Here is a 57,671-nt window from a genome sequence, read left to right on the forward strand (position 1 = left end):
ATGGTGAAGGGAGCGGGGAGCTTGAGCTGGTCGTGGAAGATCCCCACGGACACATAAGACCTCGTCACCACATCGAACTGATAGGCGTAGACGACGGGGCGGCCTCCCGCGCCCCGCTCCACCCGCCAGAAGTACGGGATGCCGGCATCCGCGTAGAGCGACGGCTTACGCTCACGGTCGCGCGCCTCCGATTCCGGCGAGACGACTTCGACCGCGAGCACGACGTCCGAGGCGCGATAGCTGGTCTCGTCGTGCTCGGTGCCCGGCACGGCTTCGGCCCGCACGATCGAGATGTCCGGCTCGGGACGGTTGTGTTTGTTCAGCACGATGGTCATCTCGCGGCGCACCCTCAGATCCTCGGGTACCTGAGCCCGCAGGGCGTACACCAGCAGGTCCATGGCCAGCGTGTGGAAACTCTTCTGCGGACTCACGAAAACGAGGCTCCCGTCGATCAGCTCGGTGTGCGGCGGGAGATCGGGGATGCGGTCGAGGTCGTCCGCGGTAAAACCAGCCGGCGGCGGGAAAGCCCAGCCCGGCAGCGGTTCGGCAGTCATGATTCCTCCCATGGACGGGATTTTGTCCGCACTGATCAGACTAGCGCCGGGAAACGTCAGCGCCGCCCCTCGAAAGAGTGAAGGGCGGCGCTGATGTTGACGAGGACCGGGACCGTCAGTCGGTGAGGTTCACCGCGCGGGCGGAGGTCGCGCCGATCTCGCTGGCGATGTCGGCGAGGACACCCGCGGGGATGGTGGAGTCGACGGTGAGGGCGACCAGTGCGTCGCCGCCCGCGGCCGAGCGGGCCACCTGCATGCCGGCGATGTTGACGCCGACCTCGCCGAGGATGCGGCCGAGGGTGCCGACGACGCCGGGGCGGTCGGTGTAGCTGAGGAAGGCCATGTGGTCGGCGAAGACGAGGTCGACGTCGTGGTCGCCGATCGCGACGATCTTCTGGAGGTGCTTGGGGCCGGCCAGGGTGCCGGAGACCGCGACCTCGGTGCCGTCGGCCAGGGTGCCGCGGACGGTGACCAGATTGCGGTGGTTGGGGGACTCGCTGCTGGTGGTCAGGCGGACCTCGACCCCGCGCTCCTGGGCGAACAGCGGCGCGTTGACATAGGAGACCGTCTCGGCCACCACATCCTCGAACACGCCCTTGAGCGCGCTGAGTTCGAGGATCTTGACGTCGTGCTGGGTGATCTCGCCGCAGACCTCGACATCGAGCCGGGCGGCGACCTCGCCGGCCAGCGCGGTGAAGATCCGGCCGAGCTTCTCGGCCAGCGGCAGACCCGGCTTGACGTCCTCGGCGATGACACCGCCCTGGACGTTCACCGCGTCCGGGACCAGCTCGCCGGCCAGCGCGAGCCGCACCGAGCGGGCGACCGCGATACCGGCCTTCTCCTGGGCCTCGTCGGTGGAGGCGCCCAGGTGCGGGGTGGCCACCACGTTGTCGAACTGGAAGAGCGGCGAGTCGGTGCACGGCTCCTTGGCGTAGACGTCCAGGCCGGCGCCGGCCACCCGGCCCTCCTTGAGCGCGGCGGCCAGTGCCTCCTCGTCCACGATGCCGCCGCGGGCCGCGTTGACGATCCGCACCGACGGCTTGACCTTGTGCAGGGCCTCGTCACCGATCAGGCCGAGCGTCTCCGGGGTCTTGGGCAGGTGCACGGTGATGAAGTCGGAAGTCTCCAGCAGCTCGTCCAGCGTGAGCAGCTTGACGCCCATCTGGGCGGCGCGCGCGGGCTGCACATACGGGTCGTAGGCGACGACCTTCATCCCGAAGGCGGACATCCGCTGGGCGACCAGCACACCGATCCGGCCCAGGCCGACCACGCCGAGGGTCTTCTCGCTGAGCTCCACGCCGGTGTACTTGTTGCGCTTCCACTCCCCCGCCTTGAGCGCCGCGTTGGCGGGCGCGATGTTGCGGGCGGTGGCGATGAGCAGGCCGCAGGCCAGTTCGGCGGCGGTGACGATGTTGGACGTCGGCGCGTTGACGACCATCACGCCGGCCTTGGTGGCGGCGGAGACGTCCACGTTGTCCAGGCCGACACCGGCGCGGGCCACGACACGGAGTTTGCGGGCGGCGGCCACGGCCTCCGCGTCGACCTTGGTGGCGCTGCGGATCAAGATGGCGTCGACATCGGCGATGGCGGACAGCAGTTCGGCTCGGTCCGCCCCGTTGCAGTGCCGGATCTCGAAGTCCGGCCCGAGCTCGTCCACCGTGGCCGGCGACAGCTCTTCTGCGATGAGTACGACAGGCTTCTGGCTCACGTGGTCCTCACTTGTCCTTCGTGGGCGGCCGGGTCCCGTTCGACCGCTCCAGGGAGGCGGGAATGGCATGCCGCGTGGAAGACGCACGACGCTGTGAGCCTGACGCGCTTGTTGCAGCAGTGTATCGGCGGCCCCGATCGCCGCCTTCGCCTAAATGGAAGGATCACCCGGCGGGGTTGCGTCGCTTCGTACAAAGCCGAAGGCGCACAGCGTTCGGAGACTTGTACGAAGCGACGCCCGGAAGAGGGACCAGGAAGAGGACCCGGCGGGTTACGCCTCTTCGTCCACCCAGCTCATCAGCTTGCGGAGCTTCTTGCCGGTGGTCTCCAGCAGGTGGTTCTCGTCGGCCTTCTTGTACTCGTTGTACTTGGGCAGGCCGGCGTTGTACTCGGCGATCCAGGCGTTGGCGAAGGTGCCGTCCTGGATCTCACCGAGGATCTTCTTCATCTCGGCCTTGGTGCCGTCGTTGATGATGCGCGGACCGGAGACGTAGTCGCCCCACTCGGCGGTCTCGGAGACCGACCAGCGCATCTTCTCCAGGCCGCCCTCGTACATCAGGTCCACGATGAGCTTGAGCTCGTGCAGGCACTCGAAGTACGCGATCTCCGGCTGGTAACCGGCCTCGACCAGGGTCTCGAACCCGGCCTTGACCAGCGCGGACGTGCCGCCGCACAGCACCGCCTGCTCGCCGAAGAGGTCGGTCTCGGTCTCCTCGGTGAAGGTGGTCTTGATGACGCCGGCCCGGGTGCCGCCGATGCCCTTGGCGTACGACAGGGTCAGCTCGAAGGCCTTGCCGGTCGCGTCCTGCTCGACCGCGGCGATGCAGGGCACGCCGCGGCCTTCCTCGTACTGCCGGCGGACCAGGTGCCCGGGCCCCTTGGGGGCCACCATGCACACGTCGACACCGGCCGGCGGCTTGATGAAGCCGAAGCGGATGTTGAGGCCGTGCCCGAAGAAGATGGCGTCGCCGTCCTTGAGGTTGTCCTTGATGGACTCCTCGTAGACGCGGGCCTGGATCGGGTCCGGCACCAGGATCATGATCACGTCGGCCTCGGCCGCCGCCTCGGCCACCGGCAGCACGCGCAGGCCCTGCTCCTCGGCCTGGGCCTTGGACTTGGAGCCCTCGTGCAGACCGACGCGCACATCGACGCCCGAGTCGCGCAGCGACAGCGCGTGGGCGTGGCCCTGGCTGCCGTAGCCGATGACCGCGACCTTGCGGCCCTGGATGATGGACAGGTCGGCGTCGTCGTCGTAGAACAGCTCGGCCACTTCGGGTCTCTCCTTGGATCGGGTTGTACGGCCCACCGTACGACGGGCGGGCGCGGGGTGGATCGGGGGTCTCGCCATCCGGATCGCCGGTGCGGCCGCGCGGGCCGCACCGGCCCTTCGGTCCGGAGCCGGGGTCTGGGCGGTGCGGGGTCGCGCGCCCTACGCGGAGCGATCGAGCGCGCGCAGCGAGCGGTCGGTGATGGAGCGGGCGCCGCGGCCGATCGCGATGGTGCCGGACTGCACCAGCTCCTTGATGCCGAAGGGCTCCAGCATCTTGAGCATGGCCTCCAGCTTGTCCGCGCCGCCGGTCGCCTCGATGGTGACGGCCTCCGGGGAGACGTCGACCGTCTTGGCGCGGAAGAGCTGGACGATCTCCACGATCTGCGAACGGGTCTCGTTGTCGGCCCGCACCTTCACCAGCACCAGCTCACGCGCCACAGCGGCCACCGGATCGAGTTCGACGATCTTCAGCACGTTGACGAGCTTGTTGAGCTGCTTGGTGACCTGCTCCAGCGGCAGTTCGTCGATGACGTTGACGACGATGGTGATGCGGGAGATCTCGGGGTGCTCGGTGGTGCCGACCGCGAGGGAGTCGATGTTGAAGCCGCGACGCGAGAACAGGGCGGTGATCCGGGCCAGGACACCGGGCTTGTTCTCCACCAGGACGGAGAGCGTGTGCTTGGACATTGTCGTCGTTCCTTCTCAGTCCGCGAGGCCGTCGCTGAAGTCCGGGCGGACGTCGCGCGCGGCCATGATCTCGTCGTTGGAGGTGCCGGCCGCGACCATCGGCCAGACCATGGCGTCCTCGTGGACGATGAAGTCGACCACGACCGGACGGTCGTTGATGGAGTTGGCCTTGGCGATGACCGCGTCCAGCTCGTCCACCGACTCGCAGCGCAGGCCGACGCAGCCCATCGCCTCGGAGAGCTTCACGAAGTCCGGCACCCGGGTGCCAAGGTTCTTGATGGAGCCCACACCCTGGGTGGAGCCGGGGACGGCCTCGGCGCCGGAGTGCAGGACCGTGTTCGAGAACCGCTCGCCGTAGAAGAGGTTCTGCCACTGGCGGACCATGCCCAGGGCGCCGTTGTTGATGATGGCGACCTTGATCGGGATGTTGTTCAGCGCGCAGGTGGTCAGTTCCTGGTTGGTCATCTGGAAGCAGCCGTCGCCGTCGATCGCCCAGACGGTCGCGTCCGGCATGCCGGCCTTGGCGCCCATCGCGGCCGGCACGGCGTAGCCCATGGTGCCGGCGCCGCCGGAGTTGAACCAGGTGGCGGGCTTCTCGTACTTGATGAACTGGGCGGCCCACATCTGGTGCTGGCCGACGCCGGCCGCGAACAGGGTGTTCTCCGGGGCGAGCTGCCCGATCCGCTCGATGACCTGCTGCGGGGACAGGCTGCCGTCGGCGGGCTGGTCGTAGCCGAGCGGGTAGGTGTTCCGCCAGAAGTTCAGGTGCTCCCACCAGCCGGTGTAGTCCCCCTTGTGACCGGCCTCGTGATCGGCCTGAACCGCGACGATCAGGTCGGCCAGCACCTCGCGGGCGTCGCCGACGATCGGCACGTCGGCGGTGCGGTTCTTGGAGATCTCGGCCGGGTCGATGTCGGCGTGCACGATCTTGGCGTTCGGCGCGAAGGTGTCCAGACGGCCGGTGACGCGGTCGTCGAAGCGGGCGCCCAGCGCGATGATCAGGTCGGACTTCTGCAGCGCGGTGACCGCGGCGACGTCGCCGTGCATACCGGGCATCCCGACGTGCTGCGGGTGGCTGTCGGGGAAGGCGCCCAGGGCCATCAGGGTGGTGGTGACGGGGGCGCCGGTCAGCTCGGCGAGGATGCGCAGTTCGGCGGTCGCGTGGGCCTTGATCACACCGCCGCCGACGTACAGCACCGGGCGCCTGGCCTCGTTGAGCAGCCGGGCGGCCTCGCGGATCTGCTTGGCGTGCGGCTTGGTCACCGGGCGGTAGCCCGGCAGGTCCTGCTGCGGCGGCCAGGAGAAGGTGGTCTGGTTCTGCAGCGCGTCCTTGGCGATGTCCACCAGGACCGGGCCGGGGCGGCCGGTGGAGGCGATGTGGAAGGCCTCGGCGATGGTGCGCGGGATCTCCGCGGCATCGGTGACCAGGAAGTTGTGCTTGGTGATCGGCATGGTGATGCCGCAGATGTCCGCCTCCTGGAAGGCGTCGGTGCCGATCGCCTTGGAGGCGACCTGCCCGGTGATGGCGACGATCGCCACCGAGTCCATGTGGGCGTCGGCGATCGGGGTGACCAGGTTGGTGGCGCCGGGGCCCGAGGTGGCCATGCAGACCCCGACCCGGCCGGTGGCCTGGGCGTAGCCGGTGGCGGCGTGGCCGGCGCCCTGCTCGTGCCGGACCAGGATGTGCCGGACCTTGACCGAGTCCATCAGCGGGTCGTAGGCGGGCAGGATCGCGCCACCGGGGATGCCGAATACCGTGTCGGCGCCGACGGCCTCGAGAGAGCGGATGAGGGACTGCGCGCCCGTCATCCGTTCGGCGGGGGCGGCGGGGGCCGCGCTGCGGGTCCGCGGCTGCGGATGGTGGGACCCGGTGGCCTGCTCGGTCATCTGCGTTCTCTTCTCTCGAAGATGAGGGTGCTGAGAGGGTGCCGCAGCGGGGTTGGAGGGGCGCTGCGAAGGTGCTGCGGGGGTGTTGTCGGGGAGTCGCGGGCAACAAAAAACCCCTCGTGCCGTGAGGCAAGCGAGGGGAGCGCGTCGGTGGGGTTCGAGGCGGTGATGCCCCGCTCAGCCGACGCGCTTTCCAAGTACGAGGATTCGGTTGCGCATGGCGTTGACCTTCCTCCCGTCCCCTGCCGGGTGTCAAGCCGGTGGGACGGGCGTCTCAGCATTTGATCGTCTGGGCGGGAGGGGCAGCGAGCGGGCGGTGACCTGTTCACGTGGGCTTTCTCGTGTTTCCCGGGGTTCCCGGGTATCCCTGGCCTCGCGGGCTTCCCGGGGGACGGGGTAACCCCCACGGGTGAGGGACCCGCGCAGCCGGTGTTCGTCCAGCGGACCGGAGAAGGCCATGCCGAGGCCGTGCAGACAGCCCATCTCGCGCAGGGTCTTCACCTGTTCGGGGCGGTCCACTCCCTCGGCCACGGTACGGATGCCGAGGTCGGCGGCGATCCGCAGCAGCCCGCCGGTGATCTTGTGCAGCCGGGGGGACTCGACCAGTCCCTCGGTGAAGACGCGGTCGAGCTTCACCACGTCCACCGGCAGGGTGCGCAGCGCGGCCAGCGTGCCGAAGCCGGTGCCGTAGCCGTCCCCGGACCCGCCGCCGAAGCCGCCGAGCGAGATCCGCACGCCGAGCCCGCGCAGCGCGCGCAGGCGGCGCTCCAGCTCGTCCGGGGCGGTCCGCGGGTCGCCGCCGGACAGCTCCAGGACGAGCCCGCCCGGGGGCAGCTCATGGCGGTCCAGCAGGCGCTCGACATTGCTCTCCGGCAGCCGGCGGGCGGGCAGCCGTACGGTGACCGGGACCAGGTGCCCCGCGCCGTACCGCAGAGCGGCCTGCTCGATCGCCTGCTCCAGCAGCCACCGCCCGACATCTAAGCTGCGGTCCGGGTCCTCGGCGGCGCGCAGGAATTCGGCGGGGGTGAAGAGGATGCCCTGCGAGGAGCGCCAGCGGGCCTGGGCCTCGACGCCGGTGATCCGGCCGCCGGACAGCTCCACCACCGGCTGGTGCAGCAGGGTGAACTCGCCGTCGTGCAGCGCCCGGTGCAGCCGGCCGGCCAGTTCGGTGCGGCGCAGCACATCGGACTGCATCTGCGGGGCGTAGAGCTCCACTTGTCCCTTTCCGGCCTGCTTGGCGCGGTACATCGCCAGGTCTGCGTTGCGCATCACCTCACTGGGTGTGGCGCCGGCCTCGGCGAAGGCGACGCCGATGCTGGCGCCGACCCGGACCTCGCCCCCTTCCAGCCGGTAGGGGGCGGACAGCACGGTCCGCAGCCGGTCGGCGATCTCCCGGATCCGGCTTTCGCGCACTCCCGGCTCGCCCGTGTCGGGGCCGGTGATGAGGGCGGCGAACTCGTCACCGCCGAGCCGGGCCGCGGTGTCGCCGCTGCGCAGCGCGTCCTGGAGCCGGCGGGCGGCCTGGATCAGCAGGTCGTCGCCCGCCTGGTGGCCCGCGGTGTCGTTGACCCCCTTGAAGCCGTCGAGGTCCACGTAGAGCACCGCGGCCCGGCCGTCCCCGGCCCGGCGGCCGGCCAGCGCCCGGCCGACCCGCTCGGTGAACAGGGCCCGGTTGGGCAGGTCGGTGAGCGGGTCGTGCGAGGCGTTGTGCTGCAACTGGGCCTGGAGGCGCACCCGCTCGGTCACGTCCCGGCTGTTGAAGATCAGGCCGCCCTGGTAGCGGTTGACGCTGGATTCGACATGCAGCCAGTCGTCCGGGCCCTCCCGGCCGTCCCGCCGCTCGCGCGGGTCCCGGCCGCGCCCGGAGCGGATCCGGCACTCGATCCGGGTGGCGGGCTCCTCGCTCGCCGGGGTGGCCAGGAAGCGCCGCACCTCGTGCAGGACCCGGCCGAGGTCGTCGGGGTGGATGTGGGCGGCGAGTTCGGTGCCGACCAGTTCCTCCGGGTCGCGGCCGTAGACACCCTGCGCGGCGGGGCTGACGTACCGCAGCACTCCGGTGGGCGCGGCGATCATGATGACGTCGCTGGAGCCCTGGACCAGGGAGCGGAAGTGGTTCTCCTTCTGGGCGAGTTCCTGGGTGAGGGAGATGTTGTCGAGCAGCATGATGCCCTGCCGGATCACCAGGGCCAGCACCACGGTGGCGCCGGTGATCAGCACCACCCGGTCGCACTTCTGGCCGGTGATCACGTTGTAGAGGATGCCCAGGGTGCAGATCGCGGCCGCCAGATACGGGGTGAGGGCGGTGAGCGAGCCGGCCGATGTGCGGCTGGGGGCACCCGGCCCGCGCTGCGGCTGGACGCGGGCGCCGACCCAGGGCGCGTGGGCCATCAGCATCGCGCCGGCGAACCAGCCCGCGTCCAGGATCTGGCCCGAGCGGTAGTGCGCGCGCAGCAGCGGTGAGGTGAACAGCGCGTCGCACAGTACGGTCAGGGCGAGCGCGGCCAGTGCGGTGTTGACGGCCGCGCGGTTCACCGCGGAGCGGCGGAAGTGCAGCGCGAGGACCATGCTGACCAGCACGATGTCCAGCAGCGGATAGGCCAGCGACAGCGCGGTGCGCGCGGTGCTCGGGCCGTCCCAGCGGGCGGCGTGGGCGAGTGCCAGGATCCAGGACAGGGTCAGCAGCGAGCCGCCGATCAGCCAGGTGTCCAGCCCGAGGCAGACCCAGCCGGCCCTGCTCACCGGGCGCTTGGCGAGCACCAGCAGGCCGATGATCGCGGGCGGGGCGAACATCAGGAAGCAGAAGTCGGCCGCCGAGGTCTGCGGCACGGGCTCGCGCAGCACCACCTCGTACCACCCCCAGATGGCGTTGCCGAGCGCCAGCATCGCGGAGGAGAAGGCGAACAGCAGCCAGGCCGGGCGGTGCTGGCCGGCCACCCGGCGGGCGTAGAGCAGCGCCGAGACGGTGGCGGTGGCCGAGGCGGCGGCCAGCCCGAAGTCGCCCATGATCAGGGCGACTTCGCTGGAGCCCCAGCCGAGGGCGGCACCGGTGGTGTAACCGCCGCAGAGCAGCGCGACGAGGAGTTGGGGCAGCGGTCCGTTGTGCCCGCGGCGGGCCGACGGCGAGGTGGGCGCGGCCTTGGCGGTGGCGCCCCCGGCGGCGGCTCCGGGGGCGCTCCCCGTCACACTGCCGCTGGCGCTCACGGCGCGCTCCGGTGCGCTCGGCGCGGCCCGGCCGGCCGCGGGGTGGTCAGGTGTGCGCGGTCCATCGCCCGTCGCCCCCCTTACTTGCTCGTCGTCCACAGCGCCGCGATCGCATCCTCACGTCGCCGCGTGCCCCCGGAAACGGACGATACACCAGAATTGTCACTCAGCGATAGGGGTTCTCTACTGTGTGTAATCGACCAGGAGTTGGCGGATACGGCCCGCAGTCACCCTGTGCCGGGCACCGACCGATCAGCCGCTGCCACGACCGGTCGCAAGGCGCTTCCGGGCCGGCTCGGACCACGGGTCGCCGGCCGGGTCCCCGGCGGGCTCAGCTCGTCGCCACCACGTTCTCCAGCGGCTCGCCGAGGGCGAATCGCGTGAGCTGGGCGCGGATCAGGCGGTGCGCGCGGGGCGCGAACGCCGAGGTGCTGCCGCCGACATGCGGGCTGATCAGTACGCCGGGGGTGTGCCACAGCGGATGCCCGGCGGGCAGCGGTTCGGGGTCGGTGACATCCAGCGCGGCGGTCAGCCGGCCAGAGGCGGTCTCGGCGAGCAGCGCCCCGGTGTCCACCACCGGGCCGCGGGCCATGTTCACCAGCAGGGCGCCGTCCTTCATGGCGGCCAGGAAGGGGGCGTCGACCAGGCCCCTGGTCTGCTCGGTGAGCGGGATGGTCAGCACCATCACATCGGCGGCGGGCAGCAGGCCCGGCAACCGGTCCATCGGGTGCACCGGGCCCCGGCGGCCGGTCCTGGCGGAGCGGGCCACCCGTATCACCTCGCACTCGAAGCCGCTCAGCCGGTCCTCGACGGCCGCCCCGATCGAGCCGTAGCCGACTATCAGCACCCTGCGGTCGGCCAGCGCCGGGTAGAAACCGGCGTACCAGCGCTCGTCGTCCTGACCCCGGACGAAGCGGGGGACGCCGCGCAACGAGGCGAGGATCAGGGTGAGGGCGAGTTCGGCGGTGCTCGCCTCGTGCACCCCGCGGGCGTTGCACAGGCTGACGCCGGGCGGGAGCCGGTGCAGGTGGGGGGTGATGCTGTCGACGCCGGCGCTGAGCGTCTGGACGACGCGGACGTTGCGCATCAGCGGCAGCGGCCGGGCCCCGGCCGTCGGGCCCTTCATGTAGGGGACGACGTAGAAGACCGCCTCGGCGGGGTCGGCCGGGAAGTCGTCCTCGGCCCCGTCCCAGTACACGTAGCGGAACGCGTCCGGCAGCGCGCCGACCTCCGCGGGCGGCAGGGACAGCCATACCTGGGGACGGTCGTCCCCGGCGCCGGCGGGACTCGGGACGCTTTGGCCTTGGGTTGAATCGGTCATGGTCAGGAGGCTATGGCACAGTGGGGCGGCGCAAGGAGGTCACACGGGTGGAGCGCAGGACGGTCGGGGCGGCAGCACTCGCGGTGGGCGCGGTCGGCCTCGGGTGCATGCCGATGAGTTGGGCGTACAGCACGTCACGGCAGGGCGGCGAGGAGTCACTGCGCGCGGTGCACACCGCGCTCGACCACGGGACGACGCTGCTGGACACGGCGGACATGTACGGGCCGTTCACCAATGAGCTGCTGCTGGGAAGGGTGTTGAGGGAACGGCGGGCCGAGGCGTTCGTCGCGACCAAGTGCGGGCTGCTCGTGGGTGACCAGCACATCGTGGCCAACGGCCGCCCCGGTTACGTGAGAAGGGCCTGCGACGCGTCGCTGCGGCGGTTGCAGACCGACACGATCGACCTCTATCAGCTGCACCGGGTCGACCCCGAGGTCCCGGTCGAGGAGACCTGGGGCGCGATGGCCGAGCTGGTCGCGGCCGGCAAGGTGCGGGCGCTCGGCCTGTGCGCGGTGGGCGCGCGCGGCAACCGCCGGACCGGCGCCGCGCTGTACGACGAGACGATCCGCCATCTGGTGCGGGTCCAGCAGGTGTTCCCGGTCGCCAGCGTGCAGGCGGAGCTGTCGGTGTGGGCCGCGGAGGCGCTGGACGAGCTGCTGCCGTGGTGCACGGCCCGCGGCGTCGGCTTCCTGGCCGCCATGCCGCTCGGCAACGGCTTCCTCACCGGCACGCTCACCCCGGGCGGCGGCTTCGAGTCCGACGACCTGCGGGCCCGGCATCCGCGCTTCACCGCCGAGATGATGGCCGCGAACCAGCCGATCGTGGTGGGGCTGCGCCGGGTGGCGCAGCGATACGGCGCCACGGCGGCGCAGGTGGCTCTCGCCTGGACGCTGGCGCAGGCGCCCGAGGTGGTGCCGGTGCCGGGGACGAAGTCGGCGCGCTGGAGCGCGGAGAACGCGGGCGCGGCCGGGCTGAGGCTGAGCGACGCGGACCTCGCGGAGATAGCGGAGCTGCCGCCGGCCCGGGGGTCGTGGGACTGAGGGCGCGGTGCCGGGACCCGGGGCCGGCTGCGGGCCCAGGGGGCTGAGGGCGCGTCACCCGGGCTGCCCAACGCGAGCGGGAACGCCGGGCGAAGCGGCCGCGATGTGTGGTGTGCTGGGTGGGTGAGCACCGTGAAGGCAACCGTCCGCCGTCCCGCCGCCCGCCGCTCCGGCGCCGCGCCCGCCGTGGTCTCCGCCGCCGCGGCGGCCGTACTGCTGCTGGCCGGCTGCTCGTCCACCCCGCTGCGGCCGCCGACCGCCCCGCCGCCGTCCGGCCCGTCCGCCCCCGGCGCACCCTCCGGCGCCGGCGCGCCCGCCACCCCGACCCCGGGTGCGAGCGCCTCGCCGGGGGCCGCGAAGGGGACGGCGAAGGTGACCGGCACCGTGGCGACCGGCATCAGCAACCCCTGGGGCCTGACCCAACTCCCGGACGGGGCACTGCTGGTGGCCTCCCGGGACTCCGGGCGGATCTCCCGGGTGGACCTGGGCAAGGGCACGGTCACCCCGATCGGCAGCGTGCCCGGTGTCACCCACACCCAGGGCGGTGAGAACGGGCTGCTCGGGCTGGCCGTCTCCCCCGACTTCGGGTCCGACCACGAGGTCTACGCCTACTACAGCACCGACTCGGACAACCGCGTCGTACGGATGCTCTACGACCCCACGCGGCAGAAGGGCGAGCAGCTCGGCGCGCCCGACACCATCCTGCGGGACATCCCGACCGGCACGCTCCACGACGGCGGGCGGATCGCGTTCGGGCCCGACGGCATGCTCTACGTGGGGACCGGTGAGACGGGCAAGCGCGAGCTGGCCCAGGACCTGAAGTCGCCGGCCGGCAAGATCCTGCGGATGACACCGGACGGCCGGGCGCCCAAGGACAATCCGATCCCGGGCTCGCTGATCTGGTCCCCCGGGCACCGCAATGTGCAGGGTCTGGCCTGGGACCCGCAAGGGCACCTGTGGGCCTCGGAGTTCGGCCAGGACACCTGGGACGAGCTCAATCTGATCGAACGCGGCAAGAACTACGGCTGGCCGGAGGTCGAGGGCATCGGCCACCACCCGGGCTTCGTCGACCCGGTCGTCCAGTGGCCCACCGAGGAGAACTCCCCCAGCGGCATCGCCTACGCGGCCGGCGCCATCTGGATGGCCGCCCTCAAGGGTGAACGCCTCTGGCGCATCCCCCTCGACGGCACCCGTACGGTCGCGCCCCCGCAGGCCTTCTTCACCGGGAAGTACGGCCGGCTGCGTACCGTCTTCGCCCTCGACGACCACACACTGCTGCTGACCACCTCCAACACCGACGGCCGCGGCAACCCCAAGCCGGGCGACGACCGTATCCTCCGCGTCTCGGTCACCTGACCCGCCGAGCCGTCCCAGGGCCGAGCCCTCTCAGAGCCGGGTCACCTCAGGGCCGGGTCACCTCAGGGCCGGGTCACCTCAGAGCCGGGTCACCTCAGGGCCGGGTCACCTCAGGGCCGCCGTCCGCCGGTCGGCCGGCGTGCCCGCAGCGCCCGGCGCGCTCACCGCGGTGTCCGGCCGGCGGTCGATGCTGATCCGGGGCAGCCGCCGTTCCAGCCAGCCGGGCGGCCACCAGTTGGCATCGCCCAGCAGGTGCATCAGCGCGGGCACCAGCAGCGTCCGCAGCACGAACGCGTCCAGCGTGACGGCCGCGGCCAGGCCGATCCCGAACATCGCGATGACCCGGTCGCCGCTGAGCACGAAGGCCAGGAACACCGCGATCATGATCACCGCCGCCGAGCTGATCACCCGGCTGGTCTCGGCCAGCCCGACCCGCACCGCCCGCCGGTTGTCCCGGGTCTCCCGCCACTCCTCGTACATCCGGCTGACCAGGAACACCTGGTAGTCCATGGAGAGCCCGAACAGCACCGAGACCATGATCACCGGCAGGAAGGGCTCGATCGGCCCGGCCCGGCCCAGGCCCAGCCAGTCGCTGCCCCAGCCCCACTGGAAGATCGTGGTGACGACGCCGAAGGAGGAGCCGACGGCCGCGACGTTCATCACCGCGGCCTTGAGCGGCACCCCGATCGAGCGGAAGGCGAGCAGCAGCAGGAGGCAGCCGAGTCCCACCACGCTGCCGATGAACAGCGGCAGTTTGCCGACCACGACGGCCGCGAAGTCGTCGTAGCTGGCGGTGGTGCCGCCGACCAGGACCTTGAGGCCGGTGCCCCGCTCCGCGGCGGGCAGCACCTCGCCGCGCAGGTGCCGGACGAGCTGCGAGGTGGCGCTGGACTGCGGGGCGCTGTCGGGGACGACGGTGATCACGCCGACACCGCCGGACGCGTCGAAGTCGGCGGGGCCGGCCGAGGCGACGCCGGGGGTCCGCCGCAGGGTCTCCGGCAGCCGGTCCAGGGCGAGCCGGGCGGCGGCGCTGTCGGAGGTGGCGACCAGGGTGAGCGGGCCGTTGGTGCCGGGGCCGAAGCCCTGGGCGAGCAGGTCGTACGCCTGCCGGGTGGTGGTGCCGACCGGGTCGTTGCCCTGGTCGGAGCTGCCCAGCCGCAGGGTGAAGGTGGGCACCGCCAGCACGATCATCACCACGGCGGCCAGCGAGCCCAGCAGTTTGGGGTGCCGTTCCACGAAGGCCGACCAGCGGGCGGCCAGCCCGCCGGTCGGTTCGGGGCGCGGGCCCTGCTCGGCCAGTGCCCTGCGCTGCCGGCGGCTGAGCGCGCGCGGGCCGATGCAGGACAGCAGCGCGGGCAGCAGGGTGATGGAGGCGGCCACCGTGAGCAGCACGGTGAGCGCGGCGGCGACCGCGACCCCGTTGAGGAAGCTCAGCCGCAGGATGAGCATGCCGAGCAGCGCGACGCACACCGTGCCGCCGGCGAACACCACCGCCCTGCCGGTGGTGGCGACCGCTTCCTCCAGCGCCTCGGCCACGGTCAGGCCGCGTTTGAGACCTCGGCGGTGCCGGGTGACGATCAGCAGCGCGTAGTCGATGCCCACCCCGAGGCCGACGAGCATGCCGAGCATGGGCGCGAAGTCGGCCACCGTCATGCCGTGTCCGAGCAGTTCGATGCCCATGTAGGCGGTGCCGCAGCCGACCAGCGCGGTGGCGATGGGCAGCAGCATCGCCGCCAGCGAACCGAAGGCGAGCAGCAGCACGACGGCGGCGACGGCGATCCCGACGAACTCGCTGAGGTGCGCGCTCGTGCCCTCGGTGCTGCCGACGGCCTGCCCGCCGAGTTCGATCCGGAGGCCGGGGCGCTGCGCGGCCTCGGCGGTGTCCACCAGTGCCTTCGCCTGACCGCCGCTGATGTCGTCGGCGGCCTGGCGGTAGTCGACGGTGGCGTACGCGGTGCGCCCGTCACGGCTGATCTGCCCGGCGCCGGACAGTCCGTAGGGGCTGGTGACCGAGGTGACACCGGGCAGCGTACGGGCCTGGTCGAGCACCGAGGTCATGGTCTGCTCGATGTCGCCGGCCCGGACGGTGGCGCCGGCCGGGGTGTGCCAGACGATGGTCTCGCTGTCGCCGGCCTGCCCCGGGAAGGCGCGTGTCAACAGGCTTGCCGCACGGCTGGATTCGGTGCCAGGGGCGTCGTACTGCTTGGAGTAGGCGGAACCGGCGACGCTCGCGGCGGCGGTCAGCCCGACCAGGGCGGTGACCCACAGCAGCACCACCGTGAGACGGCGGTTCAGACACCACCGGGCGAGTGCGGCCATATGTTGTCTCTCCTGACGAGCTCCGCCCGTCGCGCGCTGCCCCGCGGCCGGTAGTGCGCCCTACTGTGCCAGCGAAAGATGATCCTTTGGTCGTTTCGTGCGGTTACTCACAAGAGCCGCGTCTGTGCGTTAAGTACGCATAAGGGTGGCGCCCCTTTTCGGGGTGCCACCCTTATCCTCGGCCTACTCCCGGCCCGCACCTCGGCCCGCGTGGGTCGCTGAGCAGAGCGGAGTCAGCCCTGGACGCCCAGCTTCTCCAGCACCAGTTCGCGGACCCGCTTGGCGTCCGCCTGGCCGCGGGTGAGCTTCATGACCGCGCCGATCAGCGCGCCGGCCGCGGCGAGGTTGCCGCCGCGGATCTTGTCGGCGACGGCGGCGTTGGCCGCGATGGCCTGGTCCACCGCGGCGCCCAGCGCGCTGTCGTCGGAGACCACCTTCAGGCCGCGCTTCTCGACCACGTCGTCCGGGCCGCCCTCACCGGCCAGCACACCCTCGATGACCTGGCGGGCCAGCTTGTCGTTGAGGTCGCCGGCCGCGACGAGCGCCGAGACCCGGGCCACCTGCTCCGGGGTGATCGGCACCTCGGTCAGTTCGACATCGCTCTCGTTGGCGTACCGGGCCAGCTCGCCCATCCACCACTTGCGGGCCGAGGCGGGGTCCGCGCCGGCGTCGATGGTGGTGAGGATCAGGTCCAGGGCGCCCGCGTTCAGCACCGACTGCATCTCGTGGTCGGCGATGCCCCAGCTCTCCTGGAGCCGCTTGCGGCGCAGCCGCGGCAGCTCGGGCAGCCCGGCGCGCAGCTCCTCGACGAAGGCGGGGTCCGGGGCGATCGGCACCAGGTCCGGCTCGGGGAAGTAGCGGTAGTCCTCCGCCTCCTCCTTGATCCGGCCGGAGGTGGTGGAGCCGTCCTCCTCGTGGAAGTGCCGGGTCTCCTGCAGGATGGTGCCGCCGGAGGAGAGCACCGCGGCGTGCCGCTGGATCTCGAACCGGGCCGCGCGCTCGACACTGCGCAGCGAGTTGACGTTCTTGGTCTCGCTGCGGGTGCCGAACTTCTCCCGGCCGTGCGGGCGCAGCGACAAGTTGACGTCGCAGCGCATCTGGCCCATCTCCATCCGGGCCTCGGACACACCCAGCGCCTTGATCAGCTCGCGCAGCTCGGCGACATACGCCTTGGCGACCTCGGGGGCCCGCTCGCCGGCGCCCTCGATGGGCTTGGTGACGATCTCGATCAGCGGGATGCCGGCCCGGTTGTAGTCCAGCAGCGAGTGCGAGGCGCCGTGGATCCGGCCGGTGGCCCCACCGACGTGCAGGGACTTGCCGGTGTCCTCCTCCATGTGGGCGCGCTCGATCAGCACCCGGAAGACCTCGCCGTCCTCCAGCTGGACGTCCAGATAGCCGTTGAAGGCGATCGGCTCGTCGTACTGCGAGGTCTGGAAGTTCTTCGGCATGTCCGGATAGAAGTAGTTCTTCCGGGCGAAGCGGCACCAGGGGGCGATCTCGCAGTTCAGCGCGAGGCCGATCTTGATCGCGGACTCCACGCCGATCTCGTTGACCACCGGCAGCGCGCCGGGCAGGCCCAGGCAGGTCGGGCAGGTCTGCGAGTTGGGCTCGGCGCCCAGCTCGGTGGAGCAGCCGCAGAACATCTTGGTCCTGGTGCCGAGCTCGACATGGACCTCAAGGCCCATCACCGGGTCGTACGACGCCAGCGCGTCCTCGTAGGACAACAGATCCGTGACGGTCACAGTCCTCTTTACCTCTCAGTCCTCGGGCTTCAGTCCGTCAGGATGTCGTCGTCGCTCATCCGGCGCAGTTCGCGGACGAGCAGGGCGACTCCGGTGGCGACGGCCGCGGCGCTCACGACGGCGTCGATCAGCTTGAGCGTGTCGCTCTCGCCGCGTGCGGCCCGCACCCGCTTGAAGTGGGTGACGGCGCTGAACAGCGAGGTGCCGATGGCCAGGTAGGTGCCGGGCTTGCTCTTCTTGAAGCCCTTGGCCTTGGCGACGGTGCTCTTCTTCTGGGCGCTCGTGGTGGTGCTCACAGCTGGGGTGCCTCCTCAAGCAACGGGTGGCCCCACTTCGCGACGAAGGCGGCCTCGACAGCGGCGCCGACCCGGTAGAGCCGGTCGTCCTTGAGCGCGGGCGCGATGATCTGCAGGCCCACCGGGAGACCATCCTCCGGGGCGAGCCCGCACGGCAGTGACATGGCCGCGTTGCCCGCCATGTTCGTCGGGATGGTGCACAGGTCGGCCAGATACATGGCCATCGGGTCGTCGGCCCGCTCGCCGATCGGGAAGGCGGTGGTGGGCGTGGTCGGCGAGACGATCACGTCGACCTGCTCGAACGCCTTCTCGAAGTCCCGGCTGATCAGGGTACGGACCTTCTGCGCCGAGCCGTAGTACGCGTCGTAGTAGCCGGAGCTGAGCGCGTAGGTGCCCAGGATGATGCGGCGCTTGACCTCGGGGCCGAAACCGGCCTCGCGGGTCAGCGCGGTGACCTCCTCGGCGGACCGGGTGCTGTCGTCGCCGACCCGCAGGCCGTAGCGCATGGCGTCGAAGCGGGCCAGGTTGCTGGAGCACTCCGAGGGCGCGATCAGGTAGTAGGCGGCCAGCGCGTAGGTGAAGGACGGGCAGGAGATCTCGACGATCTCGGCGCCCAGCTCGCGCAGCAGCTCCACCGACTCGTTGAAGCGCTGGACGACACCGGGCTGGTAGCCCTCGCCGCCGAATTCCCGCACGACGCCGACCCGCAGGCCGGTGACGTCGCCGCTGCGGGCGGCCTCGACCACCGGCGGGACCGGCGCGTCGATGGAGGTGGAGTCCAGCGGATCGTGGCCGGCGATCACCTCGTGCAGCAGCGCGGCGTCCAGCACGGTACGGGCGCAGGGGCCGCCCTGGTCCAGCGAGGAGGAGAAGGCGACCATGCCGTAGCGCGACACCCCGCCGTAGGTCGGCTTGACGCCGACGGTGGCGGTGACCGCGGCGGGCTGCCGGATGGAGCCGCCGGTGTCGGTGCCGATGGCCAGCGGCGCCTGGTACGAGGCGAGCGCCGCGGCGCTGCCGCCGCCGGAGCCGCCGGGGATCCGGGTCAGGTCCCACGGGTTGCCGGTCGGGCCGTAGGCGCTGTTCTCGGTGGAGGAGCCCATCGCGAACTCGTCCATGTTGGTCTTGCCGAGGATCACCACGCCGGCCGCCTTGAGGCGCTTGGTGACGGTGGCGTCGTAGGGTGGGATCCAGCCTTCGAGGATCTTGGAGCCGACGGTGGTCGGTACGCCCTCGGTGGTGAAGATGTCCTTCATCGCCAGCGGCACCCCGGCCAGCGGGCCCAGCTTCTCGCCCGCCGCGCGCTTGGCGTCCACCGCCCGGGCCTGGGCGAGGGCGCCGTCCCGGTCCACGTGCAGGAAGGCGTGCACCTTCTCGTCCACGGCTTCGATCCGGGCCAGGTGGGCCTCGGTGACCTCGACGGCGGTCAGCTCGCCGGAGGCGATCTTCGCCGCGGTCTCGGCGGCGGTGAGCCTGATGATGTCGCTCACGGTCAGTCCTCCCCGAGGATCTGCGGGACCTTGAAACGCTGCTGCTCCTGGGCGGGCGCGCCCGACAGGGCCTGCTGCGGTGTCAGCGAGGGCCGGACGGTGTCCGGCCGCATGACATTGGTCAGGGGCAGCGGGTGCGACGTCGGCGGTACGTCTTCGCCGGCCACCTCGGATACGCGGGCCACCGCGCCGATGATGTCGTCGAGCTGCTGGGCGAAGTGGTCCAACTCTTCGCCGGACAGCTCAAGACGGGCGAGCCGGCCGAGGTGAGCGACCTCCTCGCGCGTGATGCCAGGCATGCGTAGCGATCCTCTGGGGGGTGAGATGTCGTTGGTGCCCTCAATCCTATGGGGTCACCCCGATCCCCCCGGACCCAGGCAAGGCCCGCTGAGGCCCGCACCCCCCTTTTTTCCGCCGCGGCGGCGGGACTCGGATCGACGGCATCCGGCGGTGCCGAGCCGACCGAACACTGGCTGCGCCGAGGACGGCACCGCCGAACAGCGACAACGGGCTTCCCACCGCCGCGGCGGAGAAAAGGGGGCAAGCCCCCCTTCACCCCGAAACGGACCCGCAGCCAGCAGGCCGACGCGGCGTCCGCCGCACCGGACGAACCGGTTGGTGCCGGGTCGCGGGGGGACCCGGTGGTCCACGGTCCGCCCGGGCCGCAGGCCGATGCGGCGTCCATGGCGCTGGGGGGACACCCGCCGGGGCGGGCGTATGTACCGGTGAGCCGGGCCGCAGGGCTAGTTCGCCGGGGCGCGGCCGGTGGGGCGGGTGTCGGCGGTGGGGGTGTGCTGGGGTTCGGGCTCGTGGAGGGGGCGGGGGGCGGGGGTGAGGGCGGGGCGCTGCCAGCCGTGTTCGCCGCGGGCGCGGAGCCAGGCGGTGGCCTCGTCGGGGGGCATCGCGGGGGCGACCAGCCAGCCCTGGACAGCGTCGCAGCGCAGCTCCCGCAGGCGCTCCCAGGTCTCGTCGTCCTCGACGCCCTCCGCGACGACCAGCAGCCCGAGCGAGTGGGCCAGGTCCACCGTGCAGCGCACGATCTCCGCGTCCTCGGGGTCCACCACGAGCCGCGCCACGAACGACCGGTCGATCTTCAGTTCGCTGACCGGCAGCCGCCGCAGATGCACCAGCGAGGAGTACCCGGTGCCGAAGTCGTCCAGCGACATCTTGACGCCGTGCCCGGTCAGCCCGTTCAACGTGTCGGCGGCCTGCTGCGGATCCTCCAGCAGAACCGTTTCGGTAATCTCCAGCTGGAGCGCTCCCGGCGGCACCTGATGGCGCGCCAGCCGCGCGGCGACCGCACCGGCGAAACCGGGGCTGTGCACATCGCGCGGCGAGACGTTGACGGCGACCGGCACCTCCAGGCCCATCCGCCGCCAGCTGGCGATCTGACCGAGCGCCTTCTCCAGCACGTACTCGGTGAGCTGCGGCATCAGCCCGGAGGTCTCGGCCATCCCGATGAACTCCTCGGGGTTGACCCGCCCGCGCTCCGGGTGCACCCAGCGCACCAGCGCCTCCAGCCCGGCCACCTGCCCGTCGAAGCGGACCTTCGGCTGGTAGTGGAGTTCGACCTCGCCGGCGTCGAGGGCGCGGCGCAGGTCGCCCAACAGGCCGAGGCGGTCGGGCGTGTTGGCGTCGCGGGTCGCGTCGTACACCTCGACGCCGCTGCGGTCGCGCTTGGCCTGGTACATCGCCACATCGGCGCGCCGCAGCAGCCCTTCCGCGTCCAGCGCGTGGTCGGGGAAGACCGACACCCCCGCGCTGGCCTCCAGCTCCAGCGTCAGGCCGTCGAGGCTGAGCGGTGAGCCGAGGGCGGCCACCAGCGCCCTGCCCACCCGCTGGGCCCGGGTGGGCGAGTCGCAGCTCGGCAGCAGCACCGCGAACTCGTCCCCGCCGAGCCGGGCCGCCTCGGCGCCGCGCGGCAGGGCGAGCCGCAGCCGGTCGGCGATCTGCAACAGCAGCCGGTCCCCGGCGAGATGGCCGAGCGTGTCGTTGACCGAGCGGAACTTGTCGAGGTCGATGAGGATCAGCGCGACCCGCTCGCCCCGCTCCTGGGCGGAGTCCAGCGCGCTCCAGGCGCGCTCCAGCAGCCACTGGCGGTTGGGCAGACCGGTCAGCGGGTCCCGCAACTGCTCCTCGGCGCGGGCGTGCGCGATCCACAAGGTGGAGTCCAGCGCGATCAGCGGCACCGCGAACAGCGGCAGCAGCACCGGCTTGTCGCAGGCGACGACCAGGATCAGCGGGGAGATGCCTAGCAGCGCGCCGCCGACCATGCCCTGGCGCAGCAGCGCGGTACGGGCCACGGTGGGCAGCCCGCCGCCGGGCGGGGTGAAGGTCCACCACAGCAGCGCCCGGGTGCCGGCCAGATAGGCCACCGCCGTGACGGTGACGCTGAGCGCGGCCGAGGCCGACCAGTCGTCGGGCAGCCACGGGTGCTCCACCGAGGGACGGACGCCGAACAGCGCGAGGGTGACCGCGCCGGCGCCGATCCCCAGGATGTCGATCGCGGCGTGCAGCGCGGCCTGCCGGCCGCGGTGCCGGCGGGCGGCGCCGACCAGCAGCACCACCGCGAGACTGACCAGCACGGCCGGCACCCAGCCGTAGAGCAGCAGCATCGCCAGGGTGAGCGCCGCCCCGGAGCCGGTGCCGCCCCACCAGCGGTCGCGGCCCATCGCCACCAGATGGCCGACGATGATGCCGGTGAGGGCGGCGAAGGCCCAGCCGACGGTGCCGCCGGGGAACAGCGCGTAGCCCTCGTTGAGCATCCGGATGACGCAGACGGTCAGCGCGCCGGCCGCGAGCGCCGGTACCGCGACTCCGAGGGCCGGTCTGGGCGCTGCCGGGAACACGGGCACGGGAGGGCGGCCGGCCAGCGGCGCCCCTCCGGCGCTCTCCGTCGGTTCCATGCCCGTCCCTCTCCCAGCCTGGTGAAGCATGCGGCGCACCGCGCCGGAACGCCATGGAGGTGAACCGCCCGGTCCGCTGCAAAGTTGGCGCCCCGGCAGTCGCGCTTCTCAACAGTAGGCCGGAAGGCGCCCCCTCGGGCACCGATCGGCTGCCATTGCCCGAATGCGACCAGCGCGATCGTCGTATTCTGATATGGGCCGATCGGGTGACATCTACGGGCTATTCAGTCGGATTCACCTTCGGATTCCGCCGGATTCACCGCCCTCTCGCGGGCCGCGTCGGCGCCCTGTTCAAGGAGCACCGCGAAGCCTTCCTCGTCCAGGACCGGCACCTTCAGCTGCACGGCCTTCTCGTACTTGGAACCGGGATTGTCGCCAACGACCACAAAGTCCGTTTTCTTGGAAACCGCGGCGGTGACTTTCGCGCCCCGGCTGCCCAGCGCCTCTTTTGCGCCATCCCGGGTATGTCCGACGAGCGTTCCGGTCACCACGACGGTCAGCCCTTCGAGTGGTCTCGGCCCTTCGTCCGAGCCCTCCTCGGTGAACTTCACCCCGGCGGCCCGCCACTTGTCGATGATCTCCTGGTGCCAGTCCTCGGTGAACCACTGCTTGACCGAGGCGGCGATGGTGGGCCCCACCCCGTCGACGGCGGCCAGCTCCTCCTCGGCGGCGTCCTTGATCCGGTCCAGGTCGCGGAACTCGCGGGCCAGCGCCTCGGCGGCGACCGGCCCGACATGGCGGATGGACAGCCCGGTGATGATCCGGGCCAGCGGGCGCTGCCTGGCGGCCTGGATGTTGTCCAGCATGGACAGCGCGTTCTTCTTCGGCTCGCCCTTCTGGTTGGCGAAGAAGGTGACGATCTTGGGCTCGCCGGTCTCCGGGTCGCGCTTGGGCAGGCCGGTGTCCTGGTCCAGGACGTGGGAGCGGATCGGCAGCAGTTCCTCGATCTTCAGGGAGAACAAGTCCCCCTCGTTCACCAGCGGGGGTCGCTGCGGCTCCAGCGGCTGGGTGAGCGCGGTGGCCGCCACATAGCCGAGCGCCTCGATGTCCAGGCAGCGGCGCCCGGCGAGATAGAAGATCCGCTCGCGCAACTGGGCCGGGCAGGCCCGCGCGTTGGGACACCGCAGGTCGATGTCCCCCTCCTTCATCGGCTGCAGCGGGGTGCCGCACTCCGGGCACTCGGCGGGCATCACGAACTCCCGCTCACTGCCGTCCCGCAGGTCCACCACCGGGCCGAGGATCTCCGGGATGACGTCACCCGCCTTGCGGAGCACCACGGTGTCGCCGATGAGCACGCCCTTCTTCTTCACCACCTCCTGGTTGTGCAGGGTGGCGAACTCGACCTCGGAGCCGGCCACCGTCACTGGTTCGACCACCGCGTACGGGGTGACCCGGCCGGTGCGTCCGACGCCGACCCGGATCTCCACCAGCTTGGTGTTGACCTCCTCCGGGGCGTACTTCCAGGCGATCGCCCAGCGCGGCGCCCGGGAGGTGGAGCCGAGCCGGCCCTGGAGCGGGATCTCGTCCACCTTGACCACCACGCCGTCGATCTCGTGCTCGACGTCGTGCCGGTGCTCGCCGTAGTAGTCGATGAACTCCCGCACGGCGGCCAGGGAGTCGGCCACCGTGTTGTGCCGGGCGGTGGGCAGGCCCCAGTCCCGCAGCAGTTCATAGGCGTGCGACTGGCAGTCGATGTCGAAGCCCTGGCGGGCGCCGATGCCGTGCACCACCATCCGCAGCGGGCGGCCCGCGGTGATCCGGGGGTCCTTCTGGCGCAGTGAACCGGCCGCCGCGTTACGGGGGTTGGCGAACGGCTTGTCGCCGCCCTCCACCAGCCGCGCGTTCAGCTCCTCGAACTTCTCGCCCGGGAAGTAGACCTCGCCGCGGATCTCGACCAGCTCCGGCACCCGGTCGCCGGCCAGCCGGTCGGGGATGTCGGCGATGGTGCGGACGTTGGGCGTGATGTCCTCGCCGGTGCGGCCGTCGCCGCGGGTGGCGGCCCGGGTCAGCCGGCCGCCCTCATAGGTGAGATTGACCGCGAGGCCGTCCACCTTGAGCTCGCACAGGAAGTGGTAGGGACTTCGCTCGTTGTCCGGCGGGCCGAGTTCGGCGGCCACCCGGTCGGCCCAGGTGGTCAGCTCCTCCTCGGTGAAGGCGTTGTCCAGCGAGAGCAGCCGCTCGCGGTGCTGGACGGAGGTGAACTCGGTCTCGTAGGCACCCGCGACCTTCTGGGTCGGCGAGTCGGGCGTGCGCAGCCCCGGGTGCTCGTCCTCCAGCAGCTCCAGCCGGCGCAGCAGCCGGTCGAACTCGGCGTCGCTGACGACCGGCGCGTCCTTGACGTAATAACGGAAGCGGTGCTCCTCGACCTGCTCGGCCAGGCGGGCGTGCTGCTCCCGGGCCTCGGCGGGGATCTCCGCGGGCTGTGCGTCCTCCAGGGCTGCCACGATTCCGTCCTTCCTCGGTCAGGCGTCACTCAGGGTCGTCACTCAGGGTTGTCAACGAGCGAGCGGGCCGCCTTCGCGCAATGCAGCAGAGCGGCACGGGCATAGGCCGGTGAGGCCCCCGCCAGACCGCAGGCGGGGGTGACGGCCACGGAGGACCCCAATGTCCCCGGTGCCAGCCCCAGCCTGCGCCACAACGCCCGAACACCACTGACGCTACCGGCAGGGTCCGACAATGCGGAGTCGGTCCCGGGCACGACACCGGCGAACAGCGCGGTACCGGCCTCGGCTGCTTCCCCGAAGATGTCCCAGTCACGCTCGGTGAGCAGGGAGAAGTCGAAGGAGAGCCCGGCCACCCCGGCCCGGCGCAGCAGCGCGAAGGCCACGTCCGGCGCGCAGGAGTGCACGACCACCGGGACGCCGACCGCCCCGATCAGCTCCCGCAGTGTGGTCTCGGCCAGGGTGCGGTCCACCGCCCGGTAGGTCTGATAGCCGCTGGCGGTCCTGACATGGCCGGTCAGGACGTCGGTGAGCGACGGCTCGTCGAGTTGCAGCACCAGCCGCGCGCCCGGCACCCGCCGGGCCAGGTCCTCCAGGTGGGCGCCGAGGCCCTCGGCGAGGGATCCGGCGAGATCGCGGACGGCGCCGGGGTCGCGCAGCGCGGCCTCGCCGTTGCGCGTCTCGACGCTCGTCGCCAGCGTCCACGGCCCGACCGCCTGCACCTTCAGCGGTCCCTCATAGCCCTGGGTGAACTCCTCCAGGGCGTCGAGGTCCTCCCCCAGCCACGACCTGGCCCGCTTGGTGTCCCGCCCCGGCCGGTCCCCGAACCGCCATCCGCTGGGCTCGACCCTGGCGTACAGCTCGACCAGCATCCCCAGCGTGCGGCCGATCATGTCCGCGCCGGGCCCGCGGGCCGGCAGTTCGGGCAGGAAGGGGAACGCTCCGGTGGCCTCGACGGCGACCCGGGCCGCCTCCCGGGCGTCGGTCCCGGGCATGGAGCCCACGCCGGTCGCGGCACCTTCGGGCAATTCGAACTCGCTCTGCTTGCTCACGGCCGAAGCGTAGACGCTCGCGCTGCGGCCGGTCCGCCGTGCGGGCGAGGGCCCGCGGCGCCGCTACGGCGGACCGCTCCAGATCAGGGCGAGGTGGACGCCGTAGACCGCGGAGCCGACCGCGGCGGTGGACAGCGTGTAGGCGATGGTGCGGCGGTGGGCGCGGGCCAGCACCCGGGCCAGCGGGATGAGCAGCGGAAAGGCCGGCAGCAGGAACCGGGCGCGGGCGATGTAGACGCCCCGGCCCAGCGCGAGGACGGTCAGCATGGCGACGCTGAAGAGCAGCAGCGGGAGCGGCTGGCGCTGGGCCACGCACAGGGCGCACAGCGCGAAGGAGGCGACGACCACGAGCGTGACGACGACGAACGCCACCGGTACCTGCGATCCGCGTGGCCCGAGGAAGACCGAGCGGATGTGCCGCAGCAGGTAGCCGCCTTTGCTGAAACGGTTCCCCCACTCCGACTGCACCACGAAGTAGCCGTCCCTGCGGTGCAGCCGCAGGCCCACCCAGGCCACGAACCCCAGCCAGCCGGCCGGCGCGAGCAGCGCGCCGAGCGCGGGCCGCCACACCGGCCGCCACCACGGCTCGCCTTCCTCCCGCCGGCGCAGCCCCTGGAGCGCGGCGACGGCGGCGGCCAGCGAGATGGCGGCGGCGATGGCGACCCCGGTCGGCCGGGTCAGCCCGGCGAGCGCCGCGAACACCCCCGCCCACACCCAGCGCCGGGCCAGCGCCACGTAGAGCGCGGCGGCGCACAGCGCGGTGAACAGGGCCTCGGTGTAGGCCATGCTCTCCACCACCGCGTGCGGCATGCACCCCCACATCACCGCGAGGATCGTCCCGGTCCGGCGCCCGTAGAGCCGGTTGCCGATCAGGAAGATCAGCCAGGCGGCGGCGAAGGCGCCGGCCAGGGCCACCAGCCAGGACGACTTGGGGAGCCCGAGCGGCAGTACGGCGTGGGCGGCCCGGCACAGCGCCGGGTAGAGCGGGAAGAAGGCGAGGTTGCTGAAGGCGTGGTGCCAGGTGTGGGGGACGCCGTGGATCGTATGGTTGTAGCCGCCCGCGGCGATCATCTGATACCAGCGGGCGTCCCAGGAGTCGTAGAGCAGGGTGCCGGGTGACTCGCCGCGCCGCTTGGCCAGGTAGTAGAGCAGGGAGACGCCCAGGAGGCGGGCGGCGCCGTAGCCGAGCAGGGCGGGGCCGGCGAGCCGCAGCGCGTCCCCGGTACGGCCGCGGAACCCACCGCGGCCGAGGCCCGCGTCGTCCGGCCGGGTGGCTTCTGCGCTGGCTGAGGACATGATCGGTCCGCTCCCTGGATCGTGGTGGGGGCGCGGTCGACCCTACGAAACCGGAGCGGATAAAAGGAACATATCGCCCTTATCCGGTGCGAGATGCACACGGTCGGGTGACGGGATGCGGCCGTTCCGCCCCCGGGCGCTGCGGGACACGCTGCGGGACGCGCGGCGGGGCGGCGGTTTCAGAGGCCCGGCCGGACCCTCAGATCGGTGATCTCGGCGTCCCGAGGCAGGTCCAGCGCGGTCAGTACGGTCGTCGCCACCGACTCCGGGTCCATCCAGCGGGCCGCGTCGTACGCCTTGCCCTCCTGCTGGTGGACCTTCTGCTGCATGGGCGTGGCGGTACGGCCGGGGTAGACCGTCGTCACCCGTACGCCGTTGCCGTGCTCCTCGGCCCGCAGCGAGTCGGCGAGCGCCCGCAGGCCGTGCTTGCTGGCGGCGTACGCCGACCACTCGGCGGAGGCCGAGAGCCCGGCGCCGGAGTTGACCATCACCACATGCCCCCGGGACAGCCGCAGTTGGGGCAGCATCAGCCGGGTCAGCTCGGCCGGGCCGATCAGATTCACCGAGAGCGTCTCGTGCCAGACCTTCGGGGTGAGGTCGCCGACCTGGCCCAGTTCGACCATGCCGGCGCTGTGCACCAGCGAGTCCAGCCGGTCCGGTGGGGACTGGTGGCCCAGCGCCCAGGACAGCCGGGACGGTTCGCCCAGGTCACCGGCCAGGGTGCGGGCGCCGGGGAAGCGCTCCGCCAGCTGCCGGGCGCGGCCGGCGTCCCGGGCGAGCAGCCACAGTTCGTCACCCCGCTCCAGCAGCCGGCGCGCCACCGCGGCGCCTATTCCCGAGCCGGCCCCGGTGACGAGGTGAACGCTCACGCATGCTCCTGGAGGTAGTTCGTCAGATAGTCCAGCGCCGCCCGGCCGTCCTCGGCGAAGAAGACGAGTTCGGACAGCGGCAGCGGCAGGAAGCCCTCGGCGTCCATCCGGCGGAACTGCTGCTTCAGCCCGTCGTAGAACCCGGCGGTGTTGAGCAGGACCACCGGTTTGCTGTGCAGCCCGTGCTTCTTCAGTTCCAGGATCTCGGTGGCCTCGTCCAGCGTGCCGGTGCCGCCGACCATGACCACGATCGCGTCGGAGCGCAGCAGCAGCTCGGCCTTGCGGTGGGCCAGATCGCGGGCGATCACCATCTCGTCGGCGCTCGGCCGGGCCAGATGGTGCAGGAACTCGACCGAGATCCCAACGAGGCGGCCGCCGGCCTCCTGGGCGCCGTCCGCGACGACCTTCATCAGCCCGACGTCGGAGCCGCCCCACACCAGGGTGTGGCCGCCTTCGCCGATCAGCTTCCCGAACTCCCGGACCGGCACGGTGTACTGCTCGGTCAGCTCGGCGGCGGACAGGAACACGCCGATGTTCATACGGTCACCGGCGTACGGGCCGCGCCGCTGTCGGTGGTGGCTATCGTCGCCGAGCCGACCACGCGGGTGCCGTCGTAGAGCACGACGGCCTGGCCGGGGGCGACGCCGCGGACCGGCGCGGTGAAGGCGACCCGCAGCTCGCCGTCGCGCAGTTCGGCGGTCACCGGTACGTCCTCGCCGTGGGCGCGCAGCTGCGCGGTGTACGCGGCCGGGCCCCGCGGCGGGGCGCCGCACCAGCGGGGGCGGATCGCGGTGATCGCGGTCACGTCCAGCGCCTCGGCCGGGCCGACGGTCACGGTGTTGTTCACCGGGGAGATGTCCAGCACATAGCGGGGCTTGCCGTCGTCGGCGGGCACGCCGAGCCGCAGGCCCTTGCGCTGGCCGATGGTGAAGCCGTAGGCACCGCTGTGGGTGCCGACGCGCTCGCCGTGCTGGTCGACGATCGCGCCTTCCTCGGTGCCGAGGCGCTTGGCGAGGAAGCCCTGGGTGTCGCCGTCGGCGATGAAGCAGATGTCGTGGCTGTCGGGCTTCCTGGCCACCGCGAGGCCGCGGCGCTCGGCCTCGGCGCGGATGTCGCCCTTGGTGGTGCGGGTGTCGCCGAGCGGGAACATCGCGTGGGCGAGCTGCCGCTCGTCCAGGACGCCGAGGACATAGGACTGGTCCTTGTCCGGGTCGCTGGCGCGGTGCAGCTCGCGGGTCCCGTCGGGGGCGGTGACGACGGCGGCGTAGTGGCCGGTGCAGACCGCGTCGAAGCCGAGGGCCAGCGCCTTGTCCAGCAGCGCGGCGAACTTGATCTTCTCGTTGCAGCGCAGGCAGGGGTTGGGGGTGCGGCCGGCCGCGTACTCGGCGACGAAGTCGTCCACGACGTCCTCGCGGAAACGGTCCGCCAGATCCCATACGTAGTAGGGGATCCCGATCACGTCGGCCGCGCGCTGGGCGTCGCGGGAGTCCTCGACGGTGCAGCAGCCGCGGGCTCCGGTGCGGAAGCTCTGCGGGTTCGCCGACAGCGCGAGGTGCACGCCGGTCACGTCGTGCCCGGCGTCCACGGCGCGGGCGGCGGCGACGGCGGAGTCGACGCCGCCGCTCATCGCGGCGAGCACGCGTAGCGGTTTGGGCTGCGCCTCGTTCGGGGTTTCGCTCACACCCCGAGGATACCGGGCCTTGCAGGCCGCCCCACCGCCACTGACGCGGGCCCTTGCGGGCCCCCCACCGGGGAGCGCCCCGCTCCGCTCCCGGCCACCCGTCCGCCGCGGCTGCTCGCCCAGTTCCCCGCGCCCCCGACGGGGCCGCGTCCCCCGACCCACGCGGCAAACCCAACCCTGCGGCAACCACCGCAACAGGTCCCGGCCCATTCCCGGCCGCGCCTACGCCGTGGCTGGTCGCGCAGTTCCCCGCGCCCCTGACGGGGCCGCGTCCCTGACCCGGCAAGGGCCCACCAAGCGCACCCGGGCACCCATCAAGGGGCGCGGGGAACTGCGCGAGCAACCACGGCGCGGCCCGCGGACCGCGAACGACCGCGACCACCCACCCCCTTCCGGGTCTGCCCCGAAGGGGCGCGAGCCGCACGTGGTGAAGGACCGCGACCACCCCACCCGCCCCGGAAGACTAAGCGTTCGCTCAGCGTTGTTCGCAGCGTTGTGGACAACGGGGACCTACCGATGGGTAACATAGTGGTCATGGCAACTGCAGCGGCCCGCGCGGCCATAGGGGACAGCGAGTTCGACCGGGACACCGCGGCCGTGCCGCGGCCGGGGGAACCGGGGACGTACGACATCGACCTGTCGGCCGGGTGGATGATCATCTCCGCGCTGAACGGGGGGTATCTGCTCGCCGTGCTGGGCCGGGCGCTGCGGGAGGCGCTGCCGCATCATGATCCGCTGACCATCACCGCGCATTATCTGACCGCCTCGCAGCCGGGGCCGGCCGTGGTGAGGACGGAGACCGTACGGAGCGGGCGGACGATGTCCACCGGGCAGGCCTCGCTGTTCCAGCGGGACGAGGACGGGCAGGATGTCGAGCGGCTCAGGGTGATCGCCGGCTACGGCGACCTGGACGCGCTGCCCGACGACGTGCGGACCTCGGCGACACCGCCGCCGATGGCCTCGTACGCGAACAGTGTGAGCTCGCACGACACGCCCGGGGTCAGCCCGCTGCCCGGCTCCGCCGCCATCCTGGACCGGCTCGACCTGCGGCTCGACCCGGCCACCGCCGGCTGGGCGGTCGGGGCGCCGTCGGGGGCCGGGCGGATGCGCGGCTGGCTCGGGCTGGCCGACGGCCGGGACCACGACGCGCTGTCCCTGCTGCTCGCCGCGGACTCGCTGCCGGCCACCGCCTTCGACCTCGGTCTCAAGGGCTGGACGCCCACGCTGGAGCTGACCGTGCATGTGCGCAGCCGCCCGGCGCCGGGGCCGCTGCGGGTGTCGCTCAGCACCCGCAATCTGGCCGGCGGCCTGCTGGAGGAGGACGGCGAGATCTGGGACAGCGCCGACCGGCTGGTCGCGCAGTCCCGCCAACTCGCCCGTGCGCCGCGCGGCTGAGCCTGCGTTCGGGCCGCGCCCGGCCCGACCGTAGAATCGGGGCACCATGGCCTACTTCGACCACGCCGCCACCACACCGATGCTCCCGGAGGCGGTCCAGGCGATGACCGCCCACCTCTCGGTGACCGGGAACGCCTCCGCGCTGCACGCCGCCGGCCGGCGGGCCCGGCGTACCGTCGAGGAGTCCAGAGAGGCGCTCGCCGCCGCGCTCGGCGCCCGCCCCAGCGAGGTCGTCTTCACCGGCGGCGGCACCGAGTCCGACAACCTCGCGGTCAAGGGCCTGTTCTGGGCGCGCCGGGCGGCCGACCCGCGCCGGACCCGTATCCTCGCCAGCCCGGTCGAGCACCACGCCGTGCTGGACGCGGTGTACTGGCTCGCCGACCACGAACACGCCGTCGTGGACTGGCTGGAGGTCGACCCGCTCGGCCGGGTCCGGCCGGAGACCCTGCGCGCCGCCATCGCCCGCGACCCGGACGACGTGGCCCTGATCACCGTGATGTGGGCGAACAACGAGGTCGGCACCCTGCTCCCGATCCACGAACTCGCCGAGGTGGCCGCAGAGTTCGGAGTGCCGATGCACTCCGACGCGGTACAGGCCTTCGGCCAGGCCGAGTTGGACTTCGCGGCCAGCGGTCTGGACGCGATGACCGTCACCGGGCACAAGATCGGTGGGCCCTACGGGGTGGGCGCGCTGCTGCTGCGGCGCGAGGACACCCCGGTCCCGCTGCTGCACGGCGGTAATCAGGAGCGCAGCCGCTCCGGCACCCTTGATGTGCCGGCCATCGCCGCCTTCGCCACCGCCGCCTCCCTCGCGGCGGCGCGGCGGCCGGACTTCGTACGCGAAGTGGGCGCGCTGCGCGACGCTCTGGTACGCGGGGTGCGGGCGGCGGTGCCGGACGCGATCCTCAACGGCGACCCGGCGCCCGAGGGCCGGCTGGCCGCCAACGCGCACTTCACCTTCCCCGGCTGCGAGGGCGACGCGCTGCTGCTGCTGCTCGACGCGCAGGGCATCGCCTGCTCCACCGGTTCGGCCTGCAGCGCGGGGGTGGCCCAGCCCAGCCACGTACTGCTGGCGATGGGTCAGCCGGCCACCCGCGCCCGCGCCACCCTGCGGTTCTCCCTCGGGCACACCACGACGCAGCAGGAGGTCGCCGACCTCGTCAAGGCGATCGGCCCCGCCGTCACCCGGGCCCGGGCCGCCGGCCAGACCTGAGCGCGGGCGCCGGCCGCCCGCCCGGCCCGGACGCGCCCGGACATGACGCGGGGGCGGACCCGTACAACCGGTCCGCCCCCGCGCCGTGCTCGCGATCACACGGTCGCGATCACACCGGCGCGGTCTGCTCCACCGGGCCGCGGTCCGCCGCGTTCTCCGGGTGGTGGCAGGCGACCTGGTGCCCCGCGGCCAGCGCGACCAGCGGCGGCTCCTCCGCCGCGCACACGTCCGTCGCCTTCCAGCACCGGGTGCGGAAGCGGCAGCCGCTGGGCGGGTTGACCGGCGACGGCACATCCCCCGTCAGCAGGATGCGGCCGCCCGAGCCCTTGCCGCCCTCCAGATTCGCCTTGCGCCGCTTGGGGTCCGGCACCGGCACCGCGGACAGCAGCGCCGTGGTGTACGGGTGGAAGGGCGTGCTGTAGAGCGACTCGCGGTCGGAGATCTCCACGATCTTGCCGAGGTACATCACCGCGATCCGGTCCGAGACATGGCGGATGACGGACAGGTCGTGCGCGATGATCACATAGGTGAGGCCCAGTTCCTGCTGAAGGTCGTCCAGCAGGTTGACCACCTGGGCCTGGATCGACACGTCCAGCGCGGAGACCGGCTCGTCGGCGACCACCAGCTTCGGCTTGAGCGCCAGCGCCCGGGCGATGCCGATGCGCTGCCGCTGGCCGCCGGAGAACTCGTGCGGGTAGCGGTTGTAGTGCTCCGGGTTGAGGCCGACCAGCTCCAGGAGGTCCTGGACCTCCCGCTTCACCCCGTGCTCCGTCTCGACCTTCTGCAGCTTGAAGGGCGCGCCCACGATGGTGCCGATGGTGTGCCGGGGGTTCAGCGACGAGTACGGGTCCTGGAAGATCATCTGGACGTCGCGCCGCATCGGCCGCATCGCGCCCACGCCGAGGTGGGTGATGTCCCGGCCCTCGAACTCGATCTTCCCGCCGGTCGGCTCCAGCAGCCGGGTGATCAGCCGGCCCATGGTGGACTTGCCGCAGCCGGACTCGCCGACCACGCCGAGCGTCTCACCGGCCGCGACGTCGAAGTCCAGCCCGTCCACGGCCTGCACGGCGCCGACCTGCCGGCGCAGCAGCCCCTTGGTGATCGGGAAGTGCTTGACCAGCCCGCGCACCTTCAGCAGCGGCTCCCCCGAGGGCTGCCGGGGCACCGACTGGTGCGGCTCGGCGGCCGGCGCCGACTGCGGTCCGGGCGCCGCGGACCCGGGCGCGCTCTGGTCCAGCGAGGTGTTGTCCGCCACGGCTTCGTCCCGGCCCTTCACAGCTTCGGTTCAATCTCTTCGGTCCAGATCCGGGCCCGCTCGGTGTCGGCCAGATGGCAGGCGATCACATGCCCGGCGCCTACCTCGCGCAGTTCGGGGACGACCGTCTCGGAGGAACCGCCGTTCAACTCGGCGTAGGGGCAGCGCGGGTGGAAGGCGCAGCCGCTCGGCACGTTGATCAGGCTGGGCGGGGTGCCCTTGACCGGGTTGAGCCGGTCGGTGCGGTCCCGGTCCATCCGCGGCATCGAACCCAGCAGGCCCCAGGTGTACGGGTGCTGGGGCTCGGTGAACACCTTCTCGGCGCTGCCGCGTTCGGCGGCCCGCCCGGCGTACATCACCAGCAGGTCGTCGGCGACCTCGGCGACCACGCCCAGGTCGTGGGTGATCATGATGACCGCGGAGCCGAACTCCTTCTGCAGATCGCGGATCAGGTCCAGGATCTGCGCCTGCACGGTCACGTCGAGCGCGGTGGTCGGCTCGTCGGCGATCAGCAGCTCGGGGTTGTTGATCAGCGCCATGGCGATCATCGCGCGCTGCCGCATACCGCCGGAGAACTGGTGCGGGTGGTTGTCCACCCGCTTGTCCGGCTGCGGGATGCCGACCCGGTCCAGCATCTCGATCGCGTGCTTGCGGGCGGCCTGCTTGGTGACCTTGTTGTGGATCCGGTAGGCCTCCACGATCTGGTTGCCGATCGTGTAATAGGGGTGCATCGCCGACAGCGGGTCCTGGAAGATCATGGCCATCTTCTGGCCGCGCAGCCGCCGCACCTCCTCCGGGGACGAGGAGACCAGCTCCTGGCCGTCCAGCCAGATCTCGCCGCTGATCTGCGGCTTGGAGCGGGTGTGGCCGGTACGGTGCAGGCCCATGACGGCCAGCGAGGTGACGGACTTCCCCGAGCCGGACTCGCCGACGATGCCGAGCGTCTTGCCCTTCTCCAGGCTGAAGGTCAGTCCGTCGACCGACTTCACCAGCCCGTCGTCGGTCGGGAAGTGCACCTTCAGGTCGCGTACGGCCAGGAACTCGCCGGGCGCCGCGCCCTTGTTGAGCACCGGCGCGCCGTACGGCTCGGTGTCGGCGGCATTCATGGGTCGCCTCTCGTTCACGTGAGCCTCACGCGCGGGTCGATGACGGCGTAGAGGAGGTCGACGATGAGGTTGGCCATGACGATGAAGAAGGCCGCGAACATCGTCACTCCGAGGATCACCGGCAGGTCCTGGGTGCTGATCGCGGTGACCGCGGCGTTGCCGAGCCCGTGCAGGTCGAACACGTTCTCGGTGAGCACCGCGCCGCCCAGCAGCTGCCCGACGTCGAGGCCGAAGACCGTGATGATCGGCGTGAGGGTGGAGCGCAGGGCGTGCTTGCGGATGACCACGCCTTCCGTCAGTCCCTTGGCGCGGGCGGTACGGATGTAGTCCTCGCCGAGGATCTCCAGCATCGTGGCCCGGGTGAGCCGCGCGTAGGTGGCCGCGAAGAGGAACGCCAGCGTGATCCAGGGCAGGAGCAGGTTCTGCGCCCACAGCAGTGGATTGTCGGTGAAGTTGACGTAGCCGATCTCCGGGATCCAGCCGAGCGCGTAGACGAAGATCGCGGAGGCCAGCAGCCCGGTGAAGTAGATGGGCAGCGAGACGCCGGCCAGGGCGGTCATCATGGCCGCCCGGTCCAGCACGGTGCGCCTGCGCAGCGCGGAGATCACGCCGGTGGCCACACCGCCGACCAGCCACAGGATCGACGCGCCCAGCGCCAGGGAGGCGGTGATCGGCAGCCGGCTGACCAGCATCGGCCAGACCGGCTGCTCGTTCTTGAACGAGTAGCCGAAGCAGGGTGCCGGACAGTGCGTGATGTCGGTGCCGTTGTCGTAGTCGCGGCCGACCACGATGCCCTTGGCGAAGTCCCAGTACTGGACCGCTATCGACTTGTCGAGGCCCAACTTGTGGCGGATGCCCTCGATGGCGACCTTACTGGTGGCCCGCCCCGCGTAGAGCAGGGCCGGATCGCTGCCGGTGATCTTCGGCACCATGAAGAAGATGGCGAAGGTGATCATGGAGACCACCACCAGCAGTACGACGACGTTCGCCAGCCGTCGGATGAGGTAGACGAGCACTGACCTCGGCCGCGCCCGGCGGCCGCGGCCCCTTGTGGGGACCGCGGCCGCCAGAGCGGCCTTCACCTGCCCTTCGTGCTAACAGTGGCTTGTTGCCCGATTCAGTTGCCGACGCCGACCTGCGCGAGGTCCAGGCGACCGCCCTGACCGTCGCTCAGGAACACGTTGGTCAGCCGCGGGTTGACGTAGACCAGCGACCTGTCGAAGTTGATCGGCAGGTAGAGGGCCTTGTCCATGACCAGCTGGTTGATCTGCTTGTAGTCGGCGGCGGCCTCCGCGGGCGTCGCCGCCGCGGCACCCTTGTCGAACAGGCCGTTGATCTCCGGGTCGTTGATCAGCGAGAAGTTGTTGTTTCCGCTGGGCAGGATGTAACGGCCGTCGACCAGGGCCTGCAGGAAGCCGGAACCGGTGTTGAAGTCCGGGCCCCAGCCCATGACGATGATGCCGTAGCCCTTCTTCTTCACGTTCGTCGGCGAACCGATGACGGAGGAGGACTGGCTGCCGTCGTACTGGTCGATGCTGGCCTTGATGCCGACCTTGGCCAGCGCGGCCTGCAGCGACTGCGCCGTGGCGACCTCGGCGGCCTTGTTGTTGCGCACCGCGATGGTGGTGGAGAAGCCGTTCGGCTGACCGCAGGCGGCGAGCGCCGCCTTGGCCTTGTCCACCTGCGGCTGACCGGCCGCCAGACCGTACGGGTCGAAGGTCTTGTCCGAGCCGGCGATGCCGGGCGGCAGCATGTTGGTGCCGATGTCACCGCTGGTCGGGCCGCCGCGGGCGGTCTGCAGGGACTTCGGGTCGGCCGCGTAGATGACCGCCTTGCGGCAGTTGACGTTGTCGAACGGCTTCACCGAGGTCGGGAAGGCGAAGTAGCGGATGTAGCCGGTGTACGGGTCGTCCGCGTTGGCCTTCAGCTTCGGGTTGCTCAGGATCTTGATCTTGGCGGCCTGCTGGACGCCGGTGCCCGAGATGTCGTAGTCGATGTCACCGGACAGCAGACGCGAGTCCATGTCGTCCGGGTTGGAGGTCACGGTGAAGGTGACCTTGTCCGGCAGCCCGGTGCGGATCGGGTCCGTCTTCGGGTCCCAGGCCGTGTTGCGGACGAAGACCGCGCCCTTGCCCGGCGTGAAGGACTGCACCTTGTACGGGCCGGTGGCCACCGGGTGGTTGGTGTACTTCGCGCCCGTGTCCAGCTTGGCCGGCACCGGGGAGCTGTCGGGCATCGCCAGCAGGTAGGGGAAGTCCGAGTTGGGCGCCTTGAGGTTGAACACGATGGTGCTGTCGTCCGGGGTGAGCACGGACTTCAGGCCCAGCTTGTTCGGGTCGGTGTCCTTGTACGGGCCCGGGTACTTCTGGCCCTCGTCCAGCAGGTTGATGAGGTAGACCGGTCCGCCGGACAGCACGTCCTGGGCGAAGACCCGCTCGATGCCGTACTTGACGTCCTTGGACGTGATCGCGCTGCCGTCCTCGAACTTGGTGCCGGGGCGCAGGTGGAAGGTGTACGTCTTGCCGCCGTTGGTGACCGTGGGCATCGCCGCGGCCAGGTCGGGCACGATGTTGTTGCCCGCGGGGCCCGGCTTGGAGTCGTAGGCGAGCAGCTGGCGGACGTACAGCCGCTGCATGTCCCAGACGAACCCGTAGTAGGCGCGCGCGGGGTCGAGGAAGTCGACGTCCTGCGGCGACCAGAGGTTGAGGGTGCCGCCCTTCTTGGCCGACGCGTTGAGAACCTTGTCGGTGGTGGCGGCGTTGTAACCAAGGCTCTTGGACTTGCCGTCGCTGCCGCCGGAGCCCCCTCCGCCGCACGCCGCCGTGAGCGCCAGGCCCGCGACCGCGGCCAGGGCTCCGAGTGCTTTACCCTTGCGGTTCACTGTGCTGCAACCTCCGTGTTGGGTGTCCGGGCCCCCGATGGTGGGACCACGTCGTTCGTATCGCTGTTCGGTAACGCTGCTGGACATGAGCACTGCTGGACATGGTGACGAGGTCCGGCCGGCCGTTCGGCCGGGACCTGCGGAGGGGTCAGGACCCCTTCGGGTCGAGCGCGTCGCGCAGCCCGTCGCCGAACAGGTTGAAGGCCAGCACGGTGATGAAGATCGCCAGACCGGGGGCGACCATGTAGGTCGGGTCCGCCTGGTAGGTGGAGACGGCGTCGGAGAGCATCTTGCCCCAGGACGGGGTGGGCGGCTTGACGCCGGCGCCCAGGAAGCTGAGGGCCGCTTCCTGGAGGATGTTCGAGGGGATGATCAGGGTCGTGTAGACCAGGATCGGGGCGGCCAGGTTCGGCAGCAGCTCGCGGATCAGGATGTAGCCCCGGCCGGCGCCCAGGCTGCGGGCCGCGTCGACGAACTCCCGCTCGCGCAGCGAGATCGTCTGACCGCGCACGATCCGGCCGATGTACGGCCAGCCGAAGAAGCCGATGACCACGATGAGGACGCCCATCCGCACCCCGGAGCCGGTCAGGCCCCACAGCTTGTCCGGCACCACGGAGACCAGCGCGATGGTGAACAGCAGCTGCGGGAAAGCCAGCAGAAGGTCCATCACCCGGCTGATGGCGGCGTCGATCCAGCCGCCGAGGAAGCCGGCCAGCGCGCCGAGCAGACTGCCCAGCACCACCGAGACCATCGCGGCGAGGAAGGCGACCAGCAGCGAGATCCGGGAGCCGTAGACGATCCGGCTGAAGACGTCACGCCCGTTCACCGGCTCCACGCCGAGCAGGAAGTGCTGATTCATACCGCCGAACGAGCCCTTGGGCGTGCCCAGATCGGGATCGAGCAGATTCTCGTGGAACTCGTTCGGGTCATGACCCAGGAAATGTACGATAATTGGTGCGAAAACCGCCATTAGCACCAGGAGTATGACGACCAGACCGCCCGTCAGCGCGATCTTGTCGCGCTTGAGTCGTGTCCAGGCGATGCGACCGGGTGAACGTCCCTCGATCTTCCGCCCGGCACCCTGGAGGATGGCTTCGGCCTGTGCCTCCGCCGGTCCAGGAGTGGTCCCAATCGGTGCGGTCATGGTGCAGCTGACCCCTCTCGCCGGCGGGTGACCGGCGCGCGCCTGCCGCTGTAGCGGCTTTCTGATCCGAACCGCGTTGACAGCTCAATGAAACGTCAAAGCGCCTTCTGCCGGTGGATTCTTCTGTGCCCCGGTGATCACCCGCCAGACCTGACAGGGAAGGGATGCGCAACTGTGATCTGGAGATTCATCGACCGTTACCGACGCGTACCTCGCGGTACGGTCGTCCGGTGAACGAGCGGCTGCGCGCGGTGTACGACCTGATCATGCCTCAGGCCCGGGAAATGGCGGGCCTGCACGAATACGACGGCAAGGTCCAGGATCTGTCCCCGGACGGGGTGCGCCGGGCGGTGGCGGAGGTGGCCAGGGCCCGCCGCGCCGCCGGCCGGCTGGACGACGGGCACGACGAGGCGCACCTGCGGGTCTTCGAGAAGTCGCTGCGCACGCAGTACGGCGACCTCGAACTGCACCGGCGCGACCCGTATCCGCATCTGTCCAACCTGGAACTGGCGTGCTACGACCGGGAGTACGCGCCGCGCAAGGAGCGGGCCAAGGCGCGCCGCAGGCATCTGGCCCGCTGGCCGGAGGCGATCGACGCGTCGCTGGCCTCGCTGGACCGGGTGAACGCCCCGGTGGCGGCGGCGCTGCTCGGCTCGGTACGCGGACTGGCCGCCGACCTCCACCCGGAGCAGGGCCAGGTCGAGGCGGCCGCGCTGGCCGCGCACGCCCGGCTGCTGGCCCGCCTGGAGGACGCCGCCGAGCACGGCGACCCCGACCCCCGGCTCGGCGGCAAGGCGCTGGCCGCGCTGATGGGCACCCAGGAGGGCCTGCGGGTCGACCTGGAGACACTGGCGGAGGACGCCGCCAGGGAACGCGACCGGCTGACCGACCTGCTCACCGAGTCCTGTCGCGCCCTCGACCCGGGCCGGACGGTCGACGAGCTGATCCCCGAGCTGCTCGCCGACCACCCGGACGCGGACGGCGTGATCCCGGAGGCGGCCCGGCTCACCGAGGAGGTGATCGCCTTCACCCGCGAGCACGGGCTGGCGCCCTACATCGACGGGGACTGCCTGGTCGGTCCGGCGCCGCCCTCGCGCCGCTGGTCGATGGCGATGATGTCCTGGGAGGCGCCCGGCGAGGCCGACGCGCCCTCCTGGTACCACGTCACCCCGCCGGAGCCGGACTGGCCGGCCGCCGAGCGCGAGGAGTGGCTGACCGTCTTCAGCCGGACCAGCCTGCCGTCGATCACCGTGCACGAGGTCGCCCCCGGCCACTTCGCGCACGGCCGGGCGCTGCGCCGCGCCCGCGGCCCGGTCCGCCGCACCCTGCACAGCCTGTCCTTCTCCGAGGGCTGGGCCCACTACGTCGAAGAGGTCTGCCTCGAAGAGGGCTTCCGGGCCGGCGACCCGCGCTTCGCCATCGGGGTGGCGCTGGAGGCCCTGGTCCGGGTCACCCGGCTCACCTGCGCGATCGGCCTGCACACCGGCGCGATGAATCTTGAGGAGGCCACCCGGCTGTTCATGCGCGACGCCCATCTGGCCAGGGCCAGCGCGGCCAGCGAGGCCCGCCGCGGCACCTTCGACGCGGGCTACGGCCGCTACACCTGGGGCAAGCTGGAGATCATGCGGCTGCGGGCCAGGGCGCGGCGCAAGTGGGGCGACGACTTCTCGCTGCCGCGCTTCCACAAGTCGCTGCTGGCGCTGGGCAGTCCGCCGCTGGGGCTGCTGGAGCACATCTTCAGCCGGGACAAGTAGCCTGCCGGGTCCGGCTGGTGGCGCCCGTGGCGTTCACGGCGCTCGCGTGCCCCCGGTCAGTACCGCCCGGGGCCCCACGCGGCGCCGCCGCCGTAGGCCTCGCGGTCGAAGAAGGGCTGGCCGTTGGCGCGCATCCACATGCCCACCGGGTCGTACGCGTCGGCCATCGCCACCGTGGAGACCGCCAGTCCGTCCGGGACGCCGGTCAGCGCCTGCTGCATCATCAGCCGGACGGATTCGACCGCCTGCGGCGAGGAGTCGTAGACCTCGACGCCGACCGCGAGATAGGGCTCGCCCAGGGCCGGCTGGACCCAGGCGCGCCGCAGCGCCCGCACCACCGGGGTGCGGTGGGCGACTTGGGCCAGCAGGGCGTAGAACTGCGGGATCTGCAAGGTGGGTTCGCTGATCTGCAGCGGGCCGGCCGGCAGCAGGTCCAGGCCGACCGCGATCCGTCTCAGGTCCGGCCAGGGGACGCCGACACCGCCGTCGGCCGCGTGCGGATTGAGCCACAGGCCGCAGCGGTCGGGGTAGAGGGTGAGCGCGATGTCCCGCCCGGAGACCACCTCGTGCTCGCGGGACCAGCCGCTGAGGGCCAGTTCGCGCGGCGAGGTGCAGCAGGGCGCGTAGCCGTGGCCGCCGATCTCCATGCTGCCGTACTGGGCGTCGGGCGCGCCGGACGAGCCGTGCCACAGCAGCATCCACACCTGGCCGCCGGCGAGCGATCCGAGCAGCTTCTCGTAAGCGTCGAACCGGCCGGGGGCCACTTGGAGCAGCATCTGCTCCACATGTCCGGCCGGCGCCGCGCCGCCTTGCGCGCCCGCGATCACGTGGGACCGCCCCTTCCCCTGGTTCGGTGTTCCGTTCATCCGGTCGTCGGTCGTTCCACTGTCGGTTTCCTACGGCGCGCGCCGCCGCGCCGCACGCCCTGTATTCCATCAAATCAGGTCGAGTGTTCCCGCCGGCACGCTGACCGACTCAAGCCGGGCCGTCTAAATGCGGCGTATACACGGCGTATACGTAGTCGACCAGCGACCGTGCGCGACTCCCGGGCGGCGGGTCAGTCGCGGGCGAAGAACGGCCGTACCGCCTCCAGCATCCAGTCGCCCACCGGGTCCTGGGCCACGTCCAGCAGGATGAGCTGCACCTGCCACGGGAGCGGGACCGCGCCCAGCGCCCGGCCGAGGGCGTCCATCGCCGCGCCCCGGTCCGGCTCCTGCCAGCGGTCCAGCTCCACCCCGACGAACAGCTGCGGCGCGGCCTCCTCCACCGAGGCCAGCGCCCGGCGGGCGGTGAGCAGCACCGGGGTGACCGCGAACTCGGCGGCGGCCGCGGCCAGGAAGTCCACCGGCTCTTCGTGGGGGGCCGGTTCCCACAGCCGCACCCGGGCGCCCGAGCGCGGCTCGCCGGGGCCGCCGCGCTCCGGACGGCACAGCTCGGCCACCGCGGCCGGCGGCAGCGGCACCCCGACGGCGCCGCCGGGATTCACCGCGATCCCGACCAGCGGGGGCAGCCCGCGGGCGAACTCGTGCACCGGCGCGACCGTGCACGGCATGCCCTCGGCGGCCTGCCGGAACTGCTGCTCGGAGCTGAAGACCGGCACATAGGGGGAGCCGTCCAGCTCCATGGTCGGCAGGTCGAAGCCGGGTACGTCCGGGTGACCGCCGTTCGGCAGCGGCACCCACACCTTGGAGCGGCTCAGCACTTCCAGCAGCCGGGGCGTGGCCGAGGGGTTGCCCAGGCTCGCGGTGAGCACCTCTTCCAGCTCGTTGGCCGGCCATATGTACGGTGCCGGATTCTCCATGTCCACCCTTGTCCGCCCATGTGCCGCTGTCCTGCGATGTGCCAGTGTCCCGCTGCCCGGAAACCCTAGCGGCTGCCGGGGTCCCGGGCATGCCACGCGCGGCCGTGCAATGATGGGCCGCACAACTTGCATACCGGCCGTTCGAGGCCGCGCGGGAGAGTTCCGCCCCGGTGGGGCGGGCGCCGAAGGAGCAAGTCCTCCCTTGAATCTCTCAGGCACAGATACCGCGCGGGCGAGGCAGATCTGAAAAGTGGACGGGCCCCGCCGCACAGCGGTGGGACGGGGCCGGTCCCACCCACGGTGCAAGCCGTGGCTCCGCGCGGGTCACGGTGAACCTCTCAGGTTCCGATGACAGATGGGGAGGCCAGGTTCACCGCTTGGCCATGCCACCCTCGATCCGTCTGGGAGCCCTTTTCCGATGAGCGTTCCGATCAGCGAACCCCGCGAGCCCCAAGAGCCGCACGCCCCGCGCCGCACCGCGCTGGACGCCGTGCACCGCGGCCTGGGCGCCACCATGACCGATTTCGCGGGCTGGGACATGCCGCTGCGCTACGCCAGCGAGCGCGAGGAGCACCGGGCGGTACGCACCCGGGCCGGGCTGTTCGACCTGTCGCACATGGGCGAGATCACCGTGACCGGGCCGCAGGCCGGCCAGGCGCTCGACCACGCGCTGGTCGGCCATCTGTCGGCGCTGGCGGTGGGCCGGGCCCGCTACACCATGATCTGCGCGCCCGACGGCGGCATCCTGGACGACCTGATCGTCTACCGGCTGGCCGAGCGGGAGTACCTGATCGTCGCCAACGCCTCCAACGCGCAGACCGTGCTGGACGCGGTGACCGAGCGCGCGGCCGGTTTCGAGGCGTCGGTCCGCGACGACCGGGACGCGTACGCGCTGCTGGCCGTCCAGGGTCCGCAGGCGCCCGGCATCCTGAAGTCGCTCACCGACGCCGACCTGGACGGGCTGAAGTACTACGCCGGACTGCCCGGCACGGTCGCCGGGGTGGACGCGCTGATCGCGCGGACCGGCTACACCGGCGAGGACGGCTTCGAGCTGTTCGTGGCGCCGGCCGACGCCGAGCCGCTGTGGCGGGCGCTGACCGAGGCGGGGGCGGCGGCCGGCCTCGTACCGTGCGGGCTGTCCTGCCGGGACACGCTGCGGCTGGAGGCCGGGATGCCGCTGTACGGGCACGAGCTGACCGCGGCGGTCACCCCGTTCGACGCCGGGCTCGGCCGAGTGGTGAAGTTCGATAAGCCCGGTGGTTTCGTCGGCCGGGACGCGCTGGCCGCCGCCGCCGAGAAGGCCGCCGCCACACCGCCGCGCACACTGGTCGGGCTGATCGCCGAGGGCCGCCGGGTGCCGCGGGCCGGCTTCCCGGTGACGGACGGCGCGGGCGCGGTGATCGGCGAGGTGACCTCCGGGGCGCCCTCGCCCACGCTCGGGGCGCCGATCGCGATGGCCTACGTGGACGCGTCGCACGCGGCGCCCGGTACGGCCGGGGTGGCGGTGGACATCCGCGGGGTGCGGGAGCCGCACCGGGTCGTGGCGCTGCCCTTCTACCGGCGGGAGCGCTGAGCCCGCCGCTTGTGGCGCCGGGGCGGCTTGTCCGCCTTGGCCCCCTTGGCCCCCTTGTTCGCGTTGTCCGTGTTGTTCGCGCTGCCCCGCGCGTCCCGGCTCCGCGTACCTTCCGATCATCTGCCGACCACCTGCCGACCGTCCGCCGAATCGCCGCGTGCCCTGCGCGAGCACCCCGACCCATCCGGGAGAATTCCGTCATGAGCATCAATCCTGAGCAGCTGCGTTACAGCAAAGAGCACGAGTGGGTCTCCGCCCCCGCCGACGGGGTGTCCACCGTGGGGATCACCTCGCACGCCGCCGACGCCCTCGGCGACGTGGTGTTCGTCCAGCTCCCCGACGTCGGCGCCACCGTCACCGCCGGCGAGAGCTGCGGCGAGCTGGAGTCCACCAAGTCGGTCAGCGACCTGTACTCGCCGGTCTCCGGCGAGGTCACCGAGACCAACCAGGACGCGGTGGACGACCCGTCCCTGGTCAACTCCGCTCCGTACGAGGGCGGCTGGCTGTTCAAGGTGCGGGTGTCCGGGGAGGCGGACGATCTGCTGTCCGCCGACGAGTACGCCGCGTTCGCCGCCGGCTGAGCCGACCCCGCCTCCGCTCCCGATCAGGAGTTCCCATGTCCCTGCTGAACCAGTCCCTGCACGAGTTCGACCCCGACGTCGCCGCCGCGATCGACGCCGAGCTGCACCGCCAGCAGTCCACCCTGGAGATGATCGCCTCGGAGAACTTCGCTCCGGTGGCGGTCCTCGAGGCCCAGGGCTCGGTGCTGACCAACAAATACGCCGAGGGCTACCCCGGCCGCCGCTACTACGGCGGCTGCGAGCACGTCGACGTGGTCGAGCAGCTCGCCATCGACCGGGTGAAGGCGCTGTTCGGCGCCGAGGCCGCGAACGTGCAGCCGCACTCGGGCGCGCAGGCGAACGCGGCGGCGATGTTCGCCCTGATCAAGCCCGGTGACACCATCCTGGGCCTGGATCTGGCGCACGGCGGCCATCTGACCCACGGTATGAAGATCAACTTCTCCGGCAAGCTGTACAAGGTCGCCGCCTACCACGTGGACGACGAGAGCGGCCTGGTCGACATGGCCGAGGTCGAGCAGCTCGCCAAGGAGCACCGGCCGCAGCTGATCATCGCCGGCTGGTCGGCGTACTCGCGGCAGCTGGACTTCGCCGCGTTCCGGCGGATCGCCGACGAGGTGGGCGCCTATCTGATGGTGGACATGGCCCACTTCGCCGGGCTGGTCGCGGCCGGGCTGCACCCCTCGCCCGTGCCGTACGCGGATGTGGTCACCACCACGACGCACAAGACCCTCGGCGGCCCGCGCGGCGGGGTGATCCTGTCCACCGCCGAACTGGCGAAGAAGATCAACTCCGCGGTCTTCCCCGGCCAGCAGGGCGGTCCGCTGGAGCATGTCATCGCGGCCAAGGCGGTGGCCTTCAAGGCCGCGGCGACCGACGAGTTCAAGGACCGCCAGGTCCGTACCCTCGAAGGCGCGAAGATCCTCGCCGGGCGGCTGACCCGGCCCGATCTGGCCGCGGAGGGCGTGGCGGTGCTGTCCGGCGGCACCGATGTCCACCTGGTGCTGGTCGACCTCCGCAAATCGGAGCTGGACGGCCGGCAGGCCGAGGACCGTCTCCACGAGGTCGGCATCACCGTCAACCGCAACGCCATCCCGAACGACCCCCGGCCCCCGATGGTCACCTCGGGCCTGCGGATCGGCACCCCGGCGCTGGCCACCCGCGGCTTCGAGGCGGAGGACTTCCACGAGGTCGCCGACATCATCGCCGAGACGCTGAAGCCGGCCTACGACGCGACGGCGCTGCGCGAACGGGTCGCCACGCTGGCCGCGAAGCACCCGCTGTACCCGGGCCTTCCCGGCTCGGGGCTGTGAGCGGCAGCTTCGGCCCCGCGAGGGTCTGAGGCCGCCGATCGGCTACGTTCGAAGCGGGCGGGGCACCGCGATCCGGTGCCCCCGCCCGCCGGCCGCGCCCCGGCGCCGCCACCTCACCATCTCGCCACCTCGCCACCACCCGGCCACTACCCCGGCACCACCCCCAGGGGGGCACCCTCCCCCGAGAAAAGGACACCCCGTGGCCATCTCCGTCTTCGACCTCTTCTCGATCGGCATCGGCCCGTCCAGCTCGCACACCGTCGGCCCGATGCGGGCGGCCGGCATCTTCGCGCACCGCCTGAAGAACGAGGGACTGCTCAGCCACACCGCCGCCGTGCGCGCGGAACTCTTCGGCTCGCTCGGCGCGACCGGCCACGGCCACGGCACCCCGAAGGCCGTGCTGCTCGGCCTGTCCGGCCACTCCCCGCGCACGGTCGACGTGGAGACCGCCGACGACGAGGTGGCCGCGGTCCGCGCCGCCAACCGGCTGCATCTGCTCGGCGCCCACGAGATCGCCTTCGACCCGGACACCGATCTCGTCCTGCACCGGCGCCGCTCGCTGCCGTACCACGCCAACGGCATGACCTTCTCCGCGTTCGACGCGGACGGCGGGACGCTGCTGGCGAAGACGTACTACTCGGTCGGCGGCGGCTTCGTGGTGGACGAGGAGGCGGTCGGCCAGGACCGGATCAAGCTGGACGACACGGTGCTGCGGCACCCCTTCCGCAGCGGCGACCAACTGCTGCGGCTGGCCCGCGAGACGGGCCTGTCCATCTCCGCGCTGATGCTGGAGAACGAGAAGGCCTGGCGTACGGAGGAGGCCGTCAGGGCCGGGCTGCTGGAGATCTGGCAGGTGATGCGGGACTGCGTCCAGCGGGGCATGGCCCGCGAGGGCATCCTCCCCGGCGGCCTCAAGGTCCGCCGCCGCGCGGCCCAGTCGGCCCGCCAGCTGCGCGCCGAGGGCGACCCCGCGGTGCACGCCATGGAGTGGGTGACCCTCTACGCCATGGCCGTCAACGAGGAGAACGCGGCCGGCGGCCGGGTCGTCACCGCCCCCACCAACGGCGCGGCCGGCATCATCCCGGCCGTCCTCCACTACTACCTCGACTTCGTCGCCGACCCCCGGATGCCCCAGGCCGACCAGGACGACGCCGTGGTCCGCTACCTCCTGGCGGCCGGCGCCATCGGCATGCTCTTCAAGGAGAACGCCTCCATCTCCGGCGCCGAGGTCGGCTGCCAGGGCGAGGTCGGCTCCGCCTGCTCCATGGCCGCCGGCGGCCTGGCCGAGATCCTGGGCGGCACCCCCGAACAGGTCGAGAACGCCGCCGAGATCGGCATGGAACACAACCTCGGCCTCACCTGCGACCCCGTCGGCGGCCTCGTCCAGATCCCCTGCATCGAACGCAACGGCATGGCCGCCGTCAAAGCCGTCACCGCCGCCCGCATGGCCATGCGCGGCGACGGCCGCCACCATGTCTCCCTCGACAAGGTCATCAAGACGATGAAGGAGACCGGCGCCGACATGAAGGTCAAATACAAGGAGACGGCCCGGGGCGGGCTCGCGGTGAACGTCATCGAGTGCTGACGCGGTAGGCCCTGACCTGGGGTTTCCCGTCTTTCCGCTCTGTCGGAGCCTTCCGTGCTTGTACGGCGGAATGTCCCCCGGAAGTCCCTCCGACAGAGCGGAAAGTCCCTGAAAAGTCCCTGGCACGCACGACGAAGTTCGTCGCCCAATGGCCTCCCGAGCTTGCTGGAGGGAGATCACGACGGGATTGCGGAGCGGCCGTAGGAGGTGCTGGCCGGCACGTCGAAACCAGTTCCAGTCTGTCCGCACCTATCCTGGACCGAACCCGAGACCAACGCTTTACAAGACCGAGAGTGATCGTGTTGCGTGGTGCCGCACCTTGCTGGCTGGTGACGTTCTGCCTGATCAGAACAGGTGCAGCAGGTTGAGTTGTATCGCCCCGTGCTGCACCGTCCAAAGGCGTCTGTCCACCGGCGAGGCTCTGAGCGCAACGCCTGGCGGCTCACCGCAGGCCTACTAGCCTGGCAGTATTCGCCTCGGAAGCCCGCAACGAGGCCGTTGTCGAAACTGGACAACACTCCTCTCAGAAGGTCTTGCCGAGCATACCGGCAGGCCGCCCAGAATCTCGGCCATAGCCGACTTTCAGCCCCACCGCCGGAGTGGTTCTCCCCGCGCGAGCGGGGGTGGTCCGACCCGGAGCCGGCCGAGCATGCGGCAGTCCCGGTTCTCCCCGCGCGAGAGGGGGTGATCCGCCGTACTGCTTCTGGGCCAAGGGTCGACGCCAGTTCTGCCCGCGCGAGCGGGGGTGGTCCGCACGAGGCCCGCGCCAACGCCGTTCCTTGATGTGAGCGGTGTGTCTCTGGGTTCTGTGGAGGGTGAGGGGTCGGCGGTGGTCAGTCGGGGTCGGGGGGTGGGTTGGTGGGTGTGGTCGCAGGTGGGTTTGGTGGGTCTTCGTCCTGGGGGCGGAAGGCGACGAGGGTGAGGCCGTCGAAGTCGATGGGGATACGGCGGCGTTCTCCGGCGGTGTGGAGGGTGAAGCCCTGTTCGTTGGCTTCGGGGTGGAGGAGTACGGCTGCGCCGGGGCCGATGGAGGCGCTGACGACGGACCAGAGTTCGTCGCGGACGCGGGCTGAGAGGGTGCCGACATACAGGCCGGGGGCGGGTTCGATCATCCAGCGGGTGAGTGCGCCGCGGACGTGGTCGGGCACGGCTGTGGTGGCGAGCACGGTCATGGTCGGCACGCGCGTTCGCTCTTCCTCGTGGGGCCGGACGCTGTGGCGGGGGCGCTCGGGTCAGGTCCCATCGGGCTGCTCCTGGGGGGGCGTAGTTGACGCCTGCCAGTACGGAACCGGCTACGGGGTCCCAGAGGTCGACCATGTCGACGGCGTGACCGTCGGCGGTGGGTTCGGTTTCGCCGGGAGCCAGGAGGGTCTGGACGTCGGCGACGATGCGGGGCAGGAGTTTATACAGGCGCAGCTGAGTGCGGAAGCTGCGGCGGGCGGCGGCTTCGGGGTCGGGGGTGTCGTGCAGGGAGAAGGCGAGGGGGACGGTGAGTTCTGCTTTGTAGAGGTCGGCGATGTCGTAGACGAAGGCGAGTTGGGTGCCCTGGTGGACGAAGCCGAGGGCAGGTGAGCAGCCGAGGGCGACGAGGGCTGCGTGAACGATTCCGTACAGGCAGGTGCTGGCGGAGGACAGGGCGAGGTTGACGGGGTCCTGGGTGTCCCAGGAGTCGGGGTCGTAGGCGCGGCGGAAGCGGCCGATGCGGTGCTGCTGGGCGAGGAGTTTGTACAGGGCTTTCATGCGCTGGCCCTCCATGCCGCGCAGTTGTTCCAGGGTGGTGGCTGCCGGGACGGTGATGTTGAAACGGGAGGTGTACATCTGGCGGGCGACGGCGAGGCGGCGTTCGGGGTCGCTCCACTGGTGGACCTGGTGTTCGAGCCAGCGGGTGGTCAGAGAGGCGGGGACGGTGCCGGAGTAGCAGCGCACGCCGCCGGAGCCGGTGGCAACCACGGTGGTGCCGTGGCGGGCGAAGGTGGCCAGGGCAGGCTGCGTGATGGAGGTGCCGGGGCCGAGCAGGACGCAGCTGAGTGAGGCGGTGGGCAGGTAGACGCGGGTGATGTCGCCGTCGTCGCTGGTGGTCTCGGCGCAGACTCCGGTGTCGTCCTGGACGATGCGGACGATGTCGGCATAGAGGAAGGACAGGGAGTCGCCGACACGGGGGAGCATGGCCAGGGTGGGCGAGGCGACTCGGCGCCGGGCGGAGGTCGGGGTGTGGGCGGGGCGGGCGGGAGACACGGGCGCGTCACACTCCCTGGGACGCGGGGGCCAGGCTGAGCAGTCCGCAGCCGTAGGACTTGCTGCGGCCGATGCCGCTCAGGAGCGCTGAGCGCAGGGCGTCGGGGTCGGTGACGGCGGCGGTTCCTTCGAAGAGGGTCACGGCCCGGTCGATGCGCCGTCCCGGCCGGCTCGCGGCGGGTGCGGCAGCGCCCGGGGCGGTGGGCGCCTCGGGTGAGGGGGCGGGGGTGTGCCAGGTGGTGGCGGTCTCAGTGGAGCGGGACAGCAGGGTGCGCGGGGCGAGGCCGGCGGCGGTGGCGCGGTCGGTCCACCACTGGTCGGCGTCGGGCCCGCGCAGGGGGATGGCCTGTTTCCAGTGGCCGGCGGTGCTGTTGGGGCCACAGCGGCGTACGGCGTTGGCGGCGATCCGGTAGCGGACCAGGAGTCCCGGGCGCAGGGCGGTGAGCAGGGCGTCCATGGAGCGGACGTCGACGCGGGCGTAGCCATCGGGGAGCCGGTCTGCCGAGGGGGGCAGGCGGGTCTGGACGAGGAGGACGGGGGCGCCCGCGCTGTCGGCTTCCAGGCGGAAGAGGACTCCAGCGCGGGAGCGGGGAGAGTCACCGAGGCCGTCGGGGAGCAGTTTCATGACGGTGCGGTGCAGTTCGGCGAGGTTGCGCAGGTCGCGGTGGACGGCGCGGCTGCGGACGTTGAGCAGCAGCCGGGTGAGCCATGCTTCGCCGGCCGCGGGGCCGGCAGTTGCTGGCGGTCTCGGGGCGGTTGCTGTCCCGGTGCCGGTGTCGGTGATGGTGGCGGTCACGGCGTGGCTCCTTGTGGGTGGAGGTAGGTGGCGACGGCGTCCAGGTAGGCGGTGCCGTAGCCGGCGCAGAGTTCTACCGGCAGCGGGAAGGTGGCGCTGTGGGCGGGGCGTGCGCGGTATACGCGGTCGCGGGCGGTCAGGCGGACGGGCTCGTCGTTCAGTTCGGTCACCACGCCCGACGACGGCCGGTGAGCAGGGCGAGCGGTGTCATGGGTATCGGGTGGGAAGGGCTGGTCCGCGGTGAAGCGGATGTCCACGGTGGCGCCTTCTGCTGCGCCGTACAGGGGGCGTCGGGCCAGTGGGACCCGGCGCAGTTCTGCCGCCGGATCGGCCAGATCACGACCCAGCAACAGCAGTGCGCCGGGCGGGCAGGAGCGCCGGCCGAGGTGGAGCGGCCAGCGGGGCGCGGCAACGGCGTCGGCGCAGCGCCGGGCCAGGGAGGCGTCGGTGAAGTCGGCCGCGACGGTGAACGCGGCGTCGCTGAGGTAGTGGCGGGTGGAGACGATGGTCGCGGCGTCCGCACCACGGCGGGCGCCCTTAGCCGTGGGAACGGTCAGGTGCTGCGGGTAGCCGCCGCCGACGGTGTGGAAGTCGCCCATGACCGTGCCGGGACGGTCCACGCGCACGGTGAAGAGGGCCTGGGTCAGCCGGGCGAACAGCGCTTCGCGGTCCTCCCCGTCGGCGACGGCCTCGGCGCGGGGGATGCCCAGCGCACTGGCGAGCAGGCCGATCAGTCCCGAACGCGTGGGATGGCTGGCGGTGTCGCGGTGGGTGAAGGCGCTGTGCTCCCCCCAGGACTGCAGGGGCGCGGCAAGGTGAAGGAGGAACCCGGTCACGTGGTGGCCGCCTTTACCGCGGGGAAGGCGGCGTCGACCGCGCCGGCGATGAGTTCGGGGTAGGAGCTGGCCACCGAGCCCAGCCCGGGCAGGGGCTTCTCGTCGAGGCCGGCGTGGGCTGCGTAGGGGAGTTCGATGGTGCCCAGCAGCTTGTTGATCCGGGCTGCGTACTCGCTCAGCGCCTGCCGCGAGGGCAGGCCCCAGCCGTGCTCGCGGGCCCTGACCGGCTCTTCGAAGGCCGCGGCCAGCGACAGCGGCCGGTCCGGCCGTACCGCGACATGGACCAGATCCGGATGGGTGTGCGGCGCGGTGGATGTCTTCTTCGCACCGGGAACCGTGCCGAGGAAAGCAGTTGCGAAGGCCGTGGCCAGCTCCCGCAGCGTGCCAATGTCCCGCGAGGTTCCCGGGTCGGTCCCCTGCGGGCCGGTCAGGGAGGCGACGTTGGAGGCCAGGTCGCGCAGGTCCAACGTGGCGTAGCGGTAGAACACGCCGGTGCTGAACTCGCCGGTGTTCATGTGGGCGCTGCCGGCGTCCTCGGCCCACTGGTTGACGTCGTCCACGGCGGTGAAGAAGTCCGCCTGTACGGAGGTGGCGTGGGTGGTGAACGCGTGGGCCACCTGTACCGCGCCGTCCACGCCCGCGCCGGGGATCTCCGCGAGCATCCGGCCGAACAGCGCGATCGACCCGTTACGCGAGCGCAGCACTTCATGGACCGCGTCCTTGGGCAGCAGTGGTTTCGCCGCGGCGGCCTTGCCCAGGGCCTTGGCCAGCGCCTCGCGGTGCTCCTCGGCGATGTCGGCGAGGGCCACTGCGGCACTGTCGGGAAGGAACAGCAGCGAGGCGGTGGTGCGCTCGCCCTTCTCCAGAGCGAGCTTGGTCTCCGCCGAGCGGATGACCTGAGCGCCGGCCAGCGTCGCCAGATCCTCCGGCCAGCCCCGCCCCACCAGCTCCCGGAAGACCTGCTCGGGCAGCCGCCGGGTGCGCAGCGCCTTGTCACCGATGGCCTCCTCCACCGCCAGGCGCACCGGGCGCTTCCACGCCTGGCTGGAGACCCGGGTACGGGTGGTGCCTCCGAAGGTCAGCGACTTGGGCGAACCGAGGTCATCGCGGTTGACGTTGCTGTATGGCAGGGTCTGCAGGACATGCAAGTCCAAGAAGCGGGGTGCCGGGGTGGCGGCGGGTGCGGTGGGCATCGCGGAGATCTTTCTGACGGGAACGGGAAAGGGGCATTGGTGCCGGCGTGCCCTGGGTCACCGGTGTGTGGTGAACACGGGCGGGGGCACGGGGCCTGGGACCAGGGCGGCACGGAAGAACTCCGGCCGGCTCGTTGATGGCGGGGTGCTACGTGCTTGGGGCTGCGGGGCGCTGCTCGACTGCCGCTTCCTGGCGGCGCAGCGACCGGTAGAACGCCTGGAGCCAGCGGGTCGTGACGGTGTCCCGCCGGTAATGCCAGGCGGTGAGGTCGCGCAGCAGGCAGGCGTAGTCCGGGGTGACGCCGGACGAGCCCAGCCACCGGAACACGCCGGGCAGCATCCGGTGGACGCCGTCCAGGTCCTGGCGCACCAGCAGGTGCAGCCGTGATTCAGCCGCACCCGACTTGAGGTCGTCGGGACTGCGGCGGCCGACAGCGTCCGCGAAACTCTCGCCGAGGCTGGTGCCGCGTGGGTGGAACGCCGAACCGGCCGCGTCCACAGCAGGTCCCGGTGCGGCCCCCGGAGTGTCTGCCTCCGCGCCGGACTCCGGAGCGTGCGGGGTCTCGGCAATGCGCTGGGCCCGGGGGCGGGCGGCAATCAGCGCGGCGACCGCGTAGTACGCCCGTTCCTTGTCCGGATAGCCTGGCTGGTCGGGGTTTTCGTGGATCAGCCCCGGCCGCAGCAGGGCCGCGTGCATACGGGCCGGAACCTCGGTCACCGGCTTGCCCAGCCCGGCCCGCAGCGCGGACTGCACCCCGGCCGACTCCTGGCACAGTTTGCGTACGCGGTCGGCGAACTCGTCGTACCTGACTAGCTCGAAATCCCGGGGAGGGGGCTGCTGTCCGGTGAGGGTTCCTTCGGTCGGCTTAGCGGCCTGGGGATCGGCCTGGGCACTGGTCGGGGAGTGGGTCGTCACGCTCATCGGATCCGCCGTCGGTGTGGTGGTGGGGATGCTTTGGCCGGGTGCATACACAGGTGACCGCCGCCGGACTGCTCGGCTGTACAGCCTCGGGCCTGCCGGCCACCCGGAGTTCAGGGGCAGTCGGGGACGCGCAGCAGGCTTCTCACCAGGCCTCGGGCCTCCTCACGGGCCTTGGACCCGCGCGGGGTCGCGGCGATCGGCGCGGTCGCCGCGTCGTACTCCTGCAACGCGATCCGCCCGAACGCCTGGATGCTGCCGGTGAAGTCGCCTTCGGCCAGCGACTGCCAGAACTGCTGCTCGGCAGCAGGCCAGTACGCGGCAGCCGCGAGCGCCGGCCAGGGTCCGCCGCGCTTGCGCCGGTCCTTGGCAGTACCACCGGGACGTTCCTTTTCGAACGGGGTGGTATAGGCACGCCACGCCGTCTGCAACGCGTACTCCAGCCGGCCGGCCGCCTTCTCCGCCGCGTCGCGGCCCTCCTGGAGCCCGTTCCTGAGCGCGTGGTCCGCCGGGTCGTCCGAAGGCCGGAGCAAGGCGAACAGCGGCGGCGTGGAACCGGTGAAGTACGTACGGTCGCGGGTCTGGCCGTCCTGGTCGAACCCCAGGGACTGCACCCGCACCGAGTCCTCCACATCCTGCGGCAGATCACTCGTCAGGTCGCTCAGCACGTAGGGCCGATGCCCGGAGTTTCCACGGCTCTCGGTGACCAGCGCATCCAGGTCCCGCCACAGCGCCCGGTCCGCGTCGGCTTCTCGGGGCCGCTTGACGAGGTCCTTGCCCTCGTCCCAGAGCAGGTACGGGTCCTCGTGTGGGGGCCGGTTGACGCGCAGCGCCCAGGTGATGTGGGCGTCTACCACGCTGCGGCCCCCGGCTGCGGGAGTGAGAAGGACCGCGTGCCGGTACTGCTCGGTCAGGGCCGACAGCGGCCCCGCCGGAGCCGCCGGCACCGCGAGCGGGTCGGGCAGTTCATCACGCTCCCACGGGCACGCGTCCGCTGCGGCGCCCCGTTCCCCCGTCCAGCGGTTCGGATACGGAAGCCCCAGCAGCAGTGTCTCGAACAGCGAGCGGCCCACCGGATGGTAGGAGAGCACCTTTCGCAGCGGACCTGCGTAGGCGTTACCGAACCGCTGGCCGTTCACGGTCCGCGGTGTGCACTGGCCGGAAGGCCCGTAGTAGAGCTGCGCCAGCAGGTGCAGCACCGCATCGGCCGGCGGTAGTGGCACCTGCTCACTATCAGTGAAATGCCCGAAGAAGACCTGGTTGTTACCCGCGGGGCGGGCCATGACCAGCTTGTTCACACCTGAACCCGTCGGACACTCGCCGAGCAGCCTCGGGTCCTGCATCCAGGGCCGCTCGACGTCGAACAACCGGAACCGGTCGGAATAGCGGACGAAATACCCTTCCACCGTCTCCGGATCGAACCGCCCCTCACCGTCGAGCAGGTTGTACCGGCGATCCGACCACTCCCCGACGTCCTCCGCCTCGTCCAGACCTGTGATCCGCGCGGCGATCGCGTACAGCACCCTCAACAAACCGGAAGCAGCCGGCGGCAGCGCCACGGCGAGACCACCGATCCGGTGGGCCTCCAGGAACAGCTCCCGGAGGCCCACCGTGCGGAAACCGGGTCCATCGGCGCCGGGCATCGGCGAGACAGAAACAAACGGCTCAGTTAGGAGGTCGTAGAGGTCAGCGGCCGACGGGGCGGACTCGACCTGGACACAAGGAAGTTCGATGGACACGAGCGGGTCACTCCGGTTGTCGCATCAGGCGGGAAGGTGCATCGATGAGCTGCCGCATACTGTGGGTGGCATCTCCGCGAGAGCGGAGGTGGACCGATCCTGATGAGCGGGCCGGTCAGCCGCTGAGCCCACTCCTCGCGCGAGCGGGGCGCTACGGGTCCCCCCGACTGGATGCCAGGTGGACCCGTAGCGGGGTGGCCGGCCTAGCCACCGATACAACGTTAGCGCCGACTCGGCCGCGTCGTCGGCAAGTTGGGCAGTTTTGCCAAAGATCCTCATGGGTGTGCCTCGACCTGATAGAGCAGCTTCTCAGGCGAGCCGTTCTCTCACGAGTCCCAGTTCGTGGTGCAGGGTCAGCCGCTGCTTGCCCAGCAGCGGCCCGACCGGGCCGTCCGGGCCGGTCGTGTGCGGCAGCAGCACGACTTCGGCAAGCTTGGTTTCGTTCTTCCATCCGGCCGGTGGTTCATGGGCGGTCGTGCAGGCCCGGCGCCATTCGCCGTGCGCCAACGGCACCACGTAGCCGAGAAGTTCGCGCACCAGAGCCCTGGAGAAGCGCCCGCCGGGGATGTCGCCGGCTTCCGGGAATCGGACGCGGTGGGCTTCGTCCAGCCAGCGCCGGTGCTCGGTGTCCTCGAACACGGGCAGGGTCAGGACGGTGTCCGCGCCGAGCCGTGTGGCGATGATGTCCTCGTCGGCGTCGCTGCTGGTGAGTTGGTCCAGTGAGCGGACGTCGCCCGGTTTCGGGATGGTCACCAGTTGTGCCAGTCCTTCGCGCGCCATCGTGTCGGTCAGGCGGTCGATGTCCTCCTTGAGCAGGAGTTCGGGAGTCTTGGACGCGAATTCGGCGTCGTAGACGCCATCGACGAGTTCCTGGACGTCGCCGGGCACTTCCACGGGCTTTCCCGCCCTGTCCGCGAGCAGTTCGAGGGTGCGGCGCAGCAGCGAGGGGGCGTAGACATCGCCCCACGACTTCGGGACGTCGAGCAGGCCGTCACCGCCGACCGGGACGAGTACCGCCAGCCGGGGGCCGAGGCTCCAGGCGGGTCGGTATGCACCGGTGGCCTGGTGCCGCCAGACCCGTCCCGCCCGTTGCAGCAGCAGGGCCATCGGCGCGAGGTCGGAGACGATCAGGTCGAAGTCCATGTCCAGGGACTGCTCGATCACCTGGGTGGCGACCAGGATCGTGCCGCGCGGCAGTGCGGGACGCCGCACGCCCTGCTTGCCGACCCGGCCGAACCACTTTTCGGCCTCCTCCGTGATGGCGCTCCGCCGCCGGCCCGGGAAACGTGCGTGCAACAAGCGCAGCCGGGGGCCTTCCGGCGACCCGACTGCTTCCCCGCCTCCCGGGCCGTCCGCCTGTTCGGCGTGCTCCACGCGGTCGTCCCAGCCCTGGTACTCCTGCCCGTACCTCCGGGTGAAGTGGTTGCGCAGGGCACCGAACGTCCGCTGGGCCTCGCCGACCGTCGTGCAGATCACGGCCACACAACCGCCGGCGTCCATGACCGGGGCCAGTTCCCGCAGCAAAGTGCCGAGCCGGCCATGCAGCACGGCCGGATCGTAGGTGTGGTCCACCGGCAGGACGTCGACGTCGAGCTGCGAGGGCCGGTTGGTATCGATCGGGCCGCTCGGCACCGTGACCGCGGCTGTCGCCGCGTCCGCGTACAGCCAGCCCGGATACGACGACGCCGGGAGCTCATACGAACCCGGCTTGCGCCCGGCACCCGTCAGATACGCCTCCACCAATGCGGTGGAGGTGCGCCCGGTTAGCGTCGCCGACAGCAGGACCACCGGAACGCGCATCGCACCGAGCCACACCAGCAGTCTCAACAACAACGCATGAGTGAACGCGTCGTACGCGTGCGCCTCATCGACCACCACCGTCTTGCCGGCCAGGCCCAGCTGACGCAACGCGTTGTGCCGCAGCGGAAGCACCGCCATGAGCCCCTGGTCCACGGTGCCCACAGACAGCGGAGCCAGCAGCCCCCGCCCGCGGGTCCGCAGCCACCGGCCCGCCGAGACCGACGCACCGCCGCTGGAGGCGTCGTGCTCGTCGCTCAACGTGCGCGGCTCCGACCCCGGCTCCGCATCAGGCGCGTACCGCTCGTTGAGATCAGCCGCGCCGTGCAGCAGCGTCAACGCCGCGTCCCCCAGCAGATTGGCTTCGCCGAACGCGGCTACCCGCCTGTAGAGCTGATCGGCCGTCGCCCTGGTCGGCAGCAGAAACGCCACCCCCGGGCACCGCGCCGCACGGCCCATCGCGGCAGCCGCCGCGAGCGCGATCTCGGTCTTGCCCTCCCCCGGCGGCGCCGTCACCAGCAGAACACCCGGACCGCCCTCGAACGCCCCCGCCTGTATCAGCTCCACATCAACACTGACCTGCAACGGATGCGGCCGCTCGATCTCCGGAAACCGCTCCCCGAAGCCCCGCACGGCGAACCCCGCACGACCCAGGCCGGCATCACCGAGCAGCCCCGGTGCCTCCATCGCCGCACGAGCCGCGTGCGCGCGCAGCGCGTCAATCGCCCCCAGCCCGCCGTCGGTGACAGCAGCGGCCTGCTGCCGCACCACGAAATCGTCCTGACTGGCCAGCCAGTCGGCCACCACCACCAGCCCCGCGATCACCACCGCCACCTGCACCGACAGCCCTGCGCCGACCGGAACCACCGCCGGGTGCCCCAGCACCTCCCTCAACGCCGCGACATGCTCCTGCCGCTGGACCTCCCACCCGCCGGCACCCAGTTCCGGAAGAGCCCGCAACGGATCGAACACCTCCCGAGCCTGCGGCAACTCCGGATACCGGCCGTGATGGCCACCCAGCAACTGAGCAACGCGCACCACCAGCCGCCCCGCCGGACGCCCCGTCCCCTCCGGATACCCCAACTCCGCCAGCAGCGACGGAAGCACACGCGCACTAGCCACCTGATGCCCCAGCGGCGTAGCTCCGCTGTCCCCCGCCACACGCCCCGAGAACGCCCCATCGGACAGCAGCGCAGCACACGACGCGTGCTTGAGCGCATCGCGCTGAAACTGGAACCGACGCTGGATCTTCCCCACATCATGCAGTCCGGCCCAGAAAGCCACCAACGACCGCGCCTCCCACGGCGCAACCCCTAACTCCCCCGCGACCAAGGCCTGCTGCGACTCCGCCAGGAACCCATCCCACAACGCCCCCGCCACCACACCCGTATCCACCAAATGCCCAATCAGCGGATACGGCTCCACAAGCCCCTGTTCCTTGCC

42 protein-coding genes, 1 pseudogene and 1 riboswitch (2 of these 44 running past the window's edge) are annotated in these 57,671 nt (G+C 71.5%); of the genes and pseudogenes, 9 read left to right on the forward strand and 34 right to left on the reverse strand.

Annotation, left to right across the window (positions count from 1 at the left end; genetic code table 11):
* The 7 genes from ACFO3J_RS04340 to ACFO3J_RS04370 all read right to left on the reverse strand — a co-directional run.
* Window positions 1-554: the 5' portion of a Uma2 family endonuclease gene (locus tag ACFO3J_RS04340; protein ID WP_386426263.1), read on the reverse strand. It extends 34 nt beyond the left edge of the window; only the first 554 of its 588 coding nucleotides appear in the window; it begins with the start codon at window positions 552-554; its stop codon lies beyond the left edge, outside the window.
* A 115-nt stretch (window positions 555-669) separates the two neighbouring features.
* Window positions 670-2,262 carry a phosphoglycerate dehydrogenase gene (gene serA, locus ACFO3J_RS04345; protein ID WP_386426264.1) on the reverse strand — a complete coding sequence of 531 codons (1,593 nt, stop codon included), beginning with the start codon at window positions 2,260-2,262 and terminating at the stop codon, window positions 670-672.
* Between the two features lie 270 nt (window positions 2,263-2,532).
* Window positions 2,533-3,531 (reverse strand): ketol-acid reductoisomerase, encoded by a 999-nt coding sequence (gene ilvC / locus ACFO3J_RS04350; protein WP_386426265.1) that lies wholly within the window; start codon window positions 3,529-3,531, stop codon window positions 2,533-2,535.
* A gap of 159 nt (window positions 3,532-3,690) precedes the next feature.
* Window positions 3,691-4,218: an acetolactate synthase small subunit gene (ilvN, locus tag ACFO3J_RS04355; RefSeq protein WP_386426267.1), complete on the reverse strand. Its 528-nt coding sequence runs from the start codon at window positions 4,216-4,218 to the stop codon at window positions 3,691-3,693.
* Window positions 4,219-4,233: 15 nt separating this feature from the next.
* The gene (locus tag ACFO3J_RS04360; protein ID WP_386426269.1) at window positions 4,234-6,105 is read right to left on the reverse strand and encodes an acetolactate synthase large subunit; all 1,872 of its coding nucleotides are present in this window, start codon (window positions 6,103-6,105) and stop codon (window positions 4,234-4,236) included.
* 252 nt (window positions 6,106-6,357) lie between these two features.
* Window positions 6,358-9,306 (reverse strand): putative bifunctional diguanylate cyclase/phosphodiesterase, encoded by a 2,949-nt coding sequence (locus tag ACFO3J_RS04365; protein WP_386426270.1) that lies wholly within the window; start codon window positions 9,304-9,306, stop codon window positions 6,358-6,360.
* A gap of 331 nt (window positions 9,307-9,637) precedes the next feature.
* On the reverse strand, window positions 9,638-10,627 hold the full coding sequence (locus ACFO3J_RS04370) for a 2-hydroxyacid dehydrogenase (protein ID WP_386426271.1): 990 nt from the start codon (window positions 10,625-10,627) through the stop codon (window positions 9,638-9,640).
* A gap of 47 nt (window positions 10,628-10,674) precedes the next feature.
* Between ACFO3J_RS04370 and ACFO3J_RS04375 the strand changes: the two genes are divergently transcribed.
* Together ACFO3J_RS04375 and ACFO3J_RS04380 are read left to right on the forward strand one after the other, a co-directional pair.
* On the forward strand, window positions 10,675-11,667 hold the full coding sequence (locus tag ACFO3J_RS04375) for an aldo/keto reductase (protein WP_386426273.1): 993 nt from the start codon (window positions 10,675-10,677) through the stop codon (window positions 11,665-11,667).
* A 132-nt stretch (window positions 11,668-11,799) separates the two neighbouring features.
* Window positions 11,800-13,023 (forward strand): PQQ-dependent sugar dehydrogenase, encoded by a 1,224-nt coding sequence (locus tag ACFO3J_RS04380; protein WP_386426603.1) that lies wholly within the window; start codon window positions 11,800-11,802, stop codon window positions 13,021-13,023.
* A 105-nt stretch (window positions 13,024-13,128) separates the two neighbouring features.
* On the opposite strand, the gene ACFO3J_RS04385 is transcribed toward ACFO3J_RS04380, so the two are convergent.
* The 12 genes from ACFO3J_RS04385 to mnmA form a co-directional block, all read right to left on the reverse strand.
* Complete coding sequence (locus tag ACFO3J_RS04385) at window positions 13,129-15,342, reverse strand: MMPL family transporter (protein ID WP_386426274.1); 2,214 nt, start codon at window positions 15,340-15,342, stop codon at window positions 13,129-13,131.
* A 233-nt stretch (window positions 15,343-15,575) separates the two neighbouring features.
* On the reverse strand, window positions 15,576-17,084 hold the full coding sequence (gatB, locus tag ACFO3J_RS04390) for an Asp-tRNA(Asn)/Glu-tRNA(Gln) amidotransferase subunit GatB (RefSeq protein WP_386426276.1): 1,509 nt from the start codon (window positions 17,082-17,084) through the stop codon (window positions 15,576-15,578).
* Window positions 17,085-17,113: 29 nt separating this feature from the next.
* Window positions 17,114-17,380, reverse strand: coding sequence for a hypothetical protein (locus ACFO3J_RS04395; RefSeq protein WP_386426278.1), 267 nt, complete (start codon window positions 17,378-17,380; stop codon window positions 17,114-17,116).
* On the reverse strand, window positions 17,377-18,870 hold the full coding sequence (gene gatA / locus ACFO3J_RS04400) for an Asp-tRNA(Asn)/Glu-tRNA(Gln) amidotransferase subunit GatA (protein WP_386426280.1): 1,494 nt from the start codon (window positions 18,868-18,870) through the stop codon (window positions 17,377-17,379). The genes ACFO3J_RS04395 and gatA overlap by 4 nt, the downstream gene beginning before the upstream one ends.
* Before the next feature lie 2 nt (window positions 18,871-18,872).
* On the reverse strand, window positions 18,873-19,169 hold the full coding sequence (gene gatC, locus ACFO3J_RS04405; protein ID WP_386426281.1) for an Asp-tRNA(Asn)/Glu-tRNA(Gln) amidotransferase subunit GatC: 297 nt from the start codon (window positions 19,167-19,169) through the stop codon (window positions 18,873-18,875).
* A gap of 444 nt (window positions 19,170-19,613) precedes the next feature.
* Window positions 19,614-21,776, reverse strand: coding sequence for a putative bifunctional diguanylate cyclase/phosphodiesterase (locus ACFO3J_RS04410; RefSeq protein ID WP_386426283.1), 2,163 nt, complete (start codon window positions 21,774-21,776; stop codon window positions 19,614-19,616).
* Window positions 21,777-22,000: 224 nt separating this feature from the next.
* Complete coding sequence (ligA, locus tag ACFO3J_RS04415) at window positions 22,001-24,220, reverse strand: NAD-dependent DNA ligase LigA (protein ID WP_386426284.1); 2,220 nt, start codon at window positions 24,218-24,220, stop codon at window positions 22,001-22,003.
* A 38-nt stretch (window positions 24,221-24,258) separates the two neighbouring features.
* Window positions 24,259-25,269 (reverse strand): methionine synthase, encoded by a 1,011-nt coding sequence (locus tag ACFO3J_RS04420; protein ID WP_386426286.1) that lies wholly within the window; start codon window positions 25,267-25,269, stop codon window positions 24,259-24,261.
* A 63-nt stretch (window positions 25,270-25,332) separates the two neighbouring features.
* Entirely contained in the window at window positions 25,333-26,565 is a 1,233-nt protein-coding gene (locus ACFO3J_RS04425; protein WP_386426288.1) for a hypothetical protein, read from the reverse strand.
* Window positions 26,566-26,744: 179 nt separating this feature from the next.
* Window positions 26,745-27,434: an SDR family oxidoreductase gene (locus ACFO3J_RS04430; RefSeq protein WP_386426290.1), complete on the reverse strand. Its 690-nt coding sequence runs from the start codon at window positions 27,432-27,434 to the stop codon at window positions 26,745-26,747.
* Window positions 27,431-27,973: an LOG family protein gene (locus ACFO3J_RS04435; protein WP_386426292.1), complete on the reverse strand. Its 543-nt coding sequence runs from the start codon at window positions 27,971-27,973 to the stop codon at window positions 27,431-27,433. The genes ACFO3J_RS04430 and ACFO3J_RS04435 overlap by 4 nt, the downstream gene beginning before the upstream one ends.
* Entirely contained in the window at window positions 27,970-29,115 is a 1,146-nt protein-coding gene (mnmA, locus tag ACFO3J_RS04440; protein WP_386426294.1) for a tRNA 2-thiouridine(34) synthase MnmA, read from the reverse strand. Before mnmA ends, ACFO3J_RS04435 begins: the two co-directional genes overlap by 4 nt.
* 534 nt (window positions 29,116-29,649) lie before the next feature.
* On the opposite strand from mnmA, the gene ACFO3J_RS04445 reads away from it, so the two are divergent.
* Window positions 29,650-30,510, forward strand: coding sequence for a thioesterase family protein (locus ACFO3J_RS04445; RefSeq protein WP_386426295.1), 861 nt, complete (start codon window positions 29,650-29,652; stop codon window positions 30,508-30,510).
* Window positions 30,511-30,556: 46 nt separating this feature from the next.
* A complete protein-coding gene (locus ACFO3J_RS04450) occupies window positions 30,557-31,723 on the forward strand; it encodes a cysteine desulfurase family protein (protein WP_386426297.1) in 1,167 nt (388 codons plus the stop codon).
* A gap of 109 nt (window positions 31,724-31,832) precedes the next feature.
* On the opposite strand, the gene ACFO3J_RS04455 is transcribed toward ACFO3J_RS04450, so the two are convergent.
* The 5 genes from ACFO3J_RS04455 to ACFO3J_RS04475 form a co-directional block, all read right to left on the reverse strand.
* The gene (locus ACFO3J_RS04455) at window positions 31,833-32,978 is read right to left on the reverse strand and encodes an ABC transporter ATP-binding protein (protein WP_386426299.1); all 1,146 of its coding nucleotides are present in this window, start codon (window positions 32,976-32,978) and stop codon (window positions 31,833-31,835) included.
* A 17-nt stretch (window positions 32,979-32,995) separates the two neighbouring features.
* On the reverse strand, window positions 32,996-34,084 hold the full coding sequence (locus ACFO3J_RS04460; RefSeq protein WP_386426300.1) for an ABC transporter ATP-binding protein: 1,089 nt from the start codon (window positions 34,082-34,084) through the stop codon (window positions 32,996-32,998).
* 14 nt (window positions 34,085-34,098) lie between these two features.
* On the reverse strand, window positions 34,099-35,100 hold the full coding sequence (locus ACFO3J_RS04465; RefSeq protein WP_386426604.1) for an ABC transporter permease: 1,002 nt from the start codon (window positions 35,098-35,100) through the stop codon (window positions 34,099-34,101).
* A 101-nt stretch (window positions 35,101-35,201) separates the two neighbouring features.
* The gene (locus ACFO3J_RS04470) at window positions 35,202-36,965 is read right to left on the reverse strand and encodes an ABC transporter substrate-binding protein (protein ID WP_386426302.1); all 1,764 of its coding nucleotides are present in this window, start codon (window positions 36,963-36,965) and stop codon (window positions 35,202-35,204) included.
* Window positions 36,966-37,113: 148 nt separating this feature from the next.
* Entirely contained in the window at window positions 37,114-38,109 is a 996-nt protein-coding gene (locus ACFO3J_RS04475) for an ABC transporter permease (RefSeq protein WP_386426303.1), read from the reverse strand.
* 230 nt (window positions 38,110-38,339) lie between these two features.
* Between ACFO3J_RS04475 and ACFO3J_RS04480 the strand changes: the two genes are divergently transcribed.
* Entirely contained in the window at window positions 38,340-39,863 is a 1,524-nt protein-coding gene (locus ACFO3J_RS04480; protein WP_386426305.1) for a DUF885 family protein, read from the forward strand.
* A gap of 56 nt (window positions 39,864-39,919) precedes the next feature.
* On the opposite strand, the gene ACFO3J_RS04485 is transcribed toward ACFO3J_RS04480, so the two are convergent.
* Both ACFO3J_RS04485 and ACFO3J_RS04490 read right to left on the reverse strand, forming a co-directional pair.
* Window positions 39,920-40,729, reverse strand: coding sequence for an enhanced serine sensitivity protein SseB C-terminal domain-containing protein (locus ACFO3J_RS04485; protein WP_386426307.1), 810 nt, complete (start codon window positions 40,727-40,729; stop codon window positions 39,920-39,922).
* Window positions 40,730-40,920: 191 nt separating this feature from the next.
* Window positions 40,921-41,664 carry an enhanced serine sensitivity protein SseB gene (locus ACFO3J_RS04490; RefSeq protein WP_386426309.1) on the reverse strand — a complete coding sequence of 248 codons (744 nt, stop codon included), beginning with the start codon at window positions 41,662-41,664 and terminating at the stop codon, window positions 40,921-40,923.
* 142 nt (window positions 41,665-41,806) lie between these two features.
* Window positions 41,807-41,901, forward strand: a riboswitch (glycine riboswitch).
* A 181-nt stretch (window positions 41,902-42,082) separates the two neighbouring features.
* Here ACFO3J_RS04490 and gcvT point away from each other — a divergent pair.
* From gcvT to ACFO3J_RS04510, 4 genes are all read left to right on the forward strand, one after another.
* Complete coding sequence (gene gcvT / locus ACFO3J_RS04495; RefSeq protein ID WP_386426310.1) at window positions 42,083-43,237, forward strand: glycine cleavage system aminomethyltransferase GcvT; 1,155 nt, start codon at window positions 42,083-42,085, stop codon at window positions 43,235-43,237.
* Window positions 43,238-43,437: 200 nt separating this feature from the next.
* Window positions 43,438-43,818: a glycine cleavage system protein GcvH gene (gene gcvH, locus ACFO3J_RS04500; protein WP_386426312.1), complete on the forward strand. Its 381-nt coding sequence runs from the start codon at window positions 43,438-43,440 to the stop codon at window positions 43,816-43,818.
* A gap of 35 nt (window positions 43,819-43,853) precedes the next feature.
* Entirely contained in the window at window positions 43,854-45,128 is a 1,275-nt protein-coding gene (gene glyA, locus ACFO3J_RS04505) for a serine hydroxymethyltransferase (protein ID WP_386426313.1), read from the forward strand.
* Window positions 45,129-45,327: 199 nt separating this feature from the next.
* Window positions 45,328-46,713 carry an L-serine ammonia-lyase gene (locus tag ACFO3J_RS04510; protein ID WP_386426315.1) on the forward strand — a complete coding sequence of 462 codons (1,386 nt, stop codon included), beginning with the start codon at window positions 45,328-45,330 and terminating at the stop codon, window positions 46,711-46,713.
* A gap of 833 nt (window positions 46,714-47,546) precedes the next feature.
* Here ACFO3J_RS04510 and cas2e read toward each other — a convergent pair.
* From cas2e to ACFO3J_RS04550, 8 genes and pseudogenes are all read right to left on the reverse strand, one after another.
* Window positions 47,547-47,894, reverse strand: a complete 348-nt coding sequence (cas2e, locus tag ACFO3J_RS04515) for a type I-E CRISPR-associated endoribonuclease Cas2e (protein WP_386426317.1) — start codon at window positions 47,892-47,894, stop codon at window positions 47,547-47,549.
* Between the two features lie 79 nt (window positions 47,895-47,973).
* Window positions 47,974-48,879 (reverse strand): annotated as a pseudogene (cas1e, locus tag ACFO3J_RS04520) (type I-E CRISPR-associated endonuclease Cas1e); the annotation flags it as partial.
* A 76-nt stretch (window positions 48,880-48,955) separates the two neighbouring features.
* Complete coding sequence (locus tag ACFO3J_RS04525; protein WP_386426319.1) at window positions 48,956-49,744, reverse strand: type I-E CRISPR-associated protein Cas6/Cse3/CasE; 789 nt, start codon at window positions 49,742-49,744, stop codon at window positions 48,956-48,958.
* Complete coding sequence (gene cas5e, locus ACFO3J_RS04530) at window positions 49,741-50,580, reverse strand: type I-E CRISPR-associated protein Cas5/CasD (RefSeq protein WP_386426320.1); 840 nt, start codon at window positions 50,578-50,580, stop codon at window positions 49,741-49,743. The genes ACFO3J_RS04525 and cas5e overlap by 4 nt, the downstream gene beginning before the upstream one ends.
* Window positions 50,577-51,773 carry a type I-E CRISPR-associated protein Cas7/Cse4/CasC gene (gene cas7e, locus ACFO3J_RS04535; RefSeq protein ID WP_386426321.1) on the reverse strand — a complete coding sequence of 399 codons (1,197 nt, stop codon included), beginning with the start codon at window positions 51,771-51,773 and terminating at the stop codon, window positions 50,577-50,579. The genes cas5e and cas7e overlap by 4 nt, the downstream gene beginning before the upstream one ends.
* 148 nt (window positions 51,774-51,921) lie before the next feature.
* The gene (gene casB, locus ACFO3J_RS04540) at window positions 51,922-52,695 is read right to left on the reverse strand and encodes a type I-E CRISPR-associated protein Cse2/CasB (RefSeq protein WP_386426323.1); all 774 of its coding nucleotides are present in this window, start codon (window positions 52,693-52,695) and stop codon (window positions 51,922-51,924) included.
* A gap of 110 nt (window positions 52,696-52,805) precedes the next feature.
* Window positions 52,806-54,431: a type I-E CRISPR-associated protein Cse1/CasA gene (casA, locus tag ACFO3J_RS04545; protein WP_386426325.1), complete on the reverse strand. Its 1,626-nt coding sequence runs from the start codon at window positions 54,429-54,431 to the stop codon at window positions 52,806-52,808.
* Between the two features lie 309 nt (window positions 54,432-54,740).
* Window positions 54,741-57,671 carry the 3' portion of a CRISPR-associated endonuclease Cas3'' gene (locus ACFO3J_RS04550; protein WP_386426327.1) on the reverse strand. Its footprint extends 21 nt past the window's final position, so the window shows 2,931 of its 2,952 coding nt (coding positions 22-2,952); its start codon lies off the right edge, out of view — the gene reads right to left on this strand; it ends in the stop codon at window positions 54,741-54,743.

This window comes from Streptomyces polygonati (assembly GCF_042650325.1).
Classification (GTDB): domain Bacteria; phylum Actinomycetota; class Actinomycetes; order Streptomycetales; family Streptomycetaceae; genus Actinacidiphila; species Actinacidiphila polygonati.

Bases quoted from the DNA above. Each gene is read 5' to 3' on its own strand.
- gcvH (WP_386426312.1), top strand. From the start codon at position 43,438: ATGAGCATCAATCCTGAGCAGCTGCGTTACAGCAAAGAGCACGAGTGG.
- ACFO3J_RS04360 (WP_386426269.1), bottom strand. From the start codon at position 6,105: ATGACCGAGCAGGCCACCGGGTCCCACCATCCGCAGCCGCGGACCCGC.
- ACFO3J_RS04370 (WP_386426271.1), bottom strand. From the start codon at position 10,627: ATGACCGATTCAACCCAAGGCCAAAGCGTCCCGAGTCCCGCCGGCGCC.
- ACFO3J_RS04385 (WP_386426274.1), bottom strand. From the start codon at position 15,342: ATGGCCGCACTCGCCCGGTGGTGTCTGAACCGCCGTCTCACGGTGGTG.
- gatC (WP_386426281.1), bottom strand. From the start codon at position 19,169: ATGCCTGGCATCACGCGCGAGGAGGTCGCTCACCTCGGCCGGCTCGCC.
- ACFO3J_RS04475 (WP_386426303.1), bottom strand. From the start codon at position 38,109: ATGACCGCACCGATTGGGACCACTCCTGGACCGGCGGAGGCACAGGCC.
- ACFO3J_RS04485 (WP_386426307.1), bottom strand. From the start codon at position 40,729: ATGAACGGAACACCGAACCAGGGGAAGGGGCGGTCCCACGTGATCGCG.
- ACFO3J_RS04460 (WP_386426300.1), bottom strand. From the start codon at position 34,084: ATGAATGCCGCCGACACCGAGCCGTACGGCGCGCCGGTGCTCAACAAG.
- ilvN (WP_386426267.1), bottom strand. From the start codon at position 4,218: ATGTCCAAGCACACGCTCTCCGTCCTGGTGGAGAACAAGCCCGGTGTC.
- ACFO3J_RS04435 (WP_386426292.1), bottom strand. From the start codon at position 27,973: ATGAACATCGGCGTGTTCCTGTCCGCCGCCGAGCTGACCGAGCAGTAC.
- casB (WP_386426323.1), bottom strand. From the start codon at position 52,695: ATGAGCGTGACGACCCACTCCCCGACCAGTGCCCAGGCCGATCCCCAG.
- glyA (WP_386426313.1), top strand. From the start codon at position 43,854: ATGTCCCTGCTGAACCAGTCCCTGCACGAGTTCGACCCCGACGTCGCC.
- cas7e (WP_386426321.1), bottom strand. From the start codon at position 51,773: ATGCCCACCGCACCCGCCGCCACCCCGGCACCCCGCTTCTTGGACTTG.
- ACFO3J_RS04445 (WP_386426295.1), top strand. From the start codon at position 29,650: ATGGCAACTGCAGCGGCCCGCGCGGCCATAGGGGACAGCGAGTTCGAC.
- ACFO3J_RS04410 (WP_386426283.1), bottom strand. From the start codon at position 21,776: ATGGAACCGACGGAGAGCGCCGGAGGGGCGCCGCTGGCCGGCCGCCCT.
- gcvT (WP_386426310.1), top strand. From the start codon at position 42,083: ATGAGCGTTCCGATCAGCGAACCCCGCGAGCCCCAAGAGCCGCACGCC.
- ACFO3J_RS04425 (WP_386426288.1), bottom strand. From the start codon at position 26,565: ATGTCCTCAGCCAGCGCAGAAGCCACCCGGCCGGACGACGCGGGCCTC.
- ACFO3J_RS04490 (WP_386426309.1), bottom strand. From the start codon at position 41,664: ATGGAGAATCCGGCACCGTACATATGGCCGGCCAACGAGCTGGAAGAG.
- ACFO3J_RS04450 (WP_386426297.1), top strand. From the start codon at position 30,557: ATGGCCTACTTCGACCACGCCGCCACCACACCGATGCTCCCGGAGGCG.